We start from the raw sequence: 45,697 nt of genomic DNA, 5'->3' as shown, positions 1-45,697 counted from the left end.
GGTTATAAAGATGTGAGGAAAAGGCTTCAAATGCTTTTTGATTCTCGAGACTATTACGCTGTTCACGTCTTTTTGATTCTGCATGGAAGAAAGTATTGCCGTGCAGCGAACCCGTTCTGTAAACGGTGTCCAATAAATCACTTGTGTCCGTCTAAGTTGGTTGAGGATTAGGTCCACAGAGTTACCTTTGTGCCGATTTCTCTAAATGCATCATCTAATCTAACATTGCCGATGCGGATGGTCGTCACCGCTTGAGTTACTGGTGTGTAAACTTTCATAACGTTCCTTCTGTAATCGATGCCGCATACGACGCCGAGACCTAGAAATTTGTTTTCTTCATTATGTAACCCAACAATCAAGCCCTTTTCATCGCCTTTCTGCATCACCTTTACTTTTTTCTTGAAGACCTCCTCAGCCCTATACAACTTTTCAAAGTCGAGCATTTGATTTCGCTTTAAAACTATCCAAATTGCTTCAACGGTTTCTTCACAGAAAACAGGTCGAATTCCCAGAGTTTCTTCTATCCTTCTTAGGCGTTCATTGGTAAGAAATAGGCTTGGAGAAACATGTATTCCCTCTATTTTAATCCAGTTAAGCGGGAATGTCTCCACTTTGGCGTTTCTGAGATATTTTTTGTAGCTCAACTCACGGAGGGTTTTTCGTCTTTCTCTATCACGTTTTCTGACGGCAGTGGAAGGTTCCACGGCTAAAACGGGGATTTTAAGCTTACCTAATATGGGGGCAAGCTTCTCTTCTTGTTCTATCCCAGCAACTACATTAGGCGCAACTGCTTCTGCTAGCATGACTTTGTATCGAATAGCCGCTTCGCCTTCAATCCACCCATCAGTGTTTATTAACAGAAAGTCCTTAATTCTTCCGAGAGCCCGATTTTTGAAATCAGCGATACAGTGGACAACGTGTTCCTCTGCGCCACTCGGGTTTGTAAGGCCAATAAACTGTAGATCGTTCGCCTTGGCATAAAATAGGTCTTTTATAGGTCTGTTTATGTAAGCTAGGCCTATTGTAGTGGGTGGTCCTATATCTGATTGCCCCAAGTCCGCGTCAACAATGGCTACTGTCAACTTTGCTTCGAGGGCTCTGTTAGCTAAGAACGTACAAAGACTTGTCTTTCCAGAGTCCACTTCGCCCATGATCATAACAACTGTTGGCCTTTCCAAAGTAAGGATTTCTTCTGCCGCCTTCTGCCACGACGCAGGAATAGTGTCGCCATCAACTTCTTCAACTACTGAATCTTCTGCGCGTGTTATGTCAAAAGAGGATTCTTTCTTAACGTAGAAGGGGGTGCATTTTCCATCTCTAATCACAACTATTTCTCCAACGCCTAATGGTGCGCCAAGGATTTCTGTTTCGCCTGAAATAAGGTGTACTGAAGCCGGACCGTTGACGAGTAGTGTTTTGTCTGTCTTAATTTCTTTAATCATCGTTTTTCCTTCTTGGCAATACTCTCCCTTGTCTTTGGGCGATTTTTATGGCGGAGCTGACATCTCTTTTTCCTCTTCTATGCGCAGTTTCGCCAAGACACTGGCTTGTTCCTTCTTCTCCTACACTTTCAATGACTATATTCCGCGGAATAGCATCGTTTAGATTGCGCCAGAGTTCTTCCGTATAAGAAGGTGCGCCATTTCCGATTCTAATAGTTATATGATTAGCTGGGGTGCGGCTCAAAACATTCTTTATCGTGTTTACTGTTTCGCTTGCGCTTGTGCAATCTTCGGTTTCAAGTATGTTATCGTCTCCGAGAACCGCGACGCCAAAATTCTGGCCTGGGTCAACTCCCACCACGAGTCTTTCGTATATTTTCTTTCCCTTAACTATCCTGATTGCTTCGTCCACAATCTCTGCCAATTTTTTGGGTTCCTCGTATTCTAGCACGTTTTGATGTGTAATTTTGGAGCGTTCTTTCTTCGTCGTTATTACTGCTTTTACGTCCAAGGGTATGTCATCGTTTGGCTTCAAACTTAGGAACGATACGTTCTTCTTCTTAAGTTCGCTAACTATCAAATAATAGGCTTTCCCAGAGACTGTTGCTACGGCGATTTTTGCTTTCATGGTTTGTCCTTTCGTTTTGACATAGTCAACGTAGACAAAGTTATTAATTTTTGCAGTTATTAATTCGTTTTGGCGTGTGAGCTCCCTTGAAAAGAATAATTCCCACGGGTTGCGGCTTACTAGACGAGCGGTTGGGAGGCGGATTGTTAGAGGGAAACATGGTGCTCGTTTTTGGAGAAGCTGAAACTGGAAAAACAACTTTGGCTATCCAATGCGCCGTGAACTGTGCAAGAATGAGCTATAAGACAATTTTCATAGATTGCGACAGCACTTTTTTCCCTAGGCGTATGGCACAGATTGCTATCGACGACTTCGAAGCCCTTGCACACCAAATTATTTTGATGAAACCTGAAGATTTTGAACAGCAAACTATTGTCATCGACAGGCTAAATGATTACATAAGCAAGAAAGTAGGGCTTATCGTCGTTGACACGATCACAAATCTCTACAGTGAAAGACTAGGAGATGACATGAAGAAAACATTTGCTCTAAACCGTGAATTGAACCGCCAAATGGCATGTCTAGCTCAAATTACCAAAACCCACAAAGTGGCAAGCCTAATTGTCAGCCAAGTGCGAAGCGTGATCCTTGAAGAACACGGAAAAGTGCAGCCTGTCGCTACAAGGGTTCTGAAGTTTTGGACAGACAAGACCATAAGCCTAAAGCCAACAGCTCAAACCAATGTAATCAAAGCCAACGTAGAAACACATATAGATAAAAAACCAGTCAAACCAATATTCTTGAAGATTGAAGAAAAAGGCCTTCACGATTATAGGGGATAGACTTTCGGAAAGGAGGTTTAACGGAAGCAGTGATACTGGAATTAGTTGCAGAATCTCTCATATTCATATTTCCTGCCTACGTTGCCAACGCCGTTCCAGTAATCTTTGGTGGGGGACACCCCTTAGACTTTGGCAGAAGTTTCAAAGACGGTCGACCAATTTTTGGTCCTCACAAAACTCTCAAAGGTTTCCTCGCGGGGCTAATTATTGGAACATTAGTGAGCATCGGAGAAAGTCTTGTTTTCAACAACTATAATCTGCTATTGGGTTTTATGCTCTCCTTAGGTGCTTTAGTGGGAGATTTGGGTGGTGCCTTTGTCAAGCGCCGGTTAGACCTTCCTCCAGGCGCTTCTCTCCATATAATTGATCAAATTGGCTTTGCTTTATGTGCGTTACTTTTTTCTCTTCCAGTTGCTCCGCCAACACCTACAATGGCATTGACCATTCTGGTTATTACAATACCTATACACCTCTTAACGAATCTCCTAGCGTACCTAACACACATGAAAAAGAAGCCGTGGTGACTCTGCCCATTATTATAATGGTTTGATCGTGCTTGGGAAAAGGAAGAACTCCACAAGCATCCATCCAATTAGTAGAAGAAGCAAGCCGATCAATAGTGTGGTGTATGCTTCTCTTGGGTTGTAGGCGTATTTTGTGCTCCGATACATCAGTATTAATCCTGCGATGCCGAGGGAGTATAAAATCATGGCGGCGACGCTTTCGCCCAAAAGCTGTTCGTTTAGGGCTTGAGGGTAATAGGGTATAATCCTTCCGCCACTGATAAATGCCACTACTGGCTGTTCCAAAATATCATAGATTCCCCCTCCAAGCAGAAAGATGGAAGCGGCTATGGCTAAGGTTGCTAAGAGGAAGGTTGAGGGCTTAAGCGTCACTAACTTCCAGTAGGTTTTCTGGAGATGATAGGAAAGCGATGAGGCGCCTTTTCTTGCTTTGCGAGACAACTCATTCTTTTCTCCTTAGAGTTAAGCATACCTTTCTTCCCTATATGCATTCGCATAATCTACTTAAATATTCCTTCTCCACTCAAACGTATTCTTGCCCCGTTGAAAGTCTACTTGGAACAAACAGCACAGGTTCCAGTCTGTAAATGATGTACCATCTTTGCAAGAATTAACATCTCAAACACTTCAACTAGAAAACTGCAAAAGCATGTCGAGGGTCAACGATGAATTCTACAAACCAACCATAGAGAAAGCTTGTTAAACGTATTTCACTAATAGAAGGAGAAGAGAGAAGCTTCATGAAAGCCCACAAACTAAGTGATCGTACACCTGCTGACACAAGGGGTGAATGGAGAAAGTAGGTGAATGGAAAATGGTCAGCACAAAAGAAATAATGGACATGGCTCTAAAACTTGTAGGCTTCGAATCGGTGCCAGCAGACAGCGCTATATACGTTGAAGGAAAAGACATCAAAAACGTTCTTTTTGGAATAGACGCAGATGTTCCAGAACTTCTGTTTGCAAAACAACTGGGCTACGATGCTGTAATCTCTCATCATCCTAAGGGTGGATCAGCTGTCATAGACTTTCATCAAGTTTTCAAGAGGCACATTCAACAGATGATCGATGCTGGCATCCCAAAACTTGAGGCTGAAGAAGCAGTTCGCAAGAAGATTACGGCTTTAGAAGTAGAGATGCATACCAGAAACTACAATCATGTAGTGGATGTGGCTCGACTTCTGAAGATGCCTTACATGAATGTCCATACGCCTTTGGATGAGATGGGAAGACGAATTATGGCTCTCAATATTCAGCATGAAACTTGGAAAGATTCCACAGTAGAAGATGTTGTTTCAGCCCTTGAGAAACTGCCAGAATTCAAAAATGCAATTACAGACATCAAGATATGTCTAGGAAAAGCAGCGAATCCAGCTGGAAAAATTGTGGTGTCCCATGGGGCTGGAACAAATGGGGGCTATGAAATCGCAAAAACATACTTCAAGCATGGAATAAACACGCTAATCTACATTCACGTAAGCCCTGGAGACCTTGAAAAATTGAAGGCTGATGGTGTAGGCAACCTGGTAATCACCGGGCACATCTCAAGTGATTCTGTGGGGATAAATCCATTCATTGAGGAATTGGAAAACAAAGACGTTTCTGTGACTAGATTGGGGATAGTTCCCCCTTGAAAGATATGTATTATATGACGAACTTATCTAGGTGAAATCGATGAAGCTAGTTCGCTTCTCAAGTTCAAAAATAAAGTCCTATGGAATTTTAGACAAAGACCAAGTAATTTGCTTGCCCATCTTAGCAAAAATGCTGGAACAACCTTTTCCAGCGAGTCTTGAAAATCTAATCTCACAAGGCATGGAAGAACCCAGCATAGAACATTTGATTCAAAATGCACCAAGAACAAGTCTTGGAAAGGCCATGCTCCCTCTTGGCAAAGTGAAACTACAGGCGCCAATTGCGATGCCGCCGAAGATTATTTGCCTAGGTTTAAACTATAAAGACCATGCTGCAGAACAGGGTAAAAACCCGCCTGACGAACCAGTGATTTTTATGAAACCTCATACAACCATAATAGGCCCCAACGAAAACATTGTCAAGCCCAAATTCGTGAAACAACTTGACTACGAAGCAGAGTTAGCCATTGTGGTGGGCAAAGAGGCTAAAAACTTCTCAGTCAACGACGCCAAATCATGCATTTTTGGATACACAATTCTCAACGACGTTTCCGCGCGGGACATCCAGTTTAAGGATAAACAATGGACCAGAGGAAAAAGTTTCGACACTTTTGCACCTACCGGACCATGCATCACAACTACCAGTCAGATAAAGAACCCGGCCAATTTACGAGTTTGCACATGGGTCAACAAGGAACCACGGCAAAATTCCAATACCCAGAATATGGTGTTTGATGTATTCGAAATCGTGCATCACCTTAGCTGTGTCATGACGTTAAAACCCTGCGATATTATCGCAACAGGGACTCCTGCAGGTGTAGGGTTCGCTATGAAGCCTAAACCAAAATTTCTTCATGACGGTGACGATATAGAGATAGAAATAGAAGGTATAGGAATCCTAAGGAACAAGGTATTGGAAGAGAACCCAACGCCTTAGGAAATATTTACGGATAAGTTTAAGGCTGTCCACAAGACATTAGTCAATTAATTCTCAGTTGAGGAGAATTCTGGTGGTATTCAAGCTCACACAAGAAGAAGGCGAGTTCCTAGTTAAGCTTGCCCGAAAAACTGTACAGGAACATCTAAAAACGGGCAAAGTCGTCAATGTGCCCAAAGACACACCTGCCAAGCTGATGCAACGCTGCGGGGTTTTCGTTACTATAAACAGCCTTAAAAATGGCAAAAAGAAATTAAAAGGATGCATAGGCTACCCTTATCCAACCACTGTCTTGGCGCAAGCTGTTATAGAGTGCGCCATCAGTTCTGCAACTCAAGACCCACGTTTCTCCTCCCTTTCTTCTGAGGAACTTGACAAAGTCATTTTTGAAGTCAGTGTGCTTACACCCCCGAAACTAGTGGAAGTTGAAGATCCGAGGCACCTTCCATCAAGGATCAAGATAGGCAAGAACGGCCTCATCGTAGAAAGAGGATTCTACAAAGGTCTTTTATTACCCCAAGTACCTGTTGAATACAACTGGGATAAAGAAGAATTCCTCTGTCAATGCTGTATAAAAGCTGGCCTACCCCCAGACAATTGGCTAATAAAGACGACGAAAATCCATAAATTTCAAGCAATAGTTTTTCAGGAAGACACCCCTAGAGGCAAAATAAAACGAAAAGAACTTGGCGGGAGATAAATTCATGCGAGTCCAGTTTGCTCCTTGCGGTGTCGGTCTCGGACATGCAGGTCGTTGCATCCCAATAGCAAGAGGACTGCAGAACAGAGACGAAAGCACAGAAATCTTTTTCTCAACATACCGCGATGCTGTTGATTATGTCCGCAAAGAAGGGTTTTCTACAGTTGAGGTTCCACCTATGGATTTCAAAGTTAAGCCTGACGGAACGGTGGATTTTAGAAGAACAGCTCTGAATCCAGGACCCTTCGTTGCTCCTTTCAACTTTTTAGGACAGGTAGGCAAAGAAATTGAAGTTATGGAAACCTTTGAACCGGACGTGGTTGTGTCGGATTCAAGAGCTTCACCTATCGTTGCGGCGCGAATTCTAGGCATTCCAACTATTTGCATACTTAACCAGTTTCAAGTAATCATTCCACGAAAAACCCACTATTTGCGACTAGCTAAACTTGCAGATGCTATTACCCTTGCAATTATCGGAAAGATTTGGACGACAGGAGTTAAGGTGTTGATTCCGGATTTTCCGTTGCCCTACACCATTTCTACAGATAATCTACGTATCCCAAAAGCTTATAGAAAGAAAATAAAACTCATTGGTCCAATTCTATCCCTTCGTCCAGATGCATTACCGACTAGGGAAGAACTGCGTAAAAAACTCGGCTTGGACGACGAAAAACCTGTCATTTTTGCGCCCATCAGTGGGCCTTTGAAAGAACGAGCTTATCTTATAAAAATTCTCCAAAGAATTTTCACGAATTTTCCAGATGACTATCAAATCGTTATGTCCCTTGGATACCCAAAATCCCATATAACCCCGGTTCGATATGGCAACTTTACAGTTTTTGGATGGGTTCCAAACCGTTTTGAATACATGAAAGCATGCGACCTTGTAATTTCCCGAGCAGGCCACGGAACGATATTGCAGACGATGTGTTATGGCAAACCTACAATCCTAATCCCCACACCAAGCCACACTGAACAATTTAACAACGCTAAGAAAGCTGTAAAGCTTGGCATTGCTCTAGTGATTGAGCAAGACAATCTCAACAGAGAAACTCTTCTGGCAGTAATAAAAGAAATTGTGGAGGACAAGTATTCCATGGAAAGAGCTATGAAAATTCAGAAAGAGGTTTCGGATGTAGATGGGTTAGAAAAAGCTATCGAAACAACTATAGAGGTAGCTGAAAGAGGTAAGGCTCGTGTTTCTGCCTAAACGGATTTTAGAAGAAAAACTTCGCAGGTTCTTGGAAGAAGACGTTGGGCAAGGTGACATAACAACTCATCTCACAATTTCGAAGAATACAATTGTTGAAGCCGAAGTTGTTGTGAAAGAAGGCGGCTTAGTGGCCGGGATAGAAGAGGCATTGGTCTTATGTGAAAGTCTCAATCTACAGGCGAACGCCTTAACGTCTGATGGTACGCAAGTTAAACCTCAAACTTCTATTCTGCACATTGTTGGGGATGCCAAAACTCTTCTTTCCGCAGAGCGGACTCTCCTTAACATACTTTCCAGAATGAGTGGAATAGCAACCACGACAAACCGTTTGATAGGCAAAGTCAAAGCAGCAGGCTACAAGACCCGTGTGGCTTGCACAAGAAAAGTAGCGCCTGGGCTTGGTTATTTTGACAAAAAAGCTGTTTTCCTCGGCGGTGGTGACACACACCGGTTGCATCTTGACGACTTGGTTTTGATAAAAGACAATCACATAAAAATCGTTGGTAATGTGGGCGACGCTGTGAGAAAAGCCTGTGAAACTGTTTCTTTTTCTAAGAAAGTGGAGGTTGAAGTAGCATCTGTTAGGGATGCTTTGGAAGCAGCTGAAGCGGGTGCTGATATAATTATGCTGGACAACTTTCCTTCTGAAAAAGTAAAGGAAACTGTGTCCATCTTAACGAAGGAAGGAATTAGAAACAAAGTGTTGCTTGAGGCAAGTGGTGGAATAACTGAGAAGAATATTCTCGAGTATGCGGCAGCAGGCGTTGACATTCTAAGCATTGGCGAAATTACTCACAGCGTAAAAGCGTTAAACATGAGTCTCGAAGTTGTCAAAGTTAGAAAGTCCAAAGTATGACGCCATTTCTGCATGCAGTCTTCTACGTAAGGCTTAGCCTCTGATCACATCTAACATAATCCATTCAACTACAGCTGCAAGCAACAAAATTAGAGTGCATATTGTAATGAGTATGGAGGTTCTCACTGCTTCTTTCTTGCCACGATGTCGTAACATTTGCAAGAGCAGAATGACGCTTTGAGCCATAGAGATAGAATACACACCAAATTCAAGCCAAAAAACAGGAACCAAGAAAAACAACAGAAAATATAGGATCGGTTGGGTTCCCTCAGCGATGCCGAATATGGCGATTATCGTGCCTGTGTTGAAGAGAACAAAGCTCCCCCAAACTGGTCCGATGATGGGAACAAACATGATAAGGGTGTGAATTAAGTTGTTTCCAAAAATAAACCTCAAGTCATCGAATCGTTCAAATTCTCCTTTAATTTCTTCCTTAAATCTCTGTGCTTCTTGCACGTCAATTTTGAAAACAAGTACTCCGACAGCTGTAACAATCAAAGCAACAACAAAGAAGATTACAGTAATCACGATTCTCGTTTGCATGTTAAACCTTACAGTTTGAAGCTTTTCCATAACTTCAATCATTTAACTATCTCACTTTAGGAACTATTCTTAATGCTCGAAATCCTCTAGCACACGGATTCAACATTTCCACTATTCGGATTTTTTCCAACACTTCCCCGTTATCTTCAGCGTACCCTGCAATATCGTGTTCAGCAGCTATGAGCGACTGCAACGTAACTGTGTTCTGTATAACCCTCGCATAGCATTTAGAGGGCAAACCCAAAATCTGTTCTCTACCTTCTTTCAAAGCTTTTTCACAAGCGTAAAGAACTGCGTGAGCTCCAGTAGTTAACTCTGCGATTCTCACTGGAACGCTCTCTTTTCCAATAGCTAATACATCTATGCCATAAACTCGTTTAATGTCGGTTGCTAATTTTCTTATTTTCGGCAGAATCTTTAATACGCTACTGCGAGCTTTTCCTCTGAGCTGAATTGGCGAAATCTCTTCCACTAATAATCCACCTATAGACATATCCAAGTGGACCACATCGGCTCTAACCTCTTTTAGCAACAATCGACAAAGCTCAAGTTCGTGAATTATTAAGCCATGCCCATTTTTTACTGGAGCGAAAATTGGCTCAACCAAGAATTGATTTGCTTCTCTGTAAGGTGGTTCAACGAGAACAGCAGCCGCGGCAACAATTTTCAATGGCTCAAAGCGAGTGTTCAGTAAGGCTGCACCCGAGTCTGCTGCAACAACCTTCAACTCGCTTTCACCCAACCTTACATAGTAATGTACACATTTAACCCTTAATACAAACGCGAATAATTAAAAGAATTTGAGGGCTGGGCACCTACTCTTTTTTCAAGCCCCAGTCCAAGAACAAAAATCTCGGCGCTCTTCTTTCGACTTGCCTTAGGCTTCATTATTTCAACCCTGGCAAAATGCTGTTTAACTTCTTCAACAAAATCTTGAAACATGTCACCCTGAAACACTTTCACGAAAAAATTTCCATCAACTTTGAGAAGTCTTAAAGCAAGAGTCAAAGATTCGCGAGCCAAATCTATTTGTCGAGCATGATCAACCTCCCAGACTCCGGAAACATTTGGTGAAACATCAGAAATAACAGCATCTGCTAATGAGGGTAAAGCACTCCTAATCAGCTTCTGCGTTTCAGAATCTGTTATGTCGCCGATGATGGTTTGAACATTAGCTGCTTCAAAGGGTTTAATCCTTTTCAAGTCAACCCCTAGAACAAAACCCTCTTTTCCGACAATTTTCCGAGACGCCTGCAACCAGCCACCAGGTGCAGCGCCTAAATCAACAACAACGTCACCTTTTTCTAAAAAATGGTATTTGCTTATTGCTTGCAGAAGTTTGTAGGTTGCTCGAGAACGGTATTTTTCTTCTTTGGCCTTTCTGTAATAATAATCTCGTTTTCGTTCTCTCACCCATGCTTTAGGCAAACTCAGCTGTCACCTTGCAAGCCACCATCTTCTCGAACTAAGTTGGCAAGCCATTCAGTAAGCTTCTCGCAATCATTTGGAGAGATAGCTCCGTAGGCACCGCATTGAATGCTTTCATGACAGCTTAAGCATGGACAATCAATTATAGAATTTATCGACGCTGGCTTTCTTTTAGGATATAATCTGTAAGTCCATCGACCTTGAAAAAGTTCACGCTCACGTCGTATAAGCCCTTTGTTTTCCAGTTTGATGGCTATTCGAGAGCCTTCTCTGCTGCTGGCGTCCAGTTGGCGCCACAAATCAGATTGAAGTACGCCCTCGTCACTAGTGTTGGCGATGAATTGTAGAGCCTTATACTCCAGGTCACTGCGTTTCGGCATTTCTTGGTTTCCTCAAAGCTTTCACATAAAATAGTGTTGTCTAAGAATAAAAAGATGTATATGAAAACTCAAATTCCACCACTTTAAATTAAACCGAGAAGTGTTTAATTCAAAGATTGTATATTGGCTGTTTGGATGTTGGAATAAGTGCAAAGGCATAATTCAACGCAGAAATTTTGTCTTGGTATAGAAGCAACTGCAGACGATTTCAGCGTTGGAATACTGAACTTCGAGGGAAGCATTCTAGCAAACGTGATTGATGCTTTCATGCCTGAAACGGGCGGCATCCATCCGCGGGAGGCTGCGAGGCATCACGCAAAAGTCGCTGGAGAAGTCATTTCTACAGCTTTTCAAAAAGCTGACATAAGGCCGAAGGACATCGCCATCGTTGCTTTTTCGCAAGGTCCTGGTCTAGGACCATGTCTTCGCACAGGTGCAACTGCCGCTCGAGCTTTGGCATCTTATCTTAACGTTTCGTTGGTGGGTGTTAACCATTGCGTGGCTCACATTGAGATCGGCAAACTTGCAACCGGCGCTCTAGATCCTATTACGTTGTACGTTTCTGGAGGAAACACGATAGTTTCAGCGTTTGACGCTGGTCGTTATCGCGTTTTTGGTGAGACTTTGGACATTGCTGTAGGCAACTGTTTGGATGTTTTTGCGAGGGAGGCCGGACAGCGTCAACATGAGGGGATGCCATTGGGCGCTATGGTAGAGAAGCTTGCACGCGGAGGAAAAAGGCTGGTTGACTTACCTTATAGTGTTAAGGGCATGGATTTATCTTTCAGTGGGCTTCTTACAGCCGCGGTTCGGCTTCTTAAGAGTGGAGAATGCAGGCTTGAAGACTTGTGTTATAGCTTGCAGGAAGTGGCGTTCTCTATGCTTACTGAGGTTACTGAGCGTGCTTTAGCACATACTGAGAAACGGGAGGTTCTTTTAACTGGGGGAGTGGGTGCAAACAAGCGGTTGCAGGCCATGTTAAATGCCATAGCTAATGAGCATGACAGCCATTTTTGTGTAGTTCCAAAACGATTAGCCTTGGATAACGGCGCTATGATTGCTTGGACGGGTATTCTTGCGTACAAGCACGGCTTAACTACGCCTATTGAAAGGAGTTTTGTCCGATTGAAATGGAGACTTGAGGACGTAGAAGCGCCATGGGTTGAAGGATAGTATGCTGGTCAAGAAAGGGGCGGAGGCGAGTCTTTTTCTCGAGGATTGGCAAGGGCGGAGAGTGATTATGAAGCGACGGCTCCCAAAAAAATATAGGCTTCCTGAAATAGACGAAAAAATCCGCGCTTACCGAACCATTCACGAATCTCAGCTTCTTCATCATGCGAAAAAGGCGGGAGTCCTAACTCCTACAATTTTTATGGTAGATCTAGCTGATTCGAATATTATCATGGAGTTCGTTGAAGGAAAACAGGTGAAACAGATTTTAGACAATCTTTCTTCTGAAGAACGTCAAAGCTTAAGCAGGCACATTGGCGAACTTATTGGTCGTCTTCACTGCAACAGTATTATTCATGGCGACCTTACAACTTCTAACATGATATTAACTCCCCGTGGAAAAGTGGTTTTTGTTGATTTTGGGCTTGGAGAAAAAACTGTTGAGCTGGAATTAAGAGGCGTTGATCTTCATCTTATGAAGCGCGCATTTCAAAGTACCCATTTCCGTTATGCTGAAGAATGTTTCAACGCCGTTTTGGAAGGCTACGCTAAAGTTGTTGGGGTTGAAGTGGCGAAAAAAGTATTAGGAAAGATAGGTGAGATTGAAAAGCGAGGGCGATATATTTCTGAAAGGAGGAAAGTAGAAGAATGATTAAAAGTATTTGGGGCATAACTCTCGCTGTATTCAATCTCAAGGAAGCTGTTGCTTTTTACGAAAAAACTTTGGGGCTTAACAAGAAGTATGAATATTCTTCTTACGCTGGCTTTCAATGTGGCGGAGTGGAAATCGGGCTTAGACCCGGCAGAAAGGAAAAAGGACGTATAGAAGATGCGCCATCTGTTGAGTTCTTTGTGGATGATGTTGAAGCAGTATATGGAACACTTAAGAAGAAAGGTGTAGATTCTGTCAAAAAACCTCACAATGAGCCTTGGGGAAGCAGAGAGGCGAGTTTTCTTGATCCCGACGGAAACTTATTGGAAATTGTGCAAATTGACTGGAAGAAATACTTTAAAGTAAGCATGAAAGGCACTAAAACTACGTGAGTTCTATGACCGATTTTATAAAAGGCAGAGTGACATTCATTGTAACAAGCAACATTCACAAGTTTAGTGAAGCTCGTCGAGTCCTAAGCGACTACAAGATAGCAACGGCAATGCTGAAAAAAATTGGTGCAGTTGAAATTCAGGATGATAACATAGAAAATGTTGCGAAAGCAAGCGCTGTAGACGCAGTTAAAAAATGCAACCTACCTATCATGGTAGAAGACGCAGGCCTATTCATCGAAGCACTAAAAAATTTTCCAGGTCCTTACTCTTCGTATGTTTACCGAACAATCAGCAACGATGGGGTTCTGAAACTGATGGGAAACATAACCAACAGAAACGCATATTTCGAATCAGTCGTTGCCTTCATAAGCCCTTCCTTGAATGAAGCATTATGCTTCCACGGTAAGGTTGAAGGGAAAATCGTTAAAGAAAAATGTGGCAGCCAAGGGTTCGGCTTTGACCCCATTTTCACACCCTTGAACTCATCGAAAACTTTTGCCAGAATGACTATAGAGGAAAAAAATCAACATTCACATCGAGCCAAAGCCTTTCGCAAATTCGCTGAATGGTATACGGCAAGTTTTTAGGTTTAAGAAGTTTTAAATATCTGCAATGTGTCCTAGAAAGAGCTTTCGGAGGTAAGATAGTTGCCAAAGCAAGAAAAAGGAAGATCACATTCGATACGTCCTGTAAGTAAGCGACCCCCCTTATGGTGTAAATACGAGTCTGAAGAAGTGGAAGCAATAGTCATAAAATTGGCGAGAGAGGGGCATTCTCCCAGCAGAATAGGCACCATACTGCGAGATCAACATGGCATCCCACTGACAAAAACCATAACAGGAAAAAGCATCACCGGCATCCTAGCAGAAGCTGAGATGGCGTCGTCTATCCCGGAAGACCTTGAAATGCTATTAAAGAAGGCTTCAGGGCTCTCCACTCACCTTGAGAAGAACAAAATGGATTTAGCTAATAAACGAGCGTTGCAGGTTGTAGAGGCTAAGATTTACAAATTGTCCAAATACTACAAACGTAAAGGCGTTCTACCATCTGACTGGAAATATGCACCTAGGGCTGCTTCTATCGTCTAAGTAAATTTTGGGGTGAAAATGGCGATAGGAGAAGACGCCATAAAGGCTTTCACAAGCGATGCTTCTAAGGCTGCAAAACTTATTTCTAAATGCGTCGAAGAAGACGGATTTATTCACGTTGTTTCCCATTTAGATGCTGACGGTTTAGCGGCAGCAGGCGTTATCGGGAAAGCGTTGTCGAGGCTGGGGGCCAATTTCCGTGTCAGAATTCAACAATGGGTAGACGAGAAAATTGTGGCAGACATAACCTCTGATAAGCCTGCACTTACTATCCTGACAGATTTAGGCAGTGGCTACCTGAACGTTTTAAGCGAGCATCTTTCCAATCATCGAATAGTTATCTTAGATCACCATCAACCGATTGGTGACTCCATCGCAAAAATATTTCAAGTGAACCCTCACCTTCATGGAATTGATGGCTCTAAAAACATTAGCGGTGCAGGTGTTGCTTATTTCGTGGCTAGTGCACTAGATGACGCGAATAGGGATTTGGCTGCCATAGCAGTAGTGGGTGCGTTGGGCGACATACAAGACAAGTATGAACAAAGGGCGTTAGGAGGGTTAAACGAGAAAATTGTAGCCGACGCTGTAGCCGTTGGATATTTGAAAGTTGAGAAGGACCTCATGTTTTTCGGTAGAGAAACTCGCCCCATACACAAGGCCCTAGCCTACACAACAAGCCCTTTTCTCCCAGGCATCAGCGGAGAAGAAGACAAAAGCCTTGCCTTTCTCGTCAGCCTCGGCATAAAGCCGAAACATGGAGATAAGTGGCGAGCGTTAAGAGACCTCTCTAAAGAGGAGAAACAGCGGCTATGCTCCGCGCTTTCAGACCATCTGATTTCCAAAGGCTTTCCGAGTAACGTGTTGAATTTAGTAGGGTCAGTGTATACACTTGTGCATGAAGAACCGTGGACCCCCCTCAGAGACGCTCGAGAATTCTCAGTTTTGTTGAATGGGACGGGCCGCATGGAAAAAGCTGGCCTAGGCGTTGCTATATGCATGGGAGACCGAGGCTCTGCTTTGGAACAAGCTGAAACAGTTTTGGGAGACTATAGGCGGACTATTACCAAGTATTTGAGCTGGTTGATGGAAGAGCCTGGGCGCATTGACGAGTTGGAGAGTATATATGTGGTTCGTGGTGGAGACTTTATAAACGAGAAGGTAATCGGCACTCTTTCTTCTATTCTTTCAACTAGTTTGCCAAAGCTGGAGAAGCCTATTATTGCTTATGCCATTGCTGATGATGAGGTGGTGAAGGTTTCGGCTAGAACTTTGGATGTGCTCACGAATAAAGGGTTAGACTTGGGTGAGATCATGCGTCTGGCTGCAGAAAAGTTTGGGGGTAGCGGCGGCGGGCACGACATTGCTGCGGGGGCTCAGGTTCCAATAAAGGATGTAGATGCTTTCGTTGAGTTGGTGGACGGGCTGGTTAAGAAATGGTTGGAGCAAATTGAAGCTGGAAGCTAAGCTTTCTTTTGTTTATGAAACTGAACAAGAGGCGAAGGCGGTTGTCAAAGCGGTTTCGCCCGACAACGTTGAAGTGCCTTTAGGCTTGAGCATCGAGATGATAAGGAATGATTGCCGTTTGTTGGCTGTAGTGTGTTGCGAGAAGCCGTTAGGAACTTTCATAGCAACTTTAGACGATTTGTTGGCTTGCATATCGGTGGCAGAAAAAACCTTTGAGGCTGTGAAGGCGTCGAAGCTATAGTTTAGGCACCAAATCTAGCTGGCTGGCTTGGTGTTGTCCACGATTTTGAGTGTCTGCTTGTCGTAAGACTCTACAGTGACATCGATTTCAAATGAGCATAGTGTTGTGTCCAACATGAAGCTCTCGCTTCCAAAAATTCTTTTCCCATTTTCGATTGGCTCGTGCCAACTAAAAGTTTGGTTCGTAGCCACTTCACTCTGAGAACGTCCTTTCCTTCGCCGTCAACGTCGAATCCGAAAAGGACACTGTTGTTTAGGGAGATGAATTCACCTCTAGTTATACTCAAAACTCTTTGAGGTTTAGATGACAGTTGCCTTATTTTTCCAAACTCGCCGCTGAGTTCTCCCACAATTATCAGAGAAGTAGCAACGCCAATCAATATCAGAAAGATGCCTAGCTGCTTAGAGAATTTCATTAAACTATAAGACCTCGCTTACCCTCTAACACTTTGATTGTATTAACATTTAGTTAGAAAACACATCAAGCATATGCCGTTCAGCAAGTGTGTAATTTTGCAATTCGTACTGAAGCTAAGAATCCCACGCGCGAAATTCTACGCTACCAATTTCATATTATGCTTTCAGATCTAGGCTTGCAGGAAGCCTTATCATGTAAGCAAGTAAGATATTGAGACCATAGCCTTAGATTTTCGATTTTCTGTGTTGTCTCCAGGAAATGCATGTAAAAAAGTTATTTAGTTGCGAAAAGTAGCTACATAAAGCTAAATAGCTAAATTCATTGTAGGGACGTTGGATAGCCTTGCTGGATATTAAACTAATTCGTGAACGCCCGGAAATTGTAAGGCAAAATTTGAAGAAGCGGCGCGACGCTGAGAAGCTCCAAATGTTAGAGGACTTGATCAAACATGACCACGAGTGGCGTCACCTCTTAACCAAGGCTAATAAGCTTAGGTATGAAAGGCGAAAAATCACGAATGAGATAGCTTCTTTGAAAAATGTTGGAAGACCAATCGAGAAACAAATCGAGCGAGGTCGCAAGTTGGACAACGAAATTGTTGCTTTACAGCAGCAAGGGGAGAGATGCAAACAGAATGCTGACCACATTCTAATGAGGCTACCTAACATTTTGCACGAATCAGTACCTATTGGAAAAGACGAAAATGACAACGTAGAGGTTAAAGTGTGGGCTAGACCTCCAAAATTTGATTTCAAACCAAAAAACCATTTAGAAATTGCAAAAGGTTTAGAGTTGATTGACGACGAAAGAGGCGCCAAAGTTGCTGGTCATGGCTTTTTCTATCTTAAAGGCGATTTAGTTTTGCTAGACTTAGCTCTGCAACGATTTGCCATCGATTTCATGCTTAAGGAAGGGTATCAGCTTATTGAGCCGCCTTTTATGCTAAGGCGGAAACCATACGAAGGTGTAACCGATTTGGCGGATTTTGAGAATGTTATGTATAAGGTTGAAAACGAAGATTTGTACATGATTGCTACGGCTGAGCATCCTCTAGCGGCCATGTTTATGGATGAAGTTTTGCTTAAGGATGATTTGCCAATTAAGTTGGTTGGTGTGAGCTCCTGTTTTAGAAAGGAGGTGGGCGCTCACGGCAAATATACTAAAGGATTGTTTAGGATGCACCAGTTCAATAAAGTTGAACAGTTTATTTTGTGTCTCCCAAAGAACTCGTGGAGTTTCCACGAAGAATTGCAGAAGAACGCGGAAGAGCTGTATCAAGCGTTGGGGCTGCATTATAAGGTAGTGAACGTTTGCACCGGTGACATTGGGATTTTGGCGGCTAAAAAGTATGATATTAATGTTTGGATGGCTGATGGTGTTTACAGAGAAATTGGTTCCAATTCGAATTGCACAGATTATCAAGCAAGACGTTTAAACATTCGCTATCGAGAGAAGGAAGGACAGGCGCCTAAAGGTTATGTTCACACAATAAACAATACGGCCATAGCTACAAGCAGAACAATGCTGGCAGTCTTAGAACAATACCAACAAAAAGACGGGTCAGTTCTTATTCCTAAGGTCTTAACTAAATACATGAATAGCCTAGAAAAGCTGGAACCACTTTAAATCTTTCAATTTTGCATTAAAGTGTCATCTAAATCAGTAATTATGCGGTCGCAACTCATGATTCTCTGGTTTTTCTGCTTCAAAAACGCAGCAGCCGCCCTTAATTTCGACCAACTGTTACAGGAACAACTAGAAAAGCGGGTAGTTCGCCGAGGCCATCGAGCAACTTTCCTTCAGTTTTCATCGTTTCTCATCATCTCCAATATATCCGGATATGTTCTCTTGCTTGAACATAGCTTTTGCATGTACCTACCTAGTATGGTTCAGCTAGTAAAACTTTTAATAGAAGGATGCTGAATTTTCCAGACGCAGCGAAGGTTAAAAATGTGTCTAAACGTGGAAAGCGTGTCCGTGACAAATGGCGCAGCAAATCTTGGTACACAATCATAGCGCCAAATTACTTCGGTAATGTTGAACTGGGCGCTATACCAGCAGATGACCCGAAAAAACTTATCGGCAGAGTCGTCGACGCTACGCTTTACGATATCACTAACGACTTTGCTCACCAATACCTCAAGATGTCTTTTCAAATCACCGAAGTAGATGGTAAAGCAGCCAAAACGGTGTTTAAAGGACATGAATACAGTCGAGACTATCTGCGCAGTTTGGTTCGACGTAGGACCACCCGTATTGATGCCGTTCTTAATGTTACAGCGAAGGATGGTTTTGGGCTGCGAGTTGCGGTGTGCGCATTTACTTTGAATCGTGTGAAAACATCTCAAGAAGTAGCTATGAGAAGCATTATGAGGCAGATTGTAAGCGAGAAAGCTGCCGCCCTTGCATTCGACCAGTTTGTACAAGAAGTGGTGTTGGGCAAGATAGCCTCAGATATCTACAATGAAGCTAAAAAGGTTGCACCTATACGTCACATAGGTATAAGAAAATCCAAACTTACATTTCGACCAACTGAAATAGCTGTTGCAGCAGCATAATCAAGCTTTTATCCATGATATGGGAAATGTAGTGAGCCACAACCATCGAACAAATCAAAGGAAACGAGTTGCTCAAGAAGCTGCGGGAATGCTTTACACGGGGCAAGAAAAGGAGTATAAGCAGGCTAAGCTGCGTGCTGCTAAAATTTTAGGTGTTCATGTTCTTCCGAATAATGCTGAAGTGGCAATAGAACTTGACCGAATCGCCGAGGAAAGAGAAGGAAAAACAAGGCAGGAAAGACTCGTCCAAATGAGACGTGAAGCTCTCCAAATAATGCGAGTTCTCAGAAATTTTGGTCCAGTCTTGGTTGGAAGTGTGTGGCGAGGGACTGCTCACCGCAACAGCGACATCGATATTGCTGCTTATGCAAAAAATCCGCAAGAAATTGTTTCAACACTTCAGAAAAACAACTATCCAATAAAGAGGACCGAAATCCAAACGGTTACAAAAAAAGGGAAAAAGGGGCAGTCCTTCCACATTTATGTGGATTTTCCGTCAAATGACCATGCAGAAATCGTAGTCCGTAGCCCAGAAGACATTAGTTACCAAGTTAGGTGTGAAATCTACGGAGACATAGTTACAGGTTCAACCATAAAACAACTGCAGATGGTCCTAGAGGAAAATCCTGAACAAAAATTTCTGCCAATATAAGAAATTTAGTCGAACACGTTGTGAACTCTTGATAGTGAGCGTTCGCGCGCGCGCAAAGCTCTCTTACCAAGTGAAATGTGGCCGATGACTTGGCCTTTCAAGGCTGCAACGAAGATTTTACCTAATCCTAGCGAAGTGTTTTTCTCAAGATTCAATCGTTCAGTTTCAAGGAAGGGGTCACCAAAGTTTTTTGCTTTTGGTATCAGTTCTTTAACTTGGGAGAAGTCGATGAGTGCGTACTCTCTAACAGTAGCTTCCATCTTTCTCAACTTAACCATTTTGGTTTTCCCTTGACATACTCAGTTAAGAATTTTGCAAAGTCTTGATTGTGTGAATATGTTGGAAGGATTTCTTCATTAACCAAGATTTTCAGGTTCTTTGCAACAGCTTGGGAAACAAGTTTCGCTACGCCAGCGTTTCTCCCTCCATCTTTCAACTTAGCCTCTAGCAATTCGATAACACTCGTATGCTTCCGAACTATTTCCACTACCCATCGTCCCTCTTCGATTCGAGGTCCAGATAATGTCCGTGGAGAACCGGTGTGCTTTTGAAGAAATTTCTTACATTCATTCCTCTTCTCTAAAGGCGGTCCAAGATGCTTCTTCAAAGGTGGCAGAAAACGATGCTCTACTTCCAGAAGAAATATGTTTAGGTTTTTTTCATCACTCCATACAGCGTCACGGATAATGCGAAAGTCGCGCTGTCTAACAAGTTTTCGAAGCGATCTTTGGGATTTGTAAAGCTGCCCCCAAAGAATGTCAGAGACCGCTTTCACTTTCCCGAACTGTATAAAGATTAGGCTTGAGCCACGCTTTATCATTGCTTGTAGTAGCTCTTCGGAGCTGAGAGGCTTTGTTTTTGAAGGATAAAATAACTGTGTGCTTGGCTTATCTAGAAGGACTCTTGATGCCGCAGCAAATTCATCCAATCGCTCTTGTCTCACTGCCGATGCGGTGTTTCTTTCCTTGTCAACTGGATCAATTATAACTAAAGGTTCTTCAAAGACTAAGTGCAATTCGTCTGCTGGCCTATCATAATAACCCTCTAGATCGATGAACGTTCGAGCCTTCCAACTGCTTGCAGCCTTTAAAACTTGAAGAAAGGAACCGTAGAAGAGGACAAGGAGCTCACAAAGATATCCACTGAAGCCGCCTACTTTAATTTCAGCGCCATAGACGCCGATGCCTTTCATGAATTGTTTCAAAAGGCGAATTTCGCTGCAAATTCTCTCATTTAGCAAAGGTTTCAGGTAGTCAGTGTGAAAAGGCGTGCGGTCGGTTGTGCTTTTCCATTCTCCTTTCTTTACTCGATAACAAGGGACAATATTCACTCGAGTTCCGTCTATGACTGCCTCTAGGTATGGATGTTCTGCGAAGCGTTCAATTTGTTCAGCGCCTGCTGTCGCCTTTCGTGCAATATCTAAACATGTAGTGCCAAAAGCTTCTCGCGGCACAGTTGAGGAGACACGCATGAAAATGTCGATGTCTGGCGATTCTCTTAGCCACGTGTTTTTTGCAATTGACCCTTCAACACGTACTTCCACATCTAACTCTGCTTTCAGTGCAACTTCTTCTACTTTTCGTGTAAGCTTTTTCGCCAATGCAAGAACGCGTTTTTTCTTTTCAAAGGTAGGCGTGGTATTTTCCAAGATTTTTTGAAGTATTCCTTCAAGCTTTGAAACCATTATAAACGCCTTAGTTCTCCCGGCAAACTTCTTTCAAGATAGAGTATATGGGGCCTTTAGGTGTCAAGACGCTTTTCTTAAGCTTCAAGCAATCTGCTTTTAAAACTCCGAACTCGTAATTCGTTAACTCATTTATGCAACGAATAAGCTCTGCTTTATTAAGACCTGTTTTTACCCTAGCGATTGTGATGTGGGGACTGAATCCTTTCGAGTCCGGCTTGAATCCTAGTTTTCGAAGACGTGACTCCAACTGGTTAAAAACGTCTTTAAGATTCTCAGAGCCTTTTTGGATGCCTACCCAGACAACGCGCGGATATTTAAGCTTGGGAAAGGCGCCTACTCCTCGAATCTCCACATTGAAGGATGTAAATGGCACTTGTTCCATTTCTTTGTGAATCCTGTCAACCATGTTTGGCTGTATGCTCCCTAAGAAACGCATCGTGATGTGAATGTTTTCCAGCTTGACAAGTTTCAAAGCAGCACCAGTTCTTACAAGCTTCTCTTGGGTCTCGGATAGCCGTTTCAGAATTGCCTCATTATCGATATCAAAAGCTATGAAGCTGCGGATGGGTTCTTGCATCCTGAATCCTTCTTTCATAGTTTCAGTGTAAACCATTTATAAGAACTTTTAACCTAAAAGCTAAGATTGTAGGTTGTATAGGTATTGAAGAGGAAGATCGTTGTCGGAGTTGCAGGAATGCCTGGTGCTGGAAAAGCAACGGTGGTTGAAGTTGCTAAGAAAATGGGTTGCGGCGTTGTTGTTATGGGTGATGAAGTAAGAGAAGAAACAGAACTCCGAGGTTTAGAGCCGACGCCTGAAAACGTGGGTAAAGTTATGCTGACGATGCGTCAAGAAGGCGGCCCTGCAGTGGTGGCGAAACGGTGTGTCCCAAAAATTGGGGAAGTGAAGGATAAAGTTGTTATTGTTGACGGGGTTCGCAGTCTCTATGAGGCAGACGAGTTCCAAAAGCACTTTGTGAAATTCAAGCTCTTAGCTATTCACTCCTCGCCCGAAACACGGTTCAAAAGGCTCTTTAAACGTAAACGAAGCGATGACCCAGCCAGTTGGGAAACATTTCTGGAGCGGGATTGGCGAGAACTCCGCGTTGGGCTTGGCAACGTTATCGCTTCTGCAGATGTGATGATACTGAATGAAGGAAAAAAAGCCGAGCTCAAGAAAGAAGTGCTCAAGTTTTTGGAGAAAGTGACGAAAAATGGATGAAGTAGACGTGCATGTAGAAGTCGAGGTTAACCCTACTGAAAATGTGGATAAAGTTAAGCAAGCCGCAGAAAACATGTTTGGCACTTTGGAACTTGAAGAGAAACCTCTGCGCAGAGGTAGCTTACTCGTAGCTCGAGCTAAAAATATAGAAATCCTGTCAAAGTTTGGCAATCTTCTGCGAAGAGAACGCATCAGAGACGCGGCACGAGGTGTACTGTTTCACGGCTTAAAGGGAAACACTATCACGTTTTATTTGAACAAGCAAGTCGCCTACGCCGGCCACGTTTCCTTCTGTGACCCAGTTGCAGAAAGCCCCCTTGGGCCAATAAAAGTCAGAATCAAAAGTGATCATTCATTGAAACTTATCGATTGGCTTGCACCCAGAACCGTGTAAAACGGAAAGATATAAACTTCAATCACGCGTTTCTACTATTCTCTTTCAAATGAGTGAACTAACAATGAGGATTATTGTCTCATGCGGTGGCGGAGCCATGGATATAGTGGCCGTTCAGGGTTTTCAGTCAAGCCTTGAAGTATCGGAAGTAATGGCGAAAAGAGAAGTAAAAATCTTGAGAACAAGCCAAACTCTTAATGCTATCTAGCGGTGGATAGTGAACTGTTATGACCAAGATTGAAATCGGGTTGTCTATGCTACATTGTTTAGGTGAGCCATTTTCTAGTCTTTGTCAAAGGCTGCAAGAGGTAACAGTGAACTATGCGGAGCTGATTGATGATGGTTGGCACAGACTCGACCAAGGGCGAGTGAAAAAGCTTAAGGAAATTGGTGAGTCACAAGGCTTGACATACACGTTGCATGCGCCCTTCGCAAGTATAAACATCGCTGCACCAGCAGAAGATTTGCGCAATTTTATTCTTAAACGACTTGAGAAATCTATGGCTTTTGCACGACAACTCGAATGCCGTCTAATGGTGTTTCATTCAGGGTTGCGGACGGGGATAAGTGGCTTTTATCCATGTGTGGACTGGAAAACAAACATTGAATCGGTACAGAATCTGCTGAAGCTGTCCAGAATGCATGGGATAAAGATTGTAGTTGAAAATGTTCCAGCACAATATGGTTTCTTGGTGGCAAATGTTGAGCAGTTTTCCCATTTTTTCAATGATCTCGGCGAAGACTTAGATTTAGTCTTAGACGTGGGGCACTCTAACATCAACTGTCAAACTCACGCTTTAATAGAAGCTTTTGGCAAGAAGATTGTTCACGTCCACGCACATGACAACGAAGGAACCAAAGACATACACCTAGGAGTCGGCTATGGCACTGTAAATTGGCAACAATTCGCAGAAGGCATTAAAAAAGCAGGTTTCAAGGGAATTGTAATGGTGGAATCCTACTGCAACATAAAGGAAAGCATAGCAACACTGCAAAAACTGCTCACTTAACATCAAGCAGCGGCAGGTCAATTTTCATAAAATCTTCAGCCACATCAACATTCACAAAGGCTTTCCTAGCTTGATTCAACAGCAAATCGGGCGTCTTATAACGTGCACTGATATGCGTCAGAATCAACCGCTTCACCTTAGCTTTTTTTGCAGTTTTCGCGGCTTGGCTCGGTGTAGAATGTCCGTCCTCCGTGGCTCTTTCTGCAAGTTCATCATCGAAAGTGCTGTCGTGGATCAGTAGATCAGCGTTTTTAGCCAACTTCATTAGAGACTTTGTAGATCTGCTGTCCCCAGTGTATGCGATTTTCCTTCCTGGTCTCGGTGGACCAACCACTTCTTCGGGCTCAACAAGTCTCTCGTTTGACAGCTTTATGGCTGACCCATGCTGAAGTTTCGACCACAACACGCCTTCGGGAACTCCTAACGCTTTGGCTTTTTCAGGATAGAATTTGCCTGGACGCGGCTTTTCAACAAGGCTGTAAGCGAATGCAGGAGACATGTGGTCTGCCCATGCAGCATATATTTCGTATTCTTTCTCTTCGCAGACAAGCCCTTCACGTTTAATTTTGGCTATTTGAAGAGGAAACGTAAGAGTGAACTGCACAGTTTTTTCGATGGCTTCAACAAAATCTTCCAAGCCTGTTGGCCCGTAGATTTCAAGCTTCCTTATGCGGTCTAGCAGCGACATTGTCTGGATTAGCCCGGGTAAGCCAAACATATGGTCGCCATGCATGTGAGTTATAAATACCTTCATTTTCTTGTTAAAGCCTAAACCTGCCTTCACCATTTGACGTTGAACGCCCTCGCCGCAGTCGAAGAGAATTAGCTCGCCTTTTCTCTGTATTGCGATGGCTGGTAACGATCTAGTAGGTGTAGGAACGCTACCTGCCGTTCCAAGAAAAATGACTTGTAAGCTCATCTACGCATTCTCCAACACAACTATTTCTCTTGTGAGACTTCGATGTACATAAACAAAGTGGGACTGAACATGTCTAAGACCTAACGTTTCAGCTATCTCGCTTATGTGAACCGTTTTAGGAGCGGCTATGCATATGCGTTTTCGTTTCGCTATCTTATCACTGGACATTGCTAGAAAATCCTGAATAATTCGCCCTGTTGTATATCCCATTGTGGATGCAGAGCGACCATATGGCGGGTCTGTAACAATGCAATCCACCTTCATTAAAGGCAAACGCTTTGCATCTGCAACCACCAAACCCTCACAGTCTATGTTGAAAAACCTCAGATTCCGCAAGCTCCCTCGAACCATGCGCTTCTTAGCATCAAAACCCAACACCCGACAGCCCAGCAAACCAGCCTCTATGAGAAAGCTGCCAGTACCGCAGAAAGGGTCAAGAACCAAATCACCGCTATTAGGCTTGGCCAAATTAACCATACATCTCGCCAACTTCGCAGGCATTGCTGACGGGTGAAAAAAGGGACGTTTTCGCGGTCGCCTCTGCATGAAAGGAGTGGGCGATATTTCTGCAAATTTCAATCCAAAAAGAAAGCTGTCATCAGTTATCGTTCCAAAGAAAGTTCTCTGTGGCTGTTTAAGGTTGACTTTTACTCCTTTAGCCTTGTTCAAAATCAGTTCGCCAAGCTTCCGTTCCAAATCCATACCAACCAAATTTCGCGCTGCTTCACCTACCCGCCGAACACGCACAACAAAACTCTCACCCGAGTTGAGAAGGTTTTCCAACGTGACAGACTGCATGGCCTTCACAATATTGGCGAAAGAAGCTTTACAACAGAACAGTTCCTGACAGCAAACTCGGGTCAATGCGGCTCGCCCTTCAACCGCTTTGACTGCATCAATAACTGCATCCAACCGCAGAATCTGTGGTAGCGTTTGCACCTCTTCATAAACGATGCCTTCGGTCTCCAGAATTGCTTTCAGTTCCGCGAACGGAAGCGTTTCATGTTCACCTGAGAGAAGAAAGAAGAGTGAAGGCACTAAGGTTTAGGCTCCTTGGTTGATGAGAGCCTTGGCGATTATGGGTACCACAGAGACGACGCTTACAGGGCTTGGAACACTGTCGGTGCCTACAACTTCGTCTGCTCCACTCTTTATTATTCTCTCCCTAGCATCAGCCATCAAGAGAGGGTGAACACAGGCGGCGTACACCTTTGCTGCTCCTTGGCTTTTGGCGTGAGCAACTGCTTTTATCATTGTTCCGCCACTGCTTATGATGTCGTCGAAGAAAATTGCGACTTTGTTTTCAATATTAAGCGTCTTCTCTTCGATGCTGACTTTTCCAGTGTGTCGGTCTCTTCGGGTTGGAATGTAGTCGTATGTGCCTTTGAGTATATTTGCGGCTTCCTTTGCTGTTGCCACGCCTTTCTTGCCCATCGACAGCGAAACTGCACCTTCGAAGCTCTGGTCTCTGAAATACTTCGCCAACAAGGGGATGGCTGATAGATCTTTTATGGAAAGGTTGAGACCTTCCAAAGCCATGGGGTTGTGAGCGTTTATAGTGATTATCTGAGTGACTCCGCACGTTTTGAGCATATCAACAACAGTCTTGACGCTGAAAGCTTCACCGGGAAGGAAGATTTTATCTTGGCGGCTGTACGCGAAGTAAGGAACTACCGCTGTAACCCCTTGAGCACCTTGGTTTTTTGCGGCAGACGCCAACAAGAATAGCTGCATCATTCTTTCATCTTGAGGTGGACTTGTAGTTTGAACGACTATAACGTGTCTGTCTTGTACGTCGCCTTCAATGCGTATGTAGCTTTCGCCGTCTGGAAATTTCTTGAAAAAGACAGGAACTAACCTAGTTTTTAACTCTGCTGCAAGACGTTTCGCTAGATCTTGGTTTGCTGGACCAGGCAGAATTATCATGGTTTAATCTTCCGGTATTGCTCAAGGATTTCTTTAGCTCTGTCCATGCGTATTTTGCGTTCCTTCACCATTTGGCCGGTAACAACGTCAATGAGTTCGTCGGTGGCGCCGGCTGCGATTGCTATGTTTCGGGCGTGCAGCCGCATGTGACCACGTTGAATGCCTTCATGTGCTAGAGCGCGGAGAGCGCCCAGATTTTGAGCCAAGCCTACTGTGGTTATAACTTCGGCGAGTTCGTTAGCTGATTTTACGCCTAGGATTTTGAGTGCGATTCTGGCGATGGGGTGGGTACGTATGGCGCCTCCTATGGTGCCGACTGCCATAGGCATTTCAAGTGAACCCGCCAAGTCTCCTTTTTGGTTTTTTTCCCATGAAGATAAGGTTGTGTAGTGGCCTGTACGGGCAGCGTAAGCGTGGGCGCCTGCTTCTATGGCGCGGTGGTCGTTGCATGTCGCGATGACCACAGCAATTGCGCCGTTGAGAATGCCTTTGTTATGTGTTGCTGCGCGGTAAGGGTCTGAGGCTGCGAAGTGGTATGCTTGTACTATGCCTTGCACAACTTCTTCTCCACCCACCGCTTCTTTAGGAATAGTCACGTATGCTCTAGCTAAACGCTTTGTGGCAAGGTTACTGATGATGCGGAGGTAGACACGTCCGCCCGTTATCCTTTCTATCATAGGAGCTACGGCCTCTGCCATGGTGTTAACTGCGTTGGCGCCCATGGCGTCTCGACAGTCAACATGAAGTTCGGTTATGAGCATTGGACCTGATGGAGTGTGGATGATTTTTGCATCTAAATCCTTAGCACCGCCGCCTAGAGAAACGAGAACTGGATCTTGTTCGTTAGCTTTCTTGAGAATGTCTTCTTTGTAGCCATAGACTGCCATTCGAGCACGATATGGATCTTCTATATTCACTGCTTGAATTTGACCTATCATAACGGGTGATGTGCTAGTTGTATGGAAGCCTCCGCCTTCGCGCGCCATCTTTGCGGCGTAGCTTGCCGCTGCCACGACTGAAGGTTCTTCGATAGCCATAGGGATTAGATAGTCTCGCTTGTTGATGAGGAAGTTGACAGCTATGCCTAGAGGAACTGGGAAAGCACCGACGACGTTTTCTATCATGCGATCAGCAAGTTCAATGGATAGAGAACCTGTGTTCGTGAGCAAACTTGTTTCCTCATCTGTTAGGTTGGCGAATTCTTTAACGATTCGAAGCCTCTCTTTTACCGGTAACTTGTAGAAACCTGCAAATGCGGAAATCTTACTCATTGTTTGGCACTTCAAAGCTACCTAACGGTTGCATAGACATAAGAATTTAACTCCAATAAGAGAAATTTTAGGCTGAAGGAAAAACGTGCACTCTGAACAGTTGGAACCCATATCGCGCGCAGGAACCGTTTTCTATTGAATCGAAGATTTCACATAATGTAGATTTTTTGGCAGAGCAGCATGGAGAAAATATCATAGGCCTTCATAAAGCCAAACATGCTTTGTCTGTTAGACTCCTATTAGAAACCAAGCAAGAGCTAGAGAGAGCTGTAGGAGTCACTTGCGCATCCCAGCATTCATATTTACAACATATAGTAGAGAGCCCAGTTTAAACGCCGTGGACTACTTACCCTAGAAGTGACACATCAAAATTCCTCTGCAAAAAAGGGTTACTACGCTTCTCTCTCTCAATAGTAGATGTTGGTCCATGACCAGGATAGACAACGAGTCTCTCCGGCAATACAGCCAACTTCTCCAGTAATGACCGCATAATGTCCTTGCCTGAACCTCCAGGCAAATCCACACGACCAATAGAACCCGCAAACAACGTATCACCAGTAAAAACACAATCCTCTCCGATAAGCGAAATGCTTCCTGGACTATGCCCTGGTGTACGCAAAACCCGCAAAGCAACCCTCCCAAACCTAACCACATCACCACCCTCTAAGAAACTATCAGCAACAGGTGATAAAACGTGAAAGCCAAACAATGACTCCAAATCTTTCCCTGTCCTGCCCAACATACCCGCATCTAACTTATGAATTAAGATGGATGCATCGGTTGCACTTTTGACGACACCGTTACCACATGTATGATCAGGATGCCCATGCGTATCAACAATAAACTTAACCTTTAACCCGTTCTCTTTCAAAATATGCAAAACCTTTCCAGCCTCGCTTTGACGATCAAACCCGGGGTCTATCACTATCGCCTCTCTAGTCTTGTCACACCAAACCACGTAACAATTTGTGAACAACGAACCCACAGTCAACATCTTTAAATTCATAAGCCTTCCAACAACTGGAAACACAGTTCAACCTTAATAATTTAGCTTTCACGCAAAAGAGATAGCACGGTGAAAATCAGATTCAGACTTTCAACAATTCATAAACGATTAATCTGAACGGCTCCGAGTCTTTGCGAGTGAGGAAAGATGGTTATCAGCGCTCGGTTTGTCCATGAGTCTGTTGACGAAAAACTAGAGAGAATTGAGAGATATCTCTTGAAGAAGTTTTTAAGAAATATCTAGTGATTCTATGATGTGAAAGGGTCAAGAAAGCCGGAGTTGTCGAATTTTAGAGAATATTAGTCTGTGGAAATATGGGAGACACGCAAAATAATATTGAAAGAGCGCCGTTAGACATTCAGCAGGTCAAATTCTGAACTCGAATATCGCTAATAGAAAACCAATACTTAAATCCCATAACCTTCTAATACTCCAAAACTGCATTGAGTAGTCGACATCTATGAGCGAACCACCTACTCTCCCTCCTGAACCAGCAACAGAATCCATTGATACTTCTCAGTTTGACCAAATTCAACCTTTGGTTACTGCAGAATTTGATGTAGAAGAGGCTCTGATCGATCATGGTATCCCAACATTTTACGTGAATTTACAACCAAACTCAAAACAAGCTTTCATTAGGCTTGTTAGAACCTTGGCCAACGTAGGATATACACCTGTACTAAGAGAGAAAAATGGAAGAAACGTGTTGAAAGTCTCGCCGAAACCGAAGATGAAGCCGAGCCGACCAATAATAAATGTAATACTCTTTCTACTAACTATTGTCACCGTCTCCATTACCGGATACATTCTTTCTCTCGACCTTGTCGAACATGGATTGAATCCCTTGATAGGTGCCGCTAGTTTTGCGTTAGCACTGTTGGGAATATTAGGTGCTCACGAGATGGGCCACAAATTCGCTGCTAACTATCATAAAATGGAGGCAACAATGCCATATTTTATTCCAGGGCCACCTCCACTGCCTGGGGTTTTCCTAGGAATTGGGACCTTTGGCGCGGTTATTGTGCAGAAAGAGACAGCGCCGAATAGAGATTCATTGTTTGACATAGGTGCTAGTGGACCAATTGCCGGATTCATCGTGACAATTTTTGTGGCCGCCATCGGCATTGCCATGTCACCTATAGGAGCTAGAGTCGATCCTTTGCCGGGTGGGGGGCTTCCCATATCGCCTCTATTCATGTTTCTCATGGAAGCTTTAGTGAAAATCGAGCCAATTCCTGGCATGAACTATTATTATATTCTATTGCATCCTGTCGCTTTTGCAGGTTGGATAGGAATGTTCGTCACTTTGCTTAATTTGCTGCCCACTGGAATGCTTGATGGAGGTCACACCTTAAGAAGCATAGCTAACAACGATTCTGTCCGCATGATTTTCACTTTTGCTTCAATTTTGGTGCTTCTAGTCACACGAAACTTGCTAATGCTGTTTTTTGTTCTCTTCCTTTCTATGTACAGGCATCCGGGACCTTTGGATGATGTTTCAAAGCTGTCTCTTTCAAGGAAATTGGTTGCTGTCTTATTGATTGTAATATTTGCTCTCTGCTTGTTTATTTTCTAGTGGAAAAATGAGCGAAGTCTAGATTTTGTTAGTTGGGACAGCGACTAGTGTTTCCATGGTGTAGTTGGTGTTGAAGCCTGTTTGCATGATAAATTTCATTGCCGCACCTTCATTAACCGCTTCAAATATGATGATGCCGTCATATCGTCCGAAAGTGAAAAAGACTTCACGTATGGTTATGCCCTTTGGCGTTTTGAGTGTTTTGAGATGTTTTACGGCGTCGGCACCTTTTCCTTTTGGAGATAGAAGTGTTATGAATAGCATAAAATCCTCCCGTTGAAAATATATGAGGTTTTGTTCTCTTAAAGATTATTGTAGGATTCGAGGAAAGGTGTTTCTCAGGGTATGGCTATAAACACTTTCTTCTTGTCTAACTTGTATTCATGCCATTCTGCTTCAAGCTCACCTTGAACTTTCTGTAAGTGCACCTTTTTTGTGCGAACCAACTCCGCCATGGTTTTCAGATGAGGCTTCAACAGTTTTTCGTTTTCGCCATCCAATTCAGCCAAATAAACCGCTTCTAGGACTTTTGTAGGTGTAAAGCCCAGTTCTTTACGCAATGCTTGAACGCGCCGAGCAAGGTCACGCATCAAACCTTCTCCAAGAAGCGCCTGGTCTCGTTGAGTATCTATCAAAGCATGTAGGTTGTTTTCTGAGGCTACGTTCCCCTTGTCGCGCAATTCGTAGTTCATTTCTTCCAGTGTGTCGACATACTCGACAGTTTTTACGTTTGCAAGTTCAAGAAACAAGTTTTCAAGCTTTTTTACAGCTTTTTGGGCACTTTTCGGTCCAGCTAACACCGCTTTCTTCAGTGGCCATCGCCTCTTTAATTCAAATGTTTGTCGTGCAGAGTACGTTAAGGAAACATATTTGAGAAGCGTGTCGAAATCCTGTTCCAGCTCTAGGTCTGCTAATTTTTTGTCGGGAGTTGGCCACTTTTCAAAGTTCACTGATTCCAGCAGAGTTTTGTCTAGCGTTTTGTGAACTTGTTGGTACATTGTTTCGCATAGAAATGGTGTGATTGGGTTGAAGAGCAAATTCAAGATTCTCAGCGTTTCCCACAGGGTAGCGTATACTGTGAGTCTGCGGTTTCGAGTTTCTTGATCGTCACTCCAAAGTTCATGTCTTACCATGGGAATGTATTGGCGGCTTAGAAAATTGACAACAAACTCTTCCAAGTCTGAGAGGGCAAAGTTGAATTCGCATCTTTCAAACTTTTCAGTAACGCTTTTCACAGTGCTTTGCAGTTTTGATAACAACCAGCGGTCTGGCAGCTTTAAGGTGTTATTTGCCTTAGCCCATTCCAATGTATGCCTTTGCGGGTCGAAATGATCGTATTCAGCATTTTGCATGAAGAAGCGATAGAGGTGATAGAGAGTACTGAGAACTTGGTAAGGTCGCTTGCGGAGTTCTTTAACGTCGAAATTCATCGAGTCGATTGGAGAGCATTTTCGAAGTATGTAAAACCGGAAGAGGTCAGCGGAATATTTGTCAAGCAATTCGTTGGCATCGATGACGTTGCCGAGGCTTTTACTCATTTTGTGCCCTTTCTCGTCTAGGACATGGCCATAAAATAGATATGCTTTGTAGGGTGATTCTGCCTTTTCAGTCATTATGACGTGCTCGAGCAGTAACGTGTTTGCCCATCCACGAGTTTGGTCTATAGCTTCCACAAGGAAGTCAACAGGCACATATCGTTTAAATTCTTCATCAGTAAATCTTGCGTAAGGTGCAGCGCCGCTATTGTGCCAAGCATCCAACACGAAAGGTTCGCGATGCATCTTTCCGCCGCACTTTTCACATTTGAATACGATGCGATCTATCCATGGTTTGTGGAGTTCAAAGTGTCCTTTAGGAGACTCAGAAGCTTTCTCAAACAGCTCCTTCTTGCTTGACACCAGAACTTTGTGTCCGCATTCCGTGCATTTCCAGACTGGAAGTGGTGTTCCCCAGACCCTTTCTCTTGAGAAGCACCAAGGTTTGGCTTCACGGAGAAACGCCAAGAAACGGTTTCTCGGGGGATCGTAGTAGTATTCGACTTTCTCTGCAGCCTTGACTATTCTGTCATTTATTTTGTTTGTCCAAAGATAGTATTCCCTTCTGGCAAACCATACTAGTTTGTGATGAGAACGCCAGCAAGTTGGATATTCGTGGCGTATTCGTTTCACTGATACTAGCAAGTTTCTTTTCTGTAGCTCCTCGACAACCACGTCATCAGCGTCTCTTGCAAACAAGCCCGCAAACATACCTGCTTCTTTAGTAAAGTTAACTTCTTCGTCAAAAGGAGCGTAAACGGGAACTCCGCGTTTCTGGGCAGCGTCAAAGTCCTCCTCACCGTTTCCAGGAGCCAGATGAACAACACCTGTAGCGGCTGTCACATCGACAAAGTCTTCGCAAACAACCGTGTGCACAAGAGGATGTCTATCAAGTTCTTGCTGCTTTGGAACATTGCCTAGGAATGGATACTCATATTTCAGCCCTTCCAGCTCTTTACCAAAAAGAGTGCCGATAACCGTGTAATCTTGGATTTCGAGCTCTTGCATCGTCGGTTCTACCCGTTGTCTTACCATTATCCAAGTTTCGTCTTTCACCTTGACTTTAGCGTACTCCGCATCTGGATGCACCGCTAACATCAAGTCAGTGACTAGTGTGAAGGGCATCGTGGTCCAGACGAGGAAATATTCGTTTTTCGTTTTTGCGATTTTGAATTTGAAGTAAAGCGAGGGGTCTTCAACTTCTTCGTAGCCCATGCCTACTTCGGCGTTGCTTAGCGAGGTTTGGCAGTGGGGGCAGTAGGCTACCACGTAGTGGCCTTCGCCCAGTAACCCTTGGTCCCAAGCGCGTTTGAGGTATTTCCATTCGCGCTCTATATATTCGTCTAGGTATGTCCAGTAGGCTTTTTTGTCATTTATGAACACGCCTGCTTTAATATCAACGCTGTGCCAAGCATCGTAATACTTTATTATAGCCTTCTTGCATTCAGCTACGAATCGTTCTTCTCCTACTCGCTCCAGCAAATCTTTCTTGTTTTTTACGCCTAATTGGCGTTCTACTTCTAGTTCAACTGGTAACCCTTGGCAGTCCCAGCCCGTCCAGAAGGGAATGTAAAAGCCTTGCATTAACTTCCATCGGTAACGCAGGTCCTTAATGACTCGTCCACGAATGTGGCCTACGTGGGGGTATCCGTTCAGTGTTGGAGGGCCTTCAACGTAGCCTAAGATGCCTTTGTTATTTTTCAATCTGAGTTGTTCTAGTTTCTCAACCGTGTGGTTTTTTTCCCAAAATTCTCGAACTTTTTGTTCTAGTTCAAGCGGGGGGTAGCCTAGGGTAAGCCAACGTTTAGAATCAGCTTCGAATTTGACGGTCACCTTTCATCAACACATCCCGCCAACCACAGAAAACGCTATTCCAGCATATAACTTTTTTGAACCACTCTTTCAGAAAAGATGTTTATCAATCAGCTTTTGCTTTGAGTTCTAAACAGGTATTTTTCTGCCATTGAAGTCTCTTTTGAAACGTCCAAACTCGTCTTTAACTTCCTGAAGCTGCTTACATGTAAAGACGGGCCCGTCAACACATACGCGATATTTGCCAATGGTGCAGCTGCCACACAAGCCTATAGCACAACGCATAAGTCTCTCCAAACTTGCCTGTAGTAACGTTTCATGTTTTTCAGCTAAAATGAAAATTTTAAAAAGCATAGGTTCCTTGCCACAAGCATAAATTGTGTCAAACTCGTCCTTCGCCAAGGTTTCTTCTGCAAGTTCGGTTACAACTCCTTTGTGCCCGTAACTTCCATCTTCGGTGGAGGCAAATATTCCTTTTCCAGTTTTCGAAAGCGTACTCTTTATCTTGGACAGGAAAAGCAGTTCCTCCTTAGTTTTTGCCCCCAACAGAAAAGACATTTCAACCTTCAACTCAGACAATTTCTCTGCCAGAAAAGCTAAAGGGGCAATTCCAGTCCCACCACCCACGAGAAGCACATTACCCCTAACTGGTTTGAAGCTATTGCCGAAAGGTCCTCGAACGCCGATAATATCGCCTTTTTCTTTTTCGTGCAAAAGCTCTGTAGCTTCTCCAACATTGGCTACTGTTATTGATGCTAAGCCATTTGGGTGGGTTGAGGAGATGCTCATAGGAAGTTCGTCAAAGCCTGGAAGCCAAATCATAATGAACTGCCCTGGCTTGCCTTTGGCGCAGAGTTTGTCGTTGAATAAGAATGTTCTGACCAGTGAGCTTTCTTGAACGACTTTCTCTATTTTCACTGTTCTTAGAGCATTAGTTTTGATGCGATAGACCGACAATTTCTTTCACGCTACCAAATCCCTTCTTTTCCAAAAACGCTTCGATTCCATTAGTAACCTGCTTGAACACGTTTAATCCTTTCGTGGCTATTGCGGTCCCTGTTTGAACTGCAGAGGCGCCTGCCTCCATGAATTCTACGGCATCTTGCCATGTGGATATCCCGCCGCACCCGATAATTGGGATTTTTACTGCATCATAAATTTCGTATACACATCTCACTGCTATGGGCTTTATTGCAGGACCTGACAAGCCCCCGAACTTGTTTCCGAGGATTGGTTTAGCTGTTTCCACATCTATGACCATAGCTTTTACAGTGTTTATGGCAGTTATGGCGTCAGCTCCCCCTTTCTCCGCTGCTTTGGCTATTTTTGCAATGTTAGCAACGTTTGGCGTCAACTTGACAAATACTGGTTTGTCTACGCCTCTCTTAACCTCTTTCACAACCTCTTCAACCAGTTTCGGGTCTTGCCCAATTTCAGCTCCAGTCCCCTCAGCATGGGGACATGAAATATTTAGCTCCAACGCGTCCACAGCCATTTTCAAAGCTTTTTTCGCTATTACTGCAAACTCTTGTAGCGAAAAGGCGTATATGCTCACAATTATCGGAACTCTGATTTTTTTTGTCTGTTGCAGTTCTTGAGCGAAATGTTCAATACCGGGGTTAGGAAGACCCATAGCATTAATCAGTCCACCTTCAACTTGAACCACTGTGGGATTTGTGTAACCGCTACGAGATTTCAAGCCTAAAGACTTTGTGACCACTGCACCGGCTCCCGCCTCGGCTACGCGTTTCAATGTTAAACCAGACATGCCTAATATTCCAGCCGCAAGCATTGTTGGATTAGCGAGTTTCAAACCAGCGATTTCTACTGTCAAAGGATTAACCATATGGAATGCTCCATTTCAGTAAAGGTTATTCATTAGCAGAGATAAAGGTTAGGAAAAGGTTAGATTGAATAAATCATGTTGAGGAGAAAAAACGTGAAGGCAACTATAATAGTCTCCCTAATAGGCGTTTTTGGCTTCGGCGAAGAAGACCAAATAATTGATAAACTTTTGTTTAAGAAGGATCCCAAGCTTATAGCTGAAAAACTGGACTCAGTCGACTCTGGAAAAACGGTGGATGAAATAATTTCATTGGCTAAAAGATTGAAGAAAAGGAGGTACACTATTTTTATTTTTGAGAATGCTACAATTGCGGAAACTGTGAAGAAAAAAATGAAAGTAGAAACAAGCATTGCCCAGCCCTCTCAGCAAGGCGAAATTCTACGTAAAGACATGGAAAAGTTTGCCTTGGAAGTTGGGTTTGTTAAGCAGTCGCAAGAATTGCGAGAGTTGATTCGTGAAGTTTCGGTTGAGCTTACCCGATTAAGAGTGAGGAAGGCGGGGGAGAAAAGAGACTTGATGGTTGCTCAGGCCATACTGAGTATTGACGATTTAGATAAAACTGCTAATTTGTTCATGGGTCGGATACGTGAATGGTACGGATTGCATTTTCCAGAGCTCGATCGCATGATAGAAAAACATGAAACCTATGCAAGGCTCGTTTTGAACCTGGGTAAGAGATTAGATTTTACTACAGAAAGCTTGGAAAAGGAAGGTTTGCCTGCAAACAAAGTTGCGCAAATTGTAGGAACTGCGGAAAACTCGATGGGTGCGGAACTAACAGAGACAGATATCGAACAAATCCAAGCTCTTTGCAAGCAAACACTAGAACTCTACAATTTAAGACAGGCCCTGCAAAAGTATGCAGATTCAACTGTAGGAGAGGTTGCGCCCAACATCCAGGCTTTAGTAGGCTCTCTACTGGCAGCTCGTTTGATAGCATTAGCAGGAGGGTTGACTAACCTTGCGAAAATGCCTTCAAGTACCATCCAAGTTTTAGGTGCTGAAAAAGCTCTTTTTAGAGCCTTGAAGACAGGAACGAGACCGCCAAAACACGGGGTAATATTCCAAGACGCCTTAATTCATGACGCTGAAAAATGGCAAAGAGGGAAGATGTCGAGAGCATTGTCGGGAAAACTAGCTATAGCAGCTAGAACCGATGCTTTCAGCGGTAGATACATAGGCGATTCTTTGAAAGCAGACTTAGAAAAGCGAGTTGCCGAGATCAAAGAGAAATACCCGAAAGCTCCATCACAGAGAGAATATAAGCAAGAGAAAAGGTTTCAGCCGCGTCATAAAAGGAGAAAGAAACGTGGTCGTGGACGTTAAGCCTCATCCGAAATTTGCTGGAATTTACCGGGTCAGATTAGAAGACGGTTCACGAAGATTGGCTACTGAGAATTTGGTTCCAAGAAAGAACGTTTATGGCGAACGTTTAATTTCCCTCAAGGGTATCGAGTATAGGGTCTGGGATCCTTTCCGTAGCAAGCTTGCAGCAGCCATTTTGAAAGGGTTAACTACGGTACCTATACGACCAGGCCATAGGGTTTTGTATCTCGGGGCAGCCTCTGGAACGACAGCCAGCCACGTTTCCGACTTGGTGGGAGAAAGCGGACACGTCTACTGTGTGGAATTTGCCGCTCGCGTCATGCGCGAACTAGTAAACAACGTATGCGCTTTTCGCTTTAACATGACGCCGATATTGGAAGACGCAAGAATGCCTAGAAAATATGCGATGTTTGTTGAGAAAGTTGATGACATCTACTGTGACGTAGCGCAGCCCGAACAAGCAAAAGTTTTAGCGGATAACGCAAAGCTTTTCTTGAAGGAGGATGGGTGGGCTCTGCTGGCGGTTAAGTCTCAAAGCATCGACATAACTAAAAAACCAGTAGTTGTGTATAGGCAAGAAGTAAATATATTGAAGAGCCGCGGGTTCGCTGTAAAGGAAGTTGTACAACTTGAACCATACGACAAAGCACACGCAATGATTGTATCAAAAATTTAAACTTCTAATTGCATCCGTATCTTATTCTAACATTTGAATTTACAAACATGTTTATATGCAACTTTTACACATTGGTTTACAACTGAGGGGGAGGAGATGGACAGAAAGAAAACTCTGGACAGCGCTGAATCCCTTTTTGAAGAAGCAGGCTTCCACCGATCACAAAGATGTTGCACACGACCGAGCTGTTTTGACTTTGTGGCGCGAAAAGGAAAACAACTTGCCTTCGTTAAGGTTCATCCCAACATTGGGAATGCCTATAAAAAAGACGCTGATGGGCTCACAACTATGGCAAGGCTCTTTTCCGGAGCATCACTATTCATTTGCGAAAAAACACGGAAGAAACCGCTAGAAAATGATACAATTTATTCAAGATATAACGTAGGTGCAGTTACTCTTAAGACCCTTGAAGATGCCCTTCTCAAAGAAATGGGGCCGCTGATCGAATCGGGTCCAGGAGGATATTACGTAAGATTAGATGGAAAAGCGATTAGAAAGAAGAGATTAAAGAAGGCCCTATCGATAGGTAAGATGGCGGAGATCATGGGGGTTTCCCGGAGAACACTTTATGGTTATGAACTGGGAATGGCAAAGGCTTCCGTTTTAACGGCTTACAAGCTTGAGTGGGTCTTGGGCATGCCTGTCATAAAGCCTATCGACATTTTTCGATATTCAGAAAACCCTGAGGGGTTTCTTTCCGCCGCAAAACGCATAATTAGTGAAAGCCGCTTTCTCCAATTTGTCATTAGGAAACTGCTTCAGTTCAACTTTTCAGTTTTCCAATTAAAACGGGCTCCTTTCGATTTTGTTGCAAAGCCTCCGAAAAGCAGGATTTACCTTTTAGTAACTGCTGCATACGAAGAAGATCAGAATTTCGAAGTCAGAACTGAGGAGATCGTGAGCATTAGCAAGGTTGTAGGAGCTCAGCCCATATTTGTTACCGACAGCAAGAATATTTCCATTGACAATGTTCCTCTTATCCATCGTGAAGATTTGGAGAAGATTGCATCTCCTGAAGACTTGATGGCTAAGCTTTAGCTACGTCTCCGCATAGCTTGATTTGCTTCATTTTCGCGTTTGCCTTAGCTGCTTTTGCGGGTTTCCAAGATCGGCGCACAAAATCTGGGTACACACTGCTTCTTCTTGCGAGGGTTTCAAGGAAAACTGCGGTTTTTGAATCCGCCATATAGCCGCTTCCAAAGTCGCCATGTTGAGATTTCAATTTGTCTATGTCACAGTCTCTTTCAACTTTAGCAATTATAGAGGCAGCAGAAACAACTGGATAGTTTCTGTCCGCTTTATGTTCTGATATCACTTGCACTGGAAAGGAAAGACATTCCTTAATGTGATGTTTGAAGCGGTTTGCTAAGACGTCAGAAGCATCGACGATTGCAACGTCGGGTCTGAGTGCTTCGATTACGTCTGCCATAGTTCGTGCTTCCAAACGGTTAAGCTTATGTAGCTTTCTTCGACTGTTGACTGCCTTGTCTATTTCCGCAGGGAAGAGTTTGACCATGTGTGTGTCGATTGCGATTTGTTTAATTTCTTTGGCTAATAGTTCTCGTCGGCGACGTGACAGAAGTTTGCTGTCCTTCACTCCAAGTTTAAAAAGTTCAAGCTGACGCGTTTCATCTATTAGCACCCCTGCAATAACTAAAGAACCGATAACACAGCCGCGGCCCGCCTCATCTACGCCTAATATTCGCATGCAGTCAGCCCTCATACAATCCTTGTTGCATAAACTTAATAATCTTGTTTACAATCGAAATGAGAAGTTTAGCTCTAGTTTCTTGAGTAACTTCAATTACGTCTGCATCCTTCCTAGATTTGATCTGTTTGATAAGGTTGTGTTGAGCGCGGTAGTGAATCGTGCCAAGTACTGGTTTAGAGCTATTAACCGCCTTTTGCACAGCGTCTCTAAAGGTTTCAGAGAATAACTCCATGGGACCGATTTCGTCAATCAGCACTATATCTGCGTTATTTAAGGCGTTCAGAATGGCTGTCACGCCTATTAAGTTGAGGTCGTCAAGGTTAACTCGATATTTGCCTATTCGAGGACCTACAGGTTGACTAACATGTGCAAGCCATCCTCTCTTATCCGATGCATAGTCGCGGACTTCGAAGCCTACTCGGACACCCTTTTCACGAATTTCTCCACTAATCATGCCACCTAGTTTGTAGCCTCTTACGCTCAGCTGCTCTGCTGCTTTAAGCAACACGGTTGTTTTCCCCGTTCTTGGAGAGCCAGTTATGAATGTTAGGCGTTTCATTCTGTCACCATCATGTGTTTCGTGAATTGTTTTTAAGTGTTGGAGGCCAACGTTTCTTGCGGTCGAGTGAAGAGGTTGAGCTTTCATTTTCCTATGGAAGTTATTACTGAAGGTGTGGTTCAGGTTGCTGTGCCGAGACTTAAGGCTTTTGTGAAGAAACCTTCCGATTACGCGCCGTCGAAGGCGCCCGTGTTCTACAATCCCGTAATGGAGTTGAATCGTGATCTGGCAGTTTTGGCATTGCAGGCTTTTCAACGACTTGTTGGGCGGGAGTTAGCGATTTGTGAACCATTGGCTGGTTGCGGAATTCGGGGGATACGCTTTGCAAGAGAGGTTGGAAGTGTGAGGAAAGTGGTGGTTAACGACATTAATAGCGAAGCATATCGTTTAACGAAGTTTAACGTAGAAAAGAATGGATTGGTAGACAAGTTTACTGTGGAGAACGAAGACGCAAATTTTTTGCTAAGTCGTTTCGCAGCCCCTAAAAAAAGGTTTGACTATGTTGACATTGACCCTTTTGGGTCGCCCATGCCTTATGCAGATTCCGCTTTGAGGGCTCTACGAAGTGGTGGGCTGTTGGCATTGACTGCTACTGATTTGGCTCCTTTGTGTGGCGTACATCCTAAAGCATGCGTGCGAAAGTACGGTGGAAAACCGTTGCGAACTGAGTATTGCCACGAGTTGGCTGTGCGTTTGTTAGCTGGAGCTTTGGCAAGAACCGCAGCTAAATATGATGTTGGTGTCAAAGTGATGTTCAGCCACAGTTCGGAGCATTACATCAGGCTTTATGCCATGGTGGATTATGGAGCTAAAAAGGCAGATGCCAGTCTAAAGAACATGGGATATGTTGACCATTGCTTTGCTTGCTTTCACAGAGAAATATCAGCCGGAATGTTCCATTGCAAGAAAGAAGCATGCCCAGAATGCGGCAACAGGATGAGTGTTGCTGGGCCTCTTTGGATAGATAAAATCGTCAGCGAAGATTTTATTGCTTCTATGGAGAGAGAAGCAAAAACTAAGAATTTCAAGCGCAAAAAGAATATTCGTAAGCTTTTAATTCTGACGAAGGAAGAGGCAAATGCTCCTATTACGTATTATATGGTGGACAAGATTTGTGATAAACTTGGCTTGCCTGTGCCGTCAATAAAGAAGGTAATTGCAGAGCTGGAAAAGGCAGGGTATCAAGTGAGCTTTACACACTTTAAAACCCACGGCGTCAAGACAGATGCTCCAGCTAAAATAGTCAAAGAAACAATCGCCGAGATGTGCTGAATCGAATACTTGGTTAATATAACTAGCACTAAAAACTTTTCTTGTTTTGCCTTTGCCCGGTTTATTTGGCATGTAGGTTGAAAAAGCTGTAGCTGAGCTAAAAGAACCAATTAGAATCATAAAATCTCCATATTGCAAATCATTTAAGGGCTATAGATCATTCTAAATTCAATCAAATGATTCTTCATAAAGGATAAATACTGAGGCAAAGGACATTAAAATGTTGAAACGAGAGAGAGGAGTACTGTTGACCGATATGGGGCAAGATTTTCATCGGATGACAGATAAGACAAACAATCCTACCGAACAAAAAATTATGAGTTTCATTGGAGAACCCGCAAAGAAAGCTTGGTTAGATGTAAGACAGTTTATTGAAGACTATTATGGTCTTGTACCTGAAACGGTGTTTTATGGAGCAAAGTACGGATGGACAATCCGTTACCGCAAAAGCGGCAAAACTTTATGCTCACTTTTCCCTGAGAAAGGTGGATTCACAGTTCTGGTAGTTCTTGGCAAGAAAGAATCTGAAAAAGCTCTTTCAATGCGAGATGAACTGAGTTCTAAAATCCGCAATTTTCTAGAGGACACTGAACAATTGCATGATGGACGCTGGTTATGGCTTAGAATATTAACAACAAGTGATGCTAACGACGTAAAAAAACTTCTACAAATAAAAAGAAAGCCGAACAAGACTAAATCCTGAAGCTCAAATAACTATCAGACTAGATTATCGCCCTCTCAAGACCGCCACATAAGCTTTCCCATCAATTAAGCGAACCATTTTAGGCTCTTTTTTTGGCACTTACAATAGTGATTACGTCCCTGTCTTTCAATACATGGTCTTCACCTATGCGTTTTTTCTCGCGCACTTCTACGGCATAGATGAAATTGTCGCCAAGTTCCGTATGGATAAGGTAGGCAAGCTGCCGGGCGGTTGTTCCGTAAGGAACAATGTAAGCATCAGGCAAAACCTCTCCTTTATGGTTACTGAGTTTCTCTATGTCCTCTACTGGGTAGACAACTATGCAGTTTAGAAGTTTGAAGTATGCTGCGTTTATGGCTTCTTGTACTCCCGTGGTGCCGAATGGGGTTAAGATTCTTTCCTTAATTGTCTGAAGGGCTTTCTGCTGTGTTTCGGTTAGGACGGCTGGTTTAAGAATGTTATAGTTGCAGTCGCCCGGCTTGTAATCTATCCACTCCTTTTCTGTAGCCCTACGTAATGCCAGTTCAGCCTCTGCACTGCATGAAATCACAAAATAATCTTGTTGTTTCAATCGCTCTACGTTTTCTTCAGCTGTGGGTAGGTCAATTTTATTTGCTGCAACTAGCATAGGCTTTGCAATTCTTCTTAAGGTATCTATAAACTTGAGAAGTTCTTCTTCACTCCACGAAGCTGGTTTATCAGCATTTAACCCACTTTGCCTAATTGCCTCGAAAATGTGTCCACGCTTAATAGATAAGCCGCTTAATCTCTCTTCAAGCTGACTAAGCAAATCAACTCCTGCCCCTCCAGATTCAATGGTCCTTGCCATCTTTGCCCAATCACGTTTCAAAATATTAGCTATCCACATTGTAATCTCAACTTCAAGGAAACGCGCATCCTCTAAGGGGTCATGTGTGCCTGGCTTGCACCTTTTGCCCTCAATGTCTGTGGCCCCAGCTGCATCAACAATGTGGATTAGCGCATCAGCCTTTCGAATCTCGTCTAAAAACTGGTTTCCTAGTCCACGTCCTTGCCATGCTCCGGGCACTAATCCAGCGCAGTCAATCAACTCCACAGGGATGAGTCGCACACCGTCCAAACATAGCGAATTGACGGGGTTATCTTTTACGTTGAATTCTTCATGAACACAGGGTGTGCGAATGTATCCAATCCCCAGGTTCGGCTTTATGGTGGTAAACGGGTAATTAGCTATCTCTGCAGGTGCCAATGTGGCGGCAGAAAAAAATGTTGATTTGCCTACATTAGGTTTACCGACAATTCCAATAGAGTATGGTCGAGTTTTTTTGCCCGCTATGGACATTACTGTCAACCTAATGAATAGATTTGTTGAGGATGAATAAATGCTTTTGAAAAGTAAAGCGCTTCCTGGTGGCTACATAAAAGTTGAGCCTCATTACACCAAATTGATGGTTATAAAGGACCAGGGAAAAAAATAGAAAGAACAGGTTGAGGCTGAGCAGCTACTATTCCTCCTCTTCCCCCATCGTTTTTACCTCGCCGTTGGAAATTTCTGACAGCTTCCTCAACGTTCATACACAAAAAATCAGCTTTTCAAGCGTTTCTATGTGAGAGATGGCAAAAAAGAGCGAAAGGAGTAGCATCCTAGACAGGGGTCTTCAAAATTTCCGCCCTTAAGAAGGCTTTTGGACTACGAATTTGAGGCGTCATATAAGCCCAAACCAGGTGATGCGAATTGTGTGCTGCGCCAATTCTGCCTTCAGAGTCAACAGCTATCAAACCCATTTGGTTGGAAACGTTCTGCATTCTACGGTTTACCTCTTGAATTGAGCTTTCGGTGGCTTTCTGCGGCGTTTGTCCTATGCGTACTAAGTCGCACGTGCTTTTCGCCAGAACGAGTCGAATGGCAATTTCTCCTATTCCCGTGGCTGAACATGCGCCTGCTTCGTTATCAGCGTAGTTGCCGCAGCCTATCAAAGGTGAATCTCCTATGCGTCCTGGAACTTTTAGAGAAATCCCACCTGTAGATGTTGCCGCTGCCACGTTGCCTTCTTCGTCGACTGCAACTGCGCCGACAGTATCAAGGTTAAAAAGGTTGGGATGCGATTTCAATAACTCAGACAGCTTTGGCAAATAGCTAAGCTCGTCTTGTGTCATTTTGTTCTTTAATTCGCGCCAGTACTTTTCCCTAAGGTTAGTGTTTGGGTTTCTCCGTTCCAAGCTGAAAATTTCAGCCAATTTCTCTGCGCTTTGTCCCACTATGAAAATGTGATCGGTGTTTTCCATGACAATACGAGCTAAATGTACGGGATGTTTGACATCGCTTACTAGTCCTACCGCTCCTGCCGATAGTGTTTTGCCATCCATTATGGAAGCCTCCATTTCGATACGTTTATCGAGGGCTAACGATGACCCTAACCCTGCGTTGAAGATTTCATTGTCTTCCATTGACATAACTGCGGACTCCACGGCATCAAGAGCGTTCCCGTTTTGTTTCAAAAAGTCAAACCCAGACTTTGCTGCCTCTTTAACCCCTATGATGCCTGCTTCTCGTCTTTTTGGACGCCATTCTCCGGCACCACCGTGAACTATTATCGTCGGCCTCTGCACATTCATCACAGTATAATCCCTATTGCTTTGAGATTAGCTACAATGCTTTTTAAAGGATTTAAAATCTCTGTTGATGGAAACAGCTAATAGTTGGGCAATGTTTTTTAATTGTGGGATGATGTGAGGCGACGGCGTGGAGCCTCTTTGGCAGTGACGCGCCCAGCTTACTGACCTCCTTAAATTATTGCTTGATTTGTATCTATAGAAACTAAAGCTGACATAAGAAAGGAGGTTCAAAAAACGCACATATTAAAGGCAACGCTCAAGAATGTCAGAGCTGCCGCAAAAATCGTCAAGAAAGGTGGATTAATTGTTTATCCAACAGACACCGTTTACGGTCTAGGCTGTGACCCTTTCAACGTTAGCGCCGTTGAGAAGCTTATCCACGTAAAAGGCACACGAGACAAGCCCCTGCCCATTCTTGCATATAGCTTAAACGACATTAATAGAGTAGCGGAACCCTCTGAAAAAGCCAGAAGAATTGGTGAAAAATTCTGGCCTGGACCTTTAACTCTAATATTACCCAGAAAACGTCCTTCCAACCTTGTCACATTTAGTTTAACGACCATTGGTGTTAGGATACCGAATCACAAAGTTGCACTCAAGCTTATAAGATTGTCAGGTGGGCTTCTCATAGGCACCAGCGCTAACAAAACCGGGGCGCAGCCTCCATCTACTGCTGCTGAGGTTTATGAACAATTGAATGGGAAGGTGGATATGATTCTTGACGGCGGGATGGTTGAACTCGGAGTTTCTTCAACTATTTTGGATTTGACTTGTGAAAGACTAAAGGTTTTACGCAAGGGTCCTGTAAATCTTGAAGATATAATGGAATCTTTTGAAAAGTCCGTTTGACGCTTAATCTAGATTCTTTAACGTAAGCTCTAAATCAGGCAGAAGGGAACTTTTGTGATGAAAATCTACGCATGTAAGACATCTAAGTGATAAAAGCGA

General features: G+C 43.5%; 53 protein-coding genes (1 of these 53 running past the window's edge). 28 read left to right on the top strand and 25 right to left on the bottom strand.

Annotated elements, in window-relative coordinates; translation table 11 throughout:
• Positions 1 to 167: 167 nt before the first annotated feature.
• Complete coding sequence (locus NWE91_01125) at positions 168 to 1,442, bottom strand: Clp1/GlmU family protein (GenBank protein ID MCW3985006.1); 1,275 nt, start codon at positions 1,440 to 1,442, stop codon at positions 168 to 170.
• On the bottom strand, positions 1,435 to 2,070 hold the full coding sequence (locus NWE91_01120) for a hypothetical protein (GenBank protein MCW3985005.1): 636 nt from the start codon (positions 2,068 to 2,070) through the stop codon (positions 1,435 to 1,437). The genes NWE91_01125 and NWE91_01120 overlap by 8 nt, the downstream gene beginning before the upstream one ends.
• 86 nt (positions 2,071 to 2,156) lie before the next feature.
• Here NWE91_01120 and NWE91_01115 point away from each other — a divergent pair, with 86 nt between their 5' ends.
• Both NWE91_01115 and NWE91_01110 read left to right on the top strand, forming a co-directional pair.
• Entirely contained in the window at positions 2,157 to 2,852 is a 696-nt protein-coding gene (locus NWE91_01115; protein MCW3985004.1) for an AAA family ATPase, read from the top strand.
• Between the two features lie 29 nt (positions 2,853 to 2,881).
• A complete protein-coding gene (locus NWE91_01110; GenBank protein MCW3985003.1) occupies positions 2,882 to 3,376 on the top strand; it encodes a CDP-2,3-bis-(O-geranylgeranyl)-sn-glycerol synthase in 495 nt (164 codons plus the stop codon).
• 12 nt (positions 3,377 to 3,388) lie between these two features.
• Here the strand turns inward: NWE91_01110 and NWE91_01105 are convergent, their stop codons facing one another.
• Positions 3,389 to 3,817: a hypothetical protein gene (locus tag NWE91_01105; protein ID MCW3985002.1), complete on the bottom strand. Its 429-nt coding sequence runs from the start codon at positions 3,815 to 3,817 to the stop codon at positions 3,389 to 3,391.
• 373 nt (positions 3,818 to 4,190) lie between these two features.
• Here NWE91_01105 and NWE91_01100 point away from each other — a divergent pair, with 373 nt between their 5' ends.
• The 5 genes from NWE91_01100 to nadC all read left to right on the top strand — a co-directional run bounded on the left by NWE91_01100 (position 4,191) and on the right by nadC (position 8,715).
• A complete protein-coding gene (locus tag NWE91_01100; protein MCW3985001.1) occupies positions 4,191 to 5,009 on the top strand; it encodes a hypothetical protein in 819 nt (272 codons plus the stop codon).
• A gap of 40 nt (positions 5,010 to 5,049) precedes the next feature.
• Positions 5,050 to 5,946, top strand: a complete 897-nt coding sequence (locus NWE91_01095) for a fumarylacetoacetate hydrolase family protein (protein ID MCW3985000.1) — start codon at positions 5,050 to 5,052, stop codon at positions 5,944 to 5,946.
• 73 nt (positions 5,947 to 6,019) lie between these two features.
• Positions 6,020 to 6,646 carry a TIGR00296 family protein gene (locus NWE91_01090; GenBank protein ID MCW3984999.1) on the top strand — a complete coding sequence of 209 codons (627 nt, stop codon included), beginning with the start codon at positions 6,020 to 6,022 and terminating at the stop codon, positions 6,644 to 6,646.
• A 4-nt stretch (positions 6,647 to 6,650) separates the two neighbouring features.
• Positions 6,651 to 7,856, top strand: a complete 1,206-nt coding sequence (locus NWE91_01085) for a hypothetical protein (protein MCW3984998.1) — start codon at positions 6,651 to 6,653, stop codon at positions 7,854 to 7,856.
• On the top strand, positions 7,843 to 8,715 hold the full coding sequence (nadC, locus tag NWE91_01080) for a carboxylating nicotinate-nucleotide diphosphorylase (GenBank protein MCW3984997.1): 873 nt from the start codon (positions 7,843 to 7,845) through the stop codon (positions 8,713 to 8,715). The genes NWE91_01085 and nadC overlap by 14 nt, the downstream gene beginning before the upstream one ends.
• 33 nt (positions 8,716 to 8,748) lie before the next feature.
• On the opposite strand, the gene NWE91_01075 is transcribed toward nadC, so the two are convergent.
• From NWE91_01075 to NWE91_01060, 4 genes are read right to left on the bottom strand one after another with little or no spacing between them, the layout of a single operon-like run.
• Entirely contained in the window at positions 8,749 to 9,300 is a 552-nt protein-coding gene (locus NWE91_01075) for a stage II sporulation protein M (GenBank protein ID MCW3984996.1), read from the bottom strand.
• Between the two features lie 4 nt (positions 9,301 to 9,304).
• A complete protein-coding gene (locus tag NWE91_01070) occupies positions 9,305 to 9,985 on the bottom strand; it encodes a DUF4152 family protein (protein MCW3984995.1) in 681 nt (226 codons plus the stop codon).
• 44 nt (positions 9,986 to 10,029) lie between these two features.
• Complete coding sequence (locus tag NWE91_01065) at positions 10,030 to 10,686, bottom strand: RlmE family RNA methyltransferase (GenBank protein MCW3984994.1); 657 nt, start codon at positions 10,684 to 10,686, stop codon at positions 10,030 to 10,032.
• 2 nt (positions 10,687 to 10,688) lie between these two features.
• A complete protein-coding gene (locus NWE91_01060; protein MCW3984993.1) occupies positions 10,689 to 11,066 on the bottom strand; it encodes a transcriptional regulator in 378 nt (125 codons plus the stop codon).
• 147 nt (positions 11,067 to 11,213) lie between these two features.
• Here NWE91_01060 and kae1 point away from each other — a divergent pair, with 147 nt between their 5' ends.
• Genes kae1 through NWE91_01025 form a run of 7 tightly spaced genes read left to right on the top strand, consistent with a single transcriptional unit; the run spans position 11,214 to position 16,079 of the window.
• Positions 11,214 to 12,239 (top strand): KEOPS complex N(6)-L-threonylcarbamoyladenine synthase Kae1, encoded by a 1,026-nt coding sequence (kae1, locus tag NWE91_01055; GenBank protein MCW3984992.1) that lies wholly within the window; start codon positions 11,214 to 11,216, stop codon positions 12,237 to 12,239.
• A gap of 1 nt (position 12,240) precedes the next feature.
• The gene (locus NWE91_01050) at positions 12,241 to 12,888 is read left to right on the top strand and encodes a Kae1-associated kinase Bud32 (GenBank protein ID MCW3984991.1); all 648 of its coding nucleotides are present in this window, start codon (positions 12,241 to 12,243) and stop codon (positions 12,886 to 12,888) included.
• On the top strand, positions 12,885 to 13,280 hold the full coding sequence (locus NWE91_01045) for a VOC family protein (GenBank protein MCW3984990.1): 396 nt from the start codon (positions 12,885 to 12,887) through the stop codon (positions 13,278 to 13,280). Before NWE91_01050 ends, NWE91_01045 begins: the two co-directional genes overlap by 4 nt.
• A 5-nt stretch (positions 13,281 to 13,285) precedes the next feature.
• Positions 13,286 to 13,870 (top strand): XTP/dITP diphosphatase, encoded by a 585-nt coding sequence (locus NWE91_01040; GenBank protein ID MCW3984989.1) that lies wholly within the window; start codon positions 13,286 to 13,288, stop codon positions 13,868 to 13,870.
• A 60-nt stretch (positions 13,871 to 13,930) separates the two neighbouring features.
• Positions 13,931 to 14,371, top strand: coding sequence for a 30S ribosomal protein S15 (locus NWE91_01035; GenBank protein MCW3984988.1), 441 nt, complete (start codon positions 13,931 to 13,933; stop codon positions 14,369 to 14,371).
• An 18-nt stretch (positions 14,372 to 14,389) separates the two neighbouring features.
• On the top strand, positions 14,390 to 15,838 hold the full coding sequence (locus tag NWE91_01030) for a DHH family phosphoesterase (GenBank protein ID MCW3984987.1): 1,449 nt from the start codon (positions 14,390 to 14,392) through the stop codon (positions 15,836 to 15,838).
• Positions 15,822 to 16,079, top strand: a complete 258-nt coding sequence (locus tag NWE91_01025; protein MCW3984986.1) for a KEOPS complex subunit Pcc1 — start codon at positions 15,822 to 15,824, stop codon at positions 16,077 to 16,079. Before NWE91_01030 ends, NWE91_01025 begins: the two co-directional genes overlap by 17 nt.
• Before the next feature lie 70 nt (positions 16,080 to 16,149).
• Here NWE91_01025 and NWE91_01020 read toward each other — a convergent pair whose 3' ends face one another.
• On the bottom strand, positions 16,150 to 16,494 hold the full coding sequence (locus tag NWE91_01020) for a hypothetical protein (protein ID MCW3984985.1): 345 nt from the start codon (positions 16,492 to 16,494) through the stop codon (positions 16,150 to 16,152).
• Between the two features lie 344 nt (positions 16,495 to 16,838).
• Here NWE91_01020 and serS point away from each other — a divergent pair, with 344 nt between their 5' ends.
• The 3 genes from serS to NWE91_01005 all read left to right on the top strand — a co-directional run bounded on the left by serS (position 16,839) and on the right by NWE91_01005 (position 19,706).
• A complete protein-coding gene (serS, locus tag NWE91_01015) occupies positions 16,839 to 18,122 on the top strand; it encodes a serine--tRNA ligase (GenBank protein MCW3984984.1) in 1,284 nt (427 codons plus the stop codon).
• Between the two features lie 326 nt (positions 18,123 to 18,448).
• A complete protein-coding gene (locus NWE91_01010) occupies positions 18,449 to 19,054 on the top strand; it encodes a 30S ribosomal protein S3ae (protein MCW3984983.1) in 606 nt (201 codons plus the stop codon).
• A 31-nt stretch (positions 19,055 to 19,085) separates the two neighbouring features.
• Positions 19,086 to 19,706 (top strand): nucleotidyltransferase domain-containing protein, encoded by a 621-nt coding sequence (locus NWE91_01005; protein ID MCW3984982.1) that lies wholly within the window; start codon positions 19,086 to 19,088, stop codon positions 19,704 to 19,706.
• 5 nt (positions 19,707 to 19,711) lie between these two features.
• Here the strand turns inward: NWE91_01005 and NWE91_01000 are convergent, their stop codons facing one another.
• Genes NWE91_01000 through thpR form a run of 3 tightly spaced genes read right to left on the bottom strand, consistent with a single transcriptional unit; the run spans position 19,712 to position 22,006 of the window.
• Positions 19,712 to 19,984 carry a hypothetical protein gene (locus NWE91_01000; GenBank protein MCW3984981.1) on the bottom strand — a complete coding sequence of 91 codons (273 nt, stop codon included), beginning with the start codon at positions 19,982 to 19,984 and terminating at the stop codon, positions 19,712 to 19,714.
• On the bottom strand, positions 19,972 to 21,390 hold the full coding sequence (gene cca, locus NWE91_00995; GenBank protein MCW3984980.1) for a CCA tRNA nucleotidyltransferase: 1,419 nt from the start codon (positions 21,388 to 21,390) through the stop codon (positions 19,972 to 19,974). The genes NWE91_01000 and cca overlap by 13 nt, the downstream gene beginning before the upstream one ends.
• A gap of 10 nt (positions 21,391 to 21,400) precedes the next feature.
• Complete coding sequence (gene thpR, locus NWE91_00990) at positions 21,401 to 22,006, bottom strand: RNA 2',3'-cyclic phosphodiesterase (protein MCW3984979.1); 606 nt, start codon at positions 22,004 to 22,006, stop codon at positions 21,401 to 21,403.
• Positions 22,007 to 22,066: 60 nt separating this feature from the next.
• Here thpR and NWE91_00985 point away from each other — a divergent pair, with 60 nt between their 5' ends.
• The 4 genes from NWE91_00985 to NWE91_00970 all read left to right on the top strand — a co-directional run bounded on the left by NWE91_00985 (position 22,067) and on the right by NWE91_00970 (position 24,016).
• Complete coding sequence (locus NWE91_00985) at positions 22,067 to 22,612, top strand: AAA family ATPase (protein MCW3984978.1); 546 nt, start codon at positions 22,067 to 22,069, stop codon at positions 22,610 to 22,612.
• Positions 22,605 to 23,006: a hypothetical protein gene (locus tag NWE91_00980; GenBank protein MCW3984977.1), complete on the top strand. Its 402-nt coding sequence runs from the start codon at positions 22,605 to 22,607 to the stop codon at positions 23,004 to 23,006. The genes NWE91_00985 and NWE91_00980 overlap by 8 nt, the downstream gene beginning before the upstream one ends.
• Before the next feature lie 64 nt (positions 23,007 to 23,070).
• Complete coding sequence (locus tag NWE91_00975; GenBank protein MCW3984976.1) at positions 23,071 to 23,214, top strand: hypothetical protein; 144 nt, start codon at positions 23,071 to 23,073, stop codon at positions 23,212 to 23,214.
• A gap of 19 nt (positions 23,215 to 23,233) precedes the next feature.
• A complete protein-coding gene (locus NWE91_00970; GenBank protein MCW3984975.1) occupies positions 23,234 to 24,016 on the top strand; it encodes a sugar phosphate isomerase/epimerase in 783 nt (260 codons plus the stop codon).
• On the opposite strand, the gene rnz is transcribed toward NWE91_00970, so the two are convergent.
• The 5 genes from rnz to NWE91_00945 form a co-directional block, all read right to left on the bottom strand.
• Positions 24,009 to 24,935 carry a ribonuclease Z gene (rnz, locus tag NWE91_00965; protein ID MCW3984974.1) on the bottom strand — a complete coding sequence of 309 codons (927 nt, stop codon included), beginning with the start codon at positions 24,933 to 24,935 and terminating at the stop codon, positions 24,009 to 24,011. The two genes, NWE91_00970 and rnz, sit on opposite strands and share 8 nt — an antisense overlap.
• Positions 24,936 to 25,973, bottom strand: coding sequence for a DNA methyltransferase (locus tag NWE91_00960; protein ID MCW3984973.1), 1,038 nt, complete (start codon positions 25,971 to 25,973; stop codon positions 24,936 to 24,938). It abuts the gene before it with no gap.
• Between the two features lie 6 nt (positions 25,974 to 25,979).
• Positions 25,980 to 26,861 (bottom strand): ribose-phosphate pyrophosphokinase, encoded by an 882-nt coding sequence (locus NWE91_00955; GenBank protein MCW3984972.1) that lies wholly within the window; start codon positions 26,859 to 26,861, stop codon positions 25,980 to 25,982.
• Entirely contained in the window at positions 26,858 to 28,132 is a 1,275-nt protein-coding gene (locus NWE91_00950) for a hydroxymethylglutaryl-CoA reductase, degradative (protein ID MCW3984971.1), read from the bottom strand. The genes NWE91_00955 and NWE91_00950 overlap by 4 nt, the downstream gene beginning before the upstream one ends.
• Positions 28,133 to 28,478: 346 nt before the next feature.
• Complete coding sequence (locus NWE91_00945) at positions 28,479 to 29,138, bottom strand: MBL fold metallo-hydrolase (protein MCW3984970.1); 660 nt, start codon at positions 29,136 to 29,138, stop codon at positions 28,479 to 28,481.
• A 460-nt stretch (positions 29,139 to 29,598) separates the two neighbouring features.
• Here NWE91_00945 and NWE91_00940 point away from each other — a divergent pair, with 460 nt between their 5' ends.
• Positions 29,599 to 30,714: a site-2 protease family protein gene (locus NWE91_00940; GenBank protein MCW3984969.1), complete on the top strand. Its 1,116-nt coding sequence runs from the start codon at positions 29,599 to 29,601 to the stop codon at positions 30,712 to 30,714.
• Between the two features lie 18 nt (positions 30,715 to 30,732).
• Here NWE91_00940 and NWE91_00935 read toward each other — a convergent pair whose 3' ends face one another.
• From NWE91_00935 to NWE91_00920, 4 genes are all read right to left on the bottom strand, one after another.
• Positions 30,733 to 30,978 carry a GYD domain-containing protein gene (locus NWE91_00935; protein ID MCW3984968.1) on the bottom strand — a complete coding sequence of 82 codons (246 nt, stop codon included), beginning with the start codon at positions 30,976 to 30,978 and terminating at the stop codon, positions 30,733 to 30,735.
• Between the two features lie 74 nt (positions 30,979 to 31,052).
• Positions 31,053 to 34,082: an isoleucine--tRNA ligase gene (gene ileS, locus NWE91_00930; GenBank protein ID MCW3984967.1), complete on the bottom strand. Its 3,030-nt coding sequence runs from the start codon at positions 34,080 to 34,082 to the stop codon at positions 31,053 to 31,055.
• Positions 34,083 to 34,190: 108 nt separating this feature from the next.
• Positions 34,191 to 35,018 (bottom strand): dihydroorotate dehydrogenase electron transfer subunit, encoded by an 828-nt coding sequence (locus NWE91_00925; protein ID MCW3984966.1) that lies wholly within the window; start codon positions 35,016 to 35,018, stop codon positions 34,191 to 34,193.
• Positions 34,993 to 35,907, bottom strand: a complete 915-nt coding sequence (locus NWE91_00920; GenBank protein ID MCW3984965.1) for a dihydroorotate dehydrogenase — start codon at positions 35,905 to 35,907, stop codon at positions 34,993 to 34,995. The genes NWE91_00925 and NWE91_00920 overlap by 26 nt, the downstream gene beginning before the upstream one ends.
• A gap of 75 nt (positions 35,908 to 35,982) precedes the next feature.
• Here NWE91_00920 and NWE91_00915 point away from each other — a divergent pair, with 75 nt between their 5' ends.
• From NWE91_00915 to NWE91_00905, 3 genes are all read left to right on the top strand, one after another.
• Positions 35,983 to 37,233, top strand: a complete 1,251-nt coding sequence (locus NWE91_00915; GenBank protein ID MCW3984964.1) for a C/D box methylation guide ribonucleoprotein complex aNOP56 subunit — start codon at positions 35,983 to 35,985, stop codon at positions 37,231 to 37,233.
• Complete coding sequence (locus NWE91_00910; GenBank protein MCW3984963.1) at positions 37,217 to 37,909, top strand: fibrillarin-like rRNA/tRNA 2'-O-methyltransferase; 693 nt, start codon at positions 37,217 to 37,219, stop codon at positions 37,907 to 37,909. The genes NWE91_00915 and NWE91_00910 overlap by 17 nt, the downstream gene beginning before the upstream one ends.
• Before the next feature lie 96 nt (positions 37,910 to 38,005).
• Positions 38,006 to 38,947: a helix-turn-helix domain-containing protein gene (locus NWE91_00905; protein ID MCW3984962.1), complete on the top strand. Its 942-nt coding sequence runs from the start codon at positions 38,006 to 38,008 to the stop codon at positions 38,945 to 38,947.
• Here NWE91_00905 and rnhB read toward each other — a convergent pair.
• Both rnhB and NWE91_00895 read right to left on the bottom strand, forming a co-directional pair.
• Positions 38,937 to 39,617 (bottom strand): ribonuclease HII, encoded by a 681-nt coding sequence (rnhB, locus tag NWE91_00900; protein MCW3984961.1) that lies wholly within the window; start codon positions 39,615 to 39,617, stop codon positions 38,937 to 38,939. The genes NWE91_00905 and rnhB overlap by 11 nt on opposite strands.
• Positions 39,618 to 39,621: 4 nt before the next feature.
• Positions 39,622 to 40,179 (bottom strand): NTPase, encoded by a 558-nt coding sequence (locus tag NWE91_00895; GenBank protein ID MCW3984960.1) that lies wholly within the window; start codon positions 40,177 to 40,179, stop codon positions 39,622 to 39,624.
• Between the two features lie 75 nt (positions 40,180 to 40,254).
• Here NWE91_00895 and NWE91_00890 point away from each other — a divergent pair, with 75 nt between their 5' ends.
• Positions 40,255 to 41,451 carry a tRNA (guanine(10)-N(2))-dimethyltransferase gene (locus NWE91_00890; GenBank protein MCW3984959.1) on the top strand — a complete coding sequence of 399 codons (1,197 nt, stop codon included), beginning with the start codon at positions 40,255 to 40,257 and terminating at the stop codon, positions 41,449 to 41,451.
• Between the two features lie 220 nt (positions 41,452 to 41,671).
• Positions 41,672 to 42,154 (top strand): DUF3788 domain-containing protein, encoded by a 483-nt coding sequence (locus NWE91_00885; GenBank protein ID MCW3984958.1) that lies wholly within the window; start codon positions 41,672 to 41,674, stop codon positions 42,152 to 42,154.
• Between the two features lie 79 nt (positions 42,155 to 42,233).
• Here the strand turns inward: NWE91_00885 and NWE91_00880 are convergent, their stop codons facing one another.
• Both NWE91_00880 and NWE91_00875 read right to left on the bottom strand, forming a co-directional pair.
• Complete coding sequence (locus NWE91_00880) at positions 42,234 to 43,475, bottom strand: redox-regulated ATPase YchF (protein ID MCW3984957.1); 1,242 nt, start codon at positions 43,473 to 43,475, stop codon at positions 42,234 to 42,236.
• Between the two features lie 302 nt (positions 43,476 to 43,777).
• Positions 43,778 to 44,749: an isoaspartyl peptidase/L-asparaginase gene (locus NWE91_00875; GenBank protein ID MCW3984956.1), complete on the bottom strand. Its 972-nt coding sequence runs from the start codon at positions 44,747 to 44,749 to the stop codon at positions 43,778 to 43,780.
• A gap of 240 nt (positions 44,750 to 44,989) precedes the next feature.
• Between NWE91_00875 and NWE91_00870 the strand changes: the two genes are divergently transcribed.
• Positions 44,990 to 45,598: an L-threonylcarbamoyladenylate synthase gene (locus tag NWE91_00870; GenBank protein MCW3984955.1), complete on the top strand. Its 609-nt coding sequence runs from the start codon at positions 44,990 to 44,992 to the stop codon at positions 45,596 to 45,598.
• Positions 45,599 to 45,680: 82 nt separating this feature from the next.
• Here the strand turns inward: NWE91_00870 and NWE91_00865 are convergent, their stop codons facing one another.
• Positions 45,681 to 45,697, bottom strand: the final stretch of a protein-coding gene (locus NWE91_00865; GenBank protein MCW3984954.1) for a hypothetical protein. It continues 985 nt past the right edge of the window; 17 of the gene's 1,002 nt are visible here — the last part of the coding sequence; its start codon lies off the right edge, out of view; its stop codon occupies positions 45,681 to 45,683.

The organism is Candidatus Bathyarchaeota archaeon (genome assembly GCA_026014805.1).
Lineage (GTDB): Archaea > Thermoproteota > Bathyarchaeia > Bathyarchaeales > SOJC01 > JAGLZW01.
Note: the sequence above shows the minus strand (reverse complement) of the source record. Positions and strands in the feature narration are given on the sequence as shown.

Coding starts and splice junctions, on each gene's coding strand:
- NWE91_01125 (MCW3985006.1), bottom strand. CDS start 1,442: ATGATTAAAGAAATTAAGACAGACAAAACACTACTCGTCAACGGTCCG.
- NWE91_01120 (MCW3985005.1), bottom strand. CDS start 2,070: ATGAAAGCAAAAATCGCCGTAGCAACAGTCTCTGGGAAAGCCTATTAT.
- NWE91_01100 (MCW3985001.1), top strand. CDS start 4,191: ATGGTCAGCACAAAAGAAATAATGGACATGGCTCTAAAACTTGTAGGC.
- NWE91_01095 (MCW3985000.1), top strand. CDS start 5,050: ATGAAGCTAGTTCGCTTCTCAAGTTCAAAAATAAAGTCCTATGGAATT.
- NWE91_01085 (MCW3984998.1), top strand. CDS start 6,651: ATGCGAGTCCAGTTTGCTCCTTGCGGTGTCGGTCTCGGACATGCAGGT.
- NWE91_01075 (MCW3984996.1), bottom strand. CDS start 9,300: ATGATTGAAGTTATGGAAAAGCTTCAAACTGTAAGGTTTAACATGCAA.
- NWE91_01060 (MCW3984993.1), bottom strand. CDS start 11,066: ATGCCGAAACGCAGTGACCTGGAGTATAAGGCTCTACAATTCATCGCC.
- NWE91_01050 (MCW3984991.1), top strand. CDS start 12,241: ATGCTGGTCAAGAAAGGGGCGGAGGCGAGTCTTTTTCTCGAGGATTGG.
- NWE91_01045 (MCW3984990.1), top strand. CDS start 12,885: ATGATTAAAAGTATTTGGGGCATAACTCTCGCTGTATTCAATCTCAAG.
- NWE91_01040 (MCW3984989.1), top strand. CDS start 13,286: ATGACCGATTTTATAAAAGGCAGAGTGACATTCATTGTAACAAGCAAC.
- NWE91_01030 (MCW3984987.1), top strand. CDS start 14,390: ATGGCGATAGGAGAAGACGCCATAAAGGCTTTCACAAGCGATGCTTCT.
- NWE91_01020 (MCW3984985.1), bottom strand. CDS start 16,494: ATGAAATTCTCTAAGCAGCTAGGCATCTTTCTGATATTGATTGGCGTT.
- NWE91_01000 (MCW3984981.1), bottom strand. CDS start 19,984: ATGGTTAAGTTGAGAAAGATGGAAGCTACTGTTAGAGAGTACGCACTC.
- cca (MCW3984980.1), bottom strand. CDS start 21,390: ATGGTTTCAAAGCTTGAAGGAATACTTCAAAAAATCTTGGAAAATACC.
- thpR (MCW3984979.1), bottom strand. CDS start 22,006: ATGGTTTACACTGAAACTATGAAAGAAGGATTCAGGATGCAAGAACCC.
- NWE91_00980 (MCW3984977.1), top strand. CDS start 22,605: ATGGATGAAGTAGACGTGCATGTAGAAGTCGAGGTTAACCCTACTGAA.
- NWE91_00975 (MCW3984976.1), top strand. CDS start 23,071: ATGAGGATTATTGTCTCATGCGGTGGCGGAGCCATGGATATAGTGGCC.
- NWE91_00970 (MCW3984975.1), top strand. CDS start 23,234: ATGACCAAGATTGAAATCGGGTTGTCTATGCTACATTGTTTAGGTGAG.
- rnz (MCW3984974.1), bottom strand. CDS start 24,935: ATGAGCTTACAAGTCATTTTTCTTGGAACGGCAGGTAGCGTTCCTACA.
- NWE91_00955 (MCW3984972.1), bottom strand. CDS start 26,861: ATGATAATTCTGCCTGGTCCAGCAAACCAAGATCTAGCGAAACGTCTT.
- NWE91_00950 (MCW3984971.1), bottom strand. CDS start 28,132: ATGAGTAAGATTTCCGCATTTGCAGGTTTCTACAAGTTACCGGTAAAA.
- NWE91_00945 (MCW3984970.1), bottom strand. CDS start 29,138: ATGAATTTAAAGATGTTGACTGTGGGTTCGTTGTTCACAAATTGTTAC.
- NWE91_00940 (MCW3984969.1), top strand. CDS start 29,599: ATGAGCGAACCACCTACTCTCCCTCCTGAACCAGCAACAGAATCCATT.
- NWE91_00935 (MCW3984968.1), bottom strand. CDS start 30,978: ATGCTATTCATAACACTTCTATCTCCAAAAGGAAAAGGTGCCGACGCC.
- NWE91_00920 (MCW3984965.1), bottom strand. CDS start 35,907: ATGGTTAATCCTTTGACAGTAGAAATCGCTGGTTTGAAACTCGCTAAT.
- NWE91_00915 (MCW3984964.1), top strand. CDS start 35,983: ATGTTGAGGAGAAAAAACGTGAAGGCAACTATAATAGTCTCCCTAATA.
- NWE91_00905 (MCW3984962.1), top strand. CDS start 38,006: ATGGACAGAAAGAAAACTCTGGACAGCGCTGAATCCCTTTTTGAAGAA.
- rnhB (MCW3984961.1), bottom strand. CDS start 39,617: ATGCGAATATTAGGCGTAGATGAGGCGGGCCGCGGCTGTGTTATCGGT.
- NWE91_00895 (MCW3984960.1), bottom strand. CDS start 40,179: ATGAAACGCCTAACATTCATAACTGGCTCTCCAAGAACGGGGAAAACA.
- NWE91_00885 (MCW3984958.1), top strand. CDS start 41,672: ATGTTGAAACGAGAGAGAGGAGTACTGTTGACCGATATGGGGCAAGAT.
- NWE91_00880 (MCW3984957.1), bottom strand. CDS start 43,475: ATGTCCATAGCGGGCAAAAAAACTCGACCATACTCTATTGGAATTGTC.
- NWE91_00875 (MCW3984956.1), bottom strand. CDS start 44,749: ATGAATGTGCAGAGGCCGACGATAATAGTTCACGGTGGTGCCGGAGAA.